The sequence below is a fragment of the Larkinella sp. genome (assembly GCF_965227735.1).
Taxonomy (GTDB): Bacteria; Bacteroidota; Bacteroidia; order Cytophagales; family Spirosomataceae; genus Larkinella.
Map to the genome: position 1 here is coordinate 7,189,902 of NZ_OZ245776.1, position 57,671 is coordinate 7,247,572.

At 51.3% G+C, this 57,671-nt stretch carries 54 protein-coding genes and 1 other RNA gene (2 of these 55 cut by a window edge); 32 read left to right on the top strand and 23 right to left on the bottom strand.

Annotation, left to right across the window (positions count from 1 at the left end; all coding sequences use genetic code 11):
- Window positions 1–239 carry the beginning of a GLPGLI family protein gene (locus ACO064_RS28390; RefSeq protein WP_421830566.1) on the bottom strand. The gene continues 607 nt to the left of window position 1, outside the view, so 239 of the gene's 846 nt are visible here — the first part of the coding sequence; the start codon lies at window positions 237–239; its stop codon lies off the left edge, out of view.
- A 135-nt stretch (window positions 240–374) separates the two neighbouring features.
- Between ACO064_RS28390 and ACO064_RS28395 the strand changes: the two genes are divergently transcribed.
- Together ACO064_RS28395 and ACO064_RS28400 are read left to right on the top strand one after the other, a co-directional pair.
- Entirely contained in the window at window positions 375–1,859 is a 1,485-nt protein-coding gene (locus tag ACO064_RS28395) for a sensor histidine kinase (RefSeq protein ID WP_421830567.1), read from the top strand.
- A 119-nt stretch (window positions 1,860–1,978) separates the two neighbouring features.
- Window positions 1,979–2,656, top strand: coding sequence for a response regulator transcription factor (locus tag ACO064_RS28400; RefSeq protein ID WP_421831075.1), 678 nt, complete (start codon window positions 1,979–1,981; stop codon window positions 2,654–2,656).
- Window positions 2,657–2,695: 39 nt separating this feature from the next.
- Here the strand turns inward: ACO064_RS28400 and ACO064_RS28405 are convergent, their stop codons facing one another.
- The 4 genes from ACO064_RS28405 to ACO064_RS28420 form a co-directional block, all read right to left on the bottom strand.
- Window positions 2,696–3,031, bottom strand: a complete 336-nt coding sequence (locus ACO064_RS28405; RefSeq protein ID WP_421830568.1) for a DUF5615 family PIN-like protein — start codon at window positions 3,029–3,031, stop codon at window positions 2,696–2,698.
- The gene (locus ACO064_RS28410) at window positions 3,031–3,258 is read right to left on the bottom strand and encodes a DUF433 domain-containing protein (protein WP_421830569.1); all 228 of its coding nucleotides are present in this window, start codon (window positions 3,256–3,258) and stop codon (window positions 3,031–3,033) included. The genes ACO064_RS28405 and ACO064_RS28410 overlap by 1 nt, the downstream gene beginning before the upstream one ends.
- A 64-nt stretch (window positions 3,259–3,322) precedes the next feature.
- Entirely contained in the window at window positions 3,323–4,099 is a 777-nt protein-coding gene (locus ACO064_RS28415) for a hypothetical protein (RefSeq protein WP_421830570.1), read from the bottom strand.
- Between the two features lie 92 nt (window positions 4,100–4,191).
- A complete protein-coding gene (locus ACO064_RS28420; RefSeq protein WP_421830571.1) occupies window positions 4,192–5,874 on the bottom strand; it encodes an ELWxxDGT repeat protein in 1,683 nt (560 codons plus the stop codon).
- Window positions 5,875–6,057: 183 nt separating this feature from the next.
- Here ACO064_RS28420 and ACO064_RS28425 point away from each other — a divergent pair, with 183 nt between their 5' ends.
- Window positions 6,058–6,876, top strand: coding sequence for a helical backbone metal receptor (locus tag ACO064_RS28425; protein ID WP_421830572.1), 819 nt, complete (start codon window positions 6,058–6,060; stop codon window positions 6,874–6,876).
- Here ACO064_RS28425 and ACO064_RS28430 read toward each other — a convergent pair.
- Window positions 6,868–8,136, bottom strand: a complete 1,269-nt coding sequence (locus ACO064_RS28430) for a hypothetical protein (RefSeq protein ID WP_421830573.1) — start codon at window positions 8,134–8,136, stop codon at window positions 6,868–6,870. The genes ACO064_RS28425 and ACO064_RS28430 overlap by 9 nt on opposite strands.
- A 121-nt stretch (window positions 8,137–8,257) precedes the next feature.
- Between ACO064_RS28430 and ACO064_RS28435 the strand changes: the two genes are divergently transcribed.
- The 3 genes from ACO064_RS28435 to ACO064_RS28445 all read left to right on the top strand — a co-directional run bounded on the left by ACO064_RS28435 (window position 8,258) and on the right by ACO064_RS28445 (window position 10,715).
- A complete protein-coding gene (locus tag ACO064_RS28435) occupies window positions 8,258–8,773 on the top strand; it encodes a DUF2911 domain-containing protein (protein ID WP_421830574.1) in 516 nt (171 codons plus the stop codon).
- Between the two features lie 186 nt (window positions 8,774–8,959).
- Window positions 8,960–9,637, top strand: a complete 678-nt coding sequence (locus tag ACO064_RS28440) for a hypothetical protein (protein WP_421830575.1) — start codon at window positions 8,960–8,962, stop codon at window positions 9,635–9,637.
- A 40-nt stretch (window positions 9,638–9,677) separates the two neighbouring features.
- The gene (locus ACO064_RS28445; RefSeq protein WP_421830576.1) at window positions 9,678–10,715 is read left to right on the top strand and encodes an AraC family transcriptional regulator; all 1,038 of its coding nucleotides are present in this window, start codon (window positions 9,678–9,680) and stop codon (window positions 10,713–10,715) included.
- On the opposite strand, the gene ACO064_RS28450 is transcribed toward ACO064_RS28445, so the two are convergent.
- The 8 genes from ACO064_RS28450 to ACO064_RS28485 form a co-directional block, all read right to left on the bottom strand.
- On the bottom strand, window positions 10,651–11,070 hold the full coding sequence (locus ACO064_RS28450; RefSeq protein ID WP_421830577.1) for a DUF4260 domain-containing protein: 420 nt from the start codon (window positions 11,068–11,070) through the stop codon (window positions 10,651–10,653). The two genes, ACO064_RS28445 and ACO064_RS28450, sit on opposite strands and share 65 nt — an antisense overlap.
- 116 nt (window positions 11,071–11,186) lie before the next feature.
- Complete coding sequence (locus tag ACO064_RS28455) at window positions 11,187–11,645, bottom strand: DUF1569 domain-containing protein (RefSeq protein ID WP_421830578.1); 459 nt, start codon at window positions 11,643–11,645, stop codon at window positions 11,187–11,189.
- A 57-nt stretch (window positions 11,646–11,702) separates the two neighbouring features.
- Window positions 11,703–12,059, bottom strand: coding sequence for a DUF4180 domain-containing protein (locus tag ACO064_RS28460; protein WP_421830579.1), 357 nt, complete (start codon window positions 12,057–12,059; stop codon window positions 11,703–11,705).
- Window positions 12,060–12,077: 18 nt separating this feature from the next.
- Window positions 12,078–12,248 carry a hypothetical protein gene (locus ACO064_RS28465; RefSeq protein WP_421830580.1) on the bottom strand — a complete coding sequence of 57 codons (171 nt, stop codon included), beginning with the start codon at window positions 12,246–12,248 and terminating at the stop codon, window positions 12,078–12,080.
- A 514-nt stretch (window positions 12,249–12,762) separates the two neighbouring features.
- Window positions 12,763–14,301: an FMN-binding glutamate synthase family protein gene (locus ACO064_RS28470; protein ID WP_421830581.1), complete on the bottom strand. Its 1,539-nt coding sequence runs from the start codon at window positions 14,299–14,301 to the stop codon at window positions 12,763–12,765.
- A gap of 97 nt (window positions 14,302–14,398) precedes the next feature.
- On the bottom strand, window positions 14,399–15,637 hold the full coding sequence (locus ACO064_RS28475; protein ID WP_421830582.1) for a 3-phosphoshikimate 1-carboxyvinyltransferase: 1,239 nt from the start codon (window positions 15,635–15,637) through the stop codon (window positions 14,399–14,401).
- Between the two features lie 195 nt (window positions 15,638–15,832).
- A complete protein-coding gene (locus ACO064_RS28480) occupies window positions 15,833–16,426 on the bottom strand; it encodes a hypothetical protein (RefSeq protein ID WP_421830583.1) in 594 nt (197 codons plus the stop codon).
- A 130-nt stretch (window positions 16,427–16,556) separates the two neighbouring features.
- Complete coding sequence (locus ACO064_RS28485) at window positions 16,557–18,176, bottom strand: DUF4139 domain-containing protein (protein ID WP_421830584.1); 1,620 nt, start codon at window positions 18,174–18,176, stop codon at window positions 16,557–16,559.
- 175 nt (window positions 18,177–18,351) lie between these two features.
- Here ACO064_RS28485 and ACO064_RS28490 point away from each other — a divergent pair, with 175 nt between their 5' ends.
- The 9 genes from ACO064_RS28490 (at window position 18,352) to ACO064_RS28530 (ending at window position 27,091) form a co-directional block, all read left to right on the top strand.
- Window positions 18,352–19,428: an Ldh family oxidoreductase gene (locus tag ACO064_RS28490; RefSeq protein ID WP_421830585.1), complete on the top strand. Its 1,077-nt coding sequence runs from the start codon at window positions 18,352–18,354 to the stop codon at window positions 19,426–19,428.
- A gap of 29 nt (window positions 19,429–19,457) precedes the next feature.
- Window positions 19,458–20,807, top strand: coding sequence for a hypothetical protein (locus tag ACO064_RS28495; RefSeq protein WP_421830586.1), 1,350 nt, complete (start codon window positions 19,458–19,460; stop codon window positions 20,805–20,807).
- A 64-nt stretch (window positions 20,808–20,871) separates the two neighbouring features.
- Window positions 20,872–21,048, top strand: coding sequence for an EamA family transporter (locus ACO064_RS28500; protein WP_421831076.1), 177 nt, complete (start codon window positions 20,872–20,874; stop codon window positions 21,046–21,048).
- 160 nt (window positions 21,049–21,208) lie between these two features.
- Entirely contained in the window at window positions 21,209–22,246 is a 1,038-nt protein-coding gene (mltG, locus tag ACO064_RS28505; protein ID WP_421830587.1) for an endolytic transglycosylase MltG, read from the top strand.
- An 86-nt stretch (window positions 22,247–22,332) separates the two neighbouring features.
- Window positions 22,333–22,752 carry an acyl-CoA thioesterase gene (locus ACO064_RS28510; protein WP_421830588.1) on the top strand — a complete coding sequence of 140 codons (420 nt, stop codon included), beginning with the start codon at window positions 22,333–22,335 and terminating at the stop codon, window positions 22,750–22,752.
- A gap of 26 nt (window positions 22,753–22,778) precedes the next feature.
- Window positions 22,779–23,732 carry a YihY/virulence factor BrkB family protein gene (locus ACO064_RS28515; protein ID WP_421830589.1) on the top strand — a complete coding sequence of 318 codons (954 nt, stop codon included), beginning with the start codon at window positions 22,779–22,781 and terminating at the stop codon, window positions 23,730–23,732.
- A gap of 259 nt (window positions 23,733–23,991) precedes the next feature.
- On the top strand, window positions 23,992–25,047 hold the full coding sequence (locus ACO064_RS28520; RefSeq protein ID WP_421830590.1) for a glycosyltransferase family 2 protein: 1,056 nt from the start codon (window positions 23,992–23,994) through the stop codon (window positions 25,045–25,047).
- A gap of 160 nt (window positions 25,048–25,207) precedes the next feature.
- Window positions 25,208–25,828 carry an L-threonylcarbamoyladenylate synthase gene (locus ACO064_RS28525; protein WP_421830591.1) on the top strand — a complete coding sequence of 207 codons (621 nt, stop codon included), beginning with the start codon at window positions 25,208–25,210 and terminating at the stop codon, window positions 25,826–25,828.
- A gap of 432 nt (window positions 25,829–26,260) precedes the next feature.
- Window positions 26,261–27,091 (top strand): hypothetical protein, encoded by an 831-nt coding sequence (locus tag ACO064_RS28530; RefSeq protein ID WP_421831077.1) that lies wholly within the window; start codon window positions 26,261–26,263, stop codon window positions 27,089–27,091.
- A gap of 382 nt (window positions 27,092–27,473) precedes the next feature.
- On the opposite strand, the gene ACO064_RS28535 is transcribed toward ACO064_RS28530, so the two are convergent.
- Window positions 27,474–28,349, bottom strand: a complete 876-nt coding sequence (locus tag ACO064_RS28535; protein WP_421830592.1) for a lysophospholipid acyltransferase family protein — start codon at window positions 28,347–28,349, stop codon at window positions 27,474–27,476.
- A 61-nt stretch (window positions 28,350–28,410) separates the two neighbouring features.
- Here ACO064_RS28535 and ACO064_RS28540 point away from each other — a divergent pair, with 61 nt between their 5' ends.
- The 3 genes from ACO064_RS28540 to ACO064_RS28550 all read left to right on the top strand — a co-directional run bounded on the left by ACO064_RS28540 (window position 28,411) and on the right by ACO064_RS28550 (window position 33,013).
- Window positions 28,411–29,118, top strand: a complete 708-nt coding sequence (locus tag ACO064_RS28540; RefSeq protein WP_421830593.1) for a WbqC family protein — start codon at window positions 28,411–28,413, stop codon at window positions 29,116–29,118.
- Between the two features lie 65 nt (window positions 29,119–29,183).
- The gene (locus ACO064_RS28545; RefSeq protein ID WP_421830594.1) at window positions 29,184–31,712 is read left to right on the top strand and encodes an ATP-dependent Clp protease ATP-binding subunit; all 2,529 of its coding nucleotides are present in this window, start codon (window positions 29,184–29,186) and stop codon (window positions 31,710–31,712) included.
- 152 nt (window positions 31,713–31,864) lie between these two features.
- Complete coding sequence (locus ACO064_RS28550) at window positions 31,865–33,013, top strand: hypothetical protein (RefSeq protein WP_421830595.1); 1,149 nt, start codon at window positions 31,865–31,867, stop codon at window positions 33,011–33,013.
- 11 nt (window positions 33,014–33,024) lie between these two features.
- Here the strand turns inward: ACO064_RS28550 and ACO064_RS28555 are convergent, their stop codons facing one another.
- Entirely contained in the window at window positions 33,025–33,237 is a 213-nt protein-coding gene (locus ACO064_RS28555) for a hypothetical protein (RefSeq protein ID WP_421830596.1), read from the bottom strand.
- Between the two features lie 287 nt (window positions 33,238–33,524).
- Window positions 33,525–34,298: a phosphatidylinositol-specific phospholipase C/glycerophosphodiester phosphodiesterase family protein gene (locus tag ACO064_RS28560; protein ID WP_421830597.1), complete on the bottom strand. Its 774-nt coding sequence runs from the start codon at window positions 34,296–34,298 to the stop codon at window positions 33,525–33,527.
- 198 nt (window positions 34,299–34,496) lie between these two features.
- Here ACO064_RS28560 and fabG point away from each other — a divergent pair, with 198 nt between their 5' ends.
- From fabG to trmD, 10 genes are all read left to right on the top strand, one after another.
- Complete coding sequence (fabG, locus tag ACO064_RS28565) at window positions 34,497–35,243, top strand: 3-oxoacyl-[acyl-carrier-protein] reductase (protein ID WP_421830598.1); 747 nt, start codon at window positions 34,497–34,499, stop codon at window positions 35,241–35,243.
- Window positions 35,244–35,336: 93 nt separating this feature from the next.
- Window positions 35,337–37,421, top strand: coding sequence for a VWA domain-containing protein (locus ACO064_RS28570; RefSeq protein ID WP_421830599.1), 2,085 nt, complete (start codon window positions 35,337–35,339; stop codon window positions 37,419–37,421).
- 55 nt (window positions 37,422–37,476) lie between these two features.
- Window positions 37,477–38,367, top strand: a complete 891-nt coding sequence (locus tag ACO064_RS28575; RefSeq protein ID WP_421830600.1) for a DUF2279 domain-containing protein — start codon at window positions 37,477–37,479, stop codon at window positions 38,365–38,367.
- 138 nt (window positions 38,368–38,505) lie between these two features.
- Entirely contained in the window at window positions 38,506–39,519 is a 1,014-nt protein-coding gene (locus ACO064_RS28580) for a Smr/MutS family protein (RefSeq protein ID WP_421830601.1), read from the top strand.
- A gap of 16 nt (window positions 39,520–39,535) precedes the next feature.
- Window positions 39,536–40,936 carry a DUF4403 family protein gene (locus tag ACO064_RS28585; RefSeq protein ID WP_421830602.1) on the top strand — a complete coding sequence of 467 codons (1,401 nt, stop codon included), beginning with the start codon at window positions 39,536–39,538 and terminating at the stop codon, window positions 40,934–40,936.
- A gap of 125 nt (window positions 40,937–41,061) precedes the next feature.
- An RNA gene (gene rnpB, locus ACO064_RS28590) (RNase P RNA component class A) lies at window positions 41,062–41,516 on the top strand.
- A gap of 108 nt (window positions 41,517–41,624) precedes the next feature.
- Window positions 41,625–43,172 carry an OmpA family protein gene (locus ACO064_RS28595; RefSeq protein ID WP_421830603.1) on the top strand — a complete coding sequence of 516 codons (1,548 nt, stop codon included), beginning with the start codon at window positions 41,625–41,627 and terminating at the stop codon, window positions 43,170–43,172.
- Window positions 43,173–43,443: 271 nt separating this feature from the next.
- Entirely contained in the window at window positions 43,444–44,190 is a 747-nt protein-coding gene (locus tag ACO064_RS28600) for a 30S ribosomal protein S16 (RefSeq protein ID WP_421830604.1), read from the top strand.
- Window positions 44,191–44,312: 122 nt separating this feature from the next.
- Entirely contained in the window at window positions 44,313–44,903 is a 591-nt protein-coding gene (gene rimM / locus ACO064_RS28605; protein WP_421830605.1) for a ribosome maturation factor RimM, read from the top strand.
- A complete protein-coding gene (gene trmD, locus ACO064_RS28610; RefSeq protein WP_421830606.1) occupies window positions 44,893–45,567 on the top strand; it encodes a tRNA (guanosine(37)-N1)-methyltransferase TrmD in 675 nt (224 codons plus the stop codon). Before rimM ends, trmD begins: the two co-directional genes overlap by 11 nt.
- Window positions 45,568–45,588: 21 nt before the next feature.
- Here the strand turns inward: trmD and ACO064_RS28615 are convergent, their stop codons facing one another.
- From ACO064_RS28615 to ACO064_RS28625, 3 genes are all read right to left on the bottom strand, one after another.
- Window positions 45,589–47,781, bottom strand: coding sequence for a transglycosylase domain-containing protein (locus tag ACO064_RS28615; protein ID WP_421830607.1), 2,193 nt, complete (start codon window positions 47,779–47,781; stop codon window positions 45,589–45,591).
- A gap of 65 nt (window positions 47,782–47,846) precedes the next feature.
- Entirely contained in the window at window positions 47,847–48,296 is a 450-nt protein-coding gene (locus ACO064_RS28620) for a GNAT family N-acetyltransferase (protein ID WP_421830608.1), read from the bottom strand.
- Between the two features lie 134 nt (window positions 48,297–48,430).
- The gene (locus ACO064_RS28625; RefSeq protein WP_421830609.1) at window positions 48,431–49,471 is read right to left on the bottom strand and encodes an RluA family pseudouridine synthase; all 1,041 of its coding nucleotides are present in this window, start codon (window positions 49,469–49,471) and stop codon (window positions 48,431–48,433) included.
- 140 nt (window positions 49,472–49,611) lie between these two features.
- Between ACO064_RS28625 and ACO064_RS28630 the strand changes: the two genes are divergently transcribed.
- The 3 genes from ACO064_RS28630 (at window position 49,612) to ACO064_RS28640 (ending at window position 52,049) form a co-directional block, all read left to right on the top strand.
- Window positions 49,612–50,061: a hypothetical protein gene (locus ACO064_RS28630; RefSeq protein WP_421830610.1), complete on the top strand. Its 450-nt coding sequence runs from the start codon at window positions 49,612–49,614 to the stop codon at window positions 50,059–50,061.
- Between the two features lie 6 nt (window positions 50,062–50,067).
- The gene (locus tag ACO064_RS28635; RefSeq protein ID WP_421830611.1) at window positions 50,068–50,949 is read left to right on the top strand and encodes a 1-aminocyclopropane-1-carboxylate deaminase/D-cysteine desulfhydrase; all 882 of its coding nucleotides are present in this window, start codon (window positions 50,068–50,070) and stop codon (window positions 50,947–50,949) included.
- Window positions 50,950–51,056: 107 nt separating this feature from the next.
- Window positions 51,057–52,049, top strand: coding sequence for an aldo/keto reductase (locus tag ACO064_RS28640; protein WP_421830612.1), 993 nt, complete (start codon window positions 51,057–51,059; stop codon window positions 52,047–52,049).
- A 30-nt stretch (window positions 52,050–52,079) separates the two neighbouring features.
- On the opposite strand, the gene ACO064_RS28645 is transcribed toward ACO064_RS28640, so the two are convergent.
- The 3 genes from ACO064_RS28645 to ACO064_RS28655 form a co-directional block, all read right to left on the bottom strand.
- Entirely contained in the window at window positions 52,080–52,631 is a 552-nt protein-coding gene (locus tag ACO064_RS28645) for a cupin domain-containing protein (RefSeq protein WP_421830613.1), read from the bottom strand.
- Between the two features lie 234 nt (window positions 52,632–52,865).
- Entirely contained in the window at window positions 52,866–55,904 is a 3,039-nt protein-coding gene (locus ACO064_RS28650) for a PAS domain-containing protein (RefSeq protein WP_421830614.1), read from the bottom strand.
- Between the two features lie 69 nt (window positions 55,905–55,973).
- On the bottom strand, window positions 55,974–57,560 hold the full coding sequence (locus tag ACO064_RS28655; protein ID WP_421830615.1) for a serine hydrolase domain-containing protein: 1,587 nt from the start codon (window positions 57,558–57,560) through the stop codon (window positions 55,974–55,976).
- Between the two features lie 99 nt (window positions 57,561–57,659).
- Here ACO064_RS28655 and ACO064_RS28660 point away from each other — a divergent pair, with 99 nt between their 5' ends.
- A protein-coding gene (locus ACO064_RS28660) for a B12-binding domain-containing radical SAM protein (RefSeq protein WP_421830616.1) crosses the window boundary here: on the top strand, window positions 57,660–57,671 show its 5' end (the start). 2,187 nt of this gene lie beyond the right edge of the window; the window shows 12 of its 2,199 coding nt (coding positions 1–12); its start codon is at window positions 57,660–57,662; its stop codon lies beyond the right edge, outside the window.

Here is a 57,671-nt window from a genome sequence, read left to right on the forward strand (position 1 = left end):
CCGTGGGTTCCTGAGAAAATAAAATGCTGGACAAAAGACCGTGTTTCGGGCATACCTGCAGGGGCATCGGCACCATCCGGCCGAACTTCCTGGCCGTTGATTACCATTCGCATTTGGGAAAAGTCGATTTTTTGCATGACCTCGTACGAAATTTTACCGGAGGTCGGTTGGGCGTTGGCCAGTTGGGTCGCCAAATGAAGCCCAATGAGGGCAGCGGCTACGGTTCTGTACAGTTTCATGAAAACGGAGGAGTGAAATGATGACTGGAAAATGATGGGACAAAGATGGGGCGATTGGATGTAAAGCACTGTTATTTAGTGTTAAGTAGTGTTAACGCCGTTGGAAAGCCGACGGAAAAGCGGGTATTTTTGTACATGATGAAACAGCGCATCCGGTCGATCTTTGTTCTGATGACGGTTTGTATCCTGGGCGTGATGGCTTTTCAGGCCTATTGGCTGTATACGAGCTACCAACTCCACGAGCAGCAGTTTCGGCGGACGGTGCGGGGCGCATTCATTTCGGCGGTTGAAAAACAGCAGTTTAACGACGCCCGTCAACTGGTTCGGGGCGAAATCCGTTCCGACGAACCACGTCGGCGGTTTCATTTTCGCCCGATGGAATCGGAAGATGGTCTCCCGGAAAGTCGCATCGTGTTTGACCGGCGCAGAGACAGTGCTTTTGTAACCGTCACCGATTCGCAGCCGATAAGCGTCAAAGTGATGAATTACCGGATTAAACGACCGTCACGATCGTCGAAAGACCGTGTTTTTATTGACACAATGGCCCGGAAAATCACCAAGATGCTGATTTTAAACTGGGAGGGCAATCATCAATTCAACTTTGCAACATTCGATTCAACCTATCAGGCCGAGTTGCGCCTGCGCGATGTTGAGGCTGATTACCAACTAGACACCATTCAGTTAAAACCGGATTTGTTCCGTCAGGAGATGGACAACCCGATGCGCACCGGTTCGCCCATTAAAACTCCGCCGATGCCCATCAATCCCGTTAAAAACCAGTTTCTGCAGGCGTCGTTTGACAGCCCAACGGGCTACATTCTGCGGAAGATGGACTGGCTGCTGGCGGGTTCGGCCTTGTTGATGGCGCTGACCACCTGGTGTTTTCTGTACATGCTATCGACCATTCTGAAACAGAAAAAGCTGTCGGAAATCAAGAACGATTTCATCAACAACATGACGCACGAGCTGAAAACGCCGATTGCGACGGTTTCGGCGGCTGTGGAAGCCCTGCAGCATTTCGGGGCGCTGAATGATTCACAGAAAACCCACACGTATTTGAACATTTCAAAAAATGAGTTGCAACGGCTGTCCGATCTGGTCGAGAAGGTATTGAACATGGCGGTCGATGAAAAAAAGGAACTGGAACTGAACCGCGAATGGCTTAAACCTTCCGAACTGATTCAGGAGGTGGTGGGAAATCACCAGTTGAAAGCCTCGGCGGGCGCACCGGTCAAACTCGTAGCCATTGAGGTGGAATCCGTTCCGGAAAATGCGCGGGTTCAGGCCGACCGGCTGCACCTAAGTAATGCCATTAACAACCTGATTGACAACGCGATCAAGTATTCGCAGGAGTCGGTTCAAATCCTGATCAACAGCCGGGCTGATGAGTCGGGCTGGCGGCTGACGGTGGAGGACAACGGCAATGGGATTCCGAAGGTGTATCACGAGGTGATTTTCGACCGGTTTTTCCGGGTTCCGACCGGGAATCTTCATCCGGTCAAAGGCTTCGGCCTGGGGCTGTCGTACGTCCGGCAGGTGGTTGAGAAGCACGGTGGTCGCATCGAAGTTTCCAGCGAACCGGGGCGGGGGAGTGTGTTTGTAATCTGGATACCTAATTAAAGGAGTTATTACACAGAGTTGATCGGAGGGAATCAGAGGGCATCAGAGATAAAGTTTAAAAAAACGCCCCTGATATCCTCTGATTCCCTCCGATCAACTCTGTGTAACAACCAAAAATGATGGGAACTGTATTATTGATTGAAGATGAACTTTCGCTGGGCCTCATTGTCCGGGACAGCCTGGAGGTTCGCGGGTTTGCGGTTTTGTATGCCGCTGACGGTGAGGAGGGTTATGCGTTGTTTGTCGCCCATGCTCCCGACGTGGTGGTGGCGGATGTGATGATGCCCAAACTCGACGGTTTTTCACTGGCTGCGCGCATTCGGCAAACCGACCCGTATGTCCCAATCATTTTCCTGACGGCCCGTTCCCAAACCGCCGATGTGGTGCGCGGTTTTGAGCTGGGCGGCAATGATTACCTCAAAAAACCGTTCAGCATCGACGAATTGATTGTCCGCATTCAGGCCCTGCTGAACCGGAACCAGACCGTTCGCCCGACCACGCCGGATCGCTTGCCGATTGGCCATTACCATTTTGATTATCCCAAACAGAAACTGGCGTTCAACGGAAAAGAGACGCCGATGTCCCACCGCGAAGCCGAGCTGTTAAAGCGGCTGTACGAACAGCGGAATCAGGTGCTGGAACGCTCCGTCGTGTTGCTGGATTTGTGGGGTGACGACAGCTTTTTCAATGGCCGGAGTCTGGATGTGTTCATTACGCGGCTTCGGCGGTATTTGAAAGATGACCCGCAGGTGCAGATTGTGAATGTTAGAGGAGTGGGGTATAAGTTGATTGTGTGAAGTATCAAAGTGTTGAAAATGAGAGTATTGTGAAGTGCCTCAGAATAATTCCAAGAGTCCAGTTTCTGTCGAATCAGACAGGATTTTTAAGTCATCATAATGGCTTATCAACACATTGGCTATATCCTGTGTAGACTGATTTCCAATTCGAATTAGTACGACTTTAGGTGGGAAACCATATAGATTTGCTAAATGGTAATAGTCATCGTCATTTGTAATAATAATTCGATTGCCAGCTTTTGCCCATTGCCAAATAGCAATATCTTCAGCCGGAATGGGTAAGCCGGTACGGGTTACGTGTATACAATCGGCGTAATGTTCCGTCAGTTTTTTAACTAACCGATACGATAAATTAGCATCCAGAAGGAGTTTCATCAAGCAGCCAGTAAGCGGGTGCGTCGTTCGCTATCTGCAGCGAACGCCAGAGCTGCCCGGATTTGGTCAGAGGTCAGTTCGGGGAAGTCTTCCAAAATTTCTTCATTGTTCATTCCTGAAGCCAGCCAACCAAGAATATCCTGAACCGCAATGCGTGTCCCCGCAATACAGGGTTTCCCGAATCGGATATTCGGATTGATCTGAATGTATTTCTGATAGGATTCCATAAATCAGTCACGTTTTGCTAAGATAACCAGATAATGCACTGATTGGCAAATAGGTTCGGAGCAATCACTCCATCGTAGACGGCAATTGCTCCGGTTTGTCGCCGTTTTCGCTCAGCCAGTGACTCACATCCGCCTGTGGATTTTCGCGGAGGTGACGGGCCAGGCGGTGGGCGGTTTCGAACGAAAACTGCGGCACCAGATCGACAATCGGGTACTGATACACCAGGCCCGGTTTGTTGGACTTCACCTTTTTGACTTTCAGCAGAAACGGCAAATACTGTACGCTGCCGAACAGTTTTTTGTATTCATCGAACTTGTTGCGCAGGTTCGGAATCGTCGTCAGAATGGCGCGGGTGCTGAACTGCCAGTAGCCCAGCAGCGGAATGTCGCGGATGACAAACCGCAACGTCAAAACCGGTAACCACTTGATCAGCTTCGCTTTGCCGGGGTGCAGGTTTTTCTGCAAAAAAGCGACAGTTTCGTCCCGAATTTGTGGGCGTTTTTCGACGGTCGTAACGGCGTATTTTTTCAGTTCGTCGTTCCAGATGTGGAAGGTGTGATTGTCGCCATAACCAAAGAGCTTGCCGTCGGCGGTGCGGATTTCGAGTCGCTCATTGCAGACAATTTCTTCCTGATCGGAATAAAACAGGATGGGCAATTCGGTGATGGTTTCGCCATAAACTTTGTGGACGGCTTCGGCATGATCCCCGCGGATGCGAAAACTGTCGATGCTGCTGGGCACCACCTGACCCGACCGTTCCACTTTCTCCCCCACGGCGATCCGCCCTAATTCCGTCAGCGCCGAGGACGGCGACGGGGTATTGTCCGATTGAATACGCATGTTGTTGTTTACGTTCGATTCGCTGGACAAATATAGGCATTCGGCAAGATCTATCAGCATGTTTAAGTGGGTCGGTGGGACTGAGATAACCGTCAATCCGACTTCAAAACCTTAACCGTCTGCTCCTGATCCCCCGCCCTGACGCGCAGCAACAACATCGCCGTTGGCTGGCGGCTCACATCGAACGTCTGACGCTCGACGGCGCGGGGCTGGGCGATCTGCCGGTTTTCGATCAGTTCACCTTTCACAGTCATCAATTGAAGCTGGAGCGGCTCACGGTCGGACCCGCGAATATCGACCGTCAGTGAGTTTTGCACCGGATTGGGTAGGAGGGTCAGCTGGAGCGCGGTCGGAGCGACTTCCTCCGACGAAGCCGCTACCCGGCCTGCCGGACAAATGTAACATTGGGCGTATTTGTACAATTCCATACCGGACGTTCCGTCGGTGGCCCAGAACAGAACCGTCGTGCTGCTCAACGCCATAAAACCGGTGGAAGCCGAATTGCCGGTCGGGTGGATGTCGTCGAGCATCGCAGTGCCAGCGACAGTCCCCGTTGATTTCCACGGCTCCAGGTAGTGAAAAAACAGTCTGTTGTTAACCGAACTCATGCCGGAAAATGTGGTCGAGCCAGCGCCCAATACGAGGTCGACTACCTGAACGGTTCCGGCTGGTGTTCCGTCTGATTTCCAAAGTTCGGTGCCTTTGATTCCGTCGTTGGCCGTGAAATACAGGGTGTTGTTGACACGTGTCAGATAGGAAGGAAACGACGCGCCCCCGGCGTTGATGTTTTTGACCAAAACCGTACCGCCCGCAGTGCCGTCCGATTTCCAGAGTTCGGTGTCACCACTGACCGTCGCCCGGAAAAAAAGCGTGGCATTCACTACTTCCAAATCCTGCGGCTGACCACTGCTGCTACCGGCTGCCAGATTTTTGACCATTACCGTACCGCCCTGCGTACCGTCCGATTTCCAAAGCTCCGTCCCGTTCGTGCCATCGTTGGCGGTCATGTAGAGCAGCCCGCTCATCACCACGATTTCAAACAGATTACTCGAACCGGCGGGATGAATATTTTTGACCAAAACCGTACCGGCGTCCGTTCCGTCTGATTTCCAGAGTTCTTCGCCATTTACGCCGTCATCGGCCACAAAATAGGCCGTACTTCCCAGAACCGCCATTTTACGCATGTAATTCGGAACCGAATTGCCGCTTGGATTGATGTCTTTTACCAGCACCGTACCGCCTGCGCTGCCGTCCGACTTCCAGAGTTCTTCGCCGGTTGTTGCGCCGGTGGCCACGAAGAAAAGCGTTCCGTTCACATTCGTAAGGCCGCGCGGATTGGCGTCTCCACCCGGAAGAATGTCCTTGACCATAACCGTTCCGGCCGCCGTCCCGTCCGATTTATACAACTCCCGGCCCGAACTGCCGGTGGCGACAAAATAGAGCGTACCGTTGACTTCCGTGAGCCAGTCCGGGTTGGACGAACCGTTAGGGTTGATGTTTTTTAGTAAAACCGTGCTGGCTTCGGTGCCGGTTGTTTTCCAGAGTTCAGTTCCATTGGCGGCTGTGTTGGCTGCAAAATAAACCGTACCATTTATTTCGACGGCGGTGGTTCCATCACCAGATACGTACGAATTGGCGGAACCGGGATTAATGTCTTTTACCCGGGTTACGTAGTACGACGCAGGCAAGGCCGTTAACTGGGCGATGGTTGGCAATCCACATCCGCCCAAGCACCCGGCCAGTACCCATTTGAAGAGATTGTAGTGTGGTTTCATGCTGATTATCTTTACGCGTTGATACGATAAACGTAATGATTATCAGCGGGTTTAAAAAGACATATTGAGTTTGTGGCAATTCGGGTGAAGGCAAAAAGGTAACCAGATGTTTCCCGCAGAAATTATCTCATAAACCCATTTCACCGTACCTTTGCCTCTTCATTCTTGCTGAAAAAAAATAGAATGCCACCCCAACGCATCATTTCCGTCGTTCCTTCCCAAACCGAACTGCTCTATGATCTGGGGCTTGATCAGGAAATTGTGGGGATTACCAAATTCTGCATTCATCCGGCGGAAAAGGTGAAAGATACGTTCAAGGTTGGTGGCACAAAAACACTGCATCTTGACCAAATTCACGATCTGAAACCGGACTATATTCTGGCCAATAAAGAAGAAAATACCCGCGAACAAATCGAAGAATTGCAACGTCATTATCCCGTTCATGTCACGGACGTCAATACCGTCACGGACGCGCTGGCGATGATCCGGGAGGTTAGTGAGCTCGTCGGAAAAGGCTGGAAAGGGGAGGAATTGTCGAGGAAAATAGAGCAATCGCTAAATATTTGCCCCCAACCGTGCGACGGTCCGACCCCTGAAGGGGGCTATTATACGTCGTCCAAAGCCCCCTTCAGGGGTCGGACCGTCGCACGGTTGGGGGCAAACGTCGCTTATTTCATCTGGCGAAAACCGTACATGGTCGCGGCCAACCAGACCTTCATCCATTCAATGCTGGAACTGGCCGGTTTTCAGAATGCGTTTGAGGGGATAACGCGTTATCCCGAAGTGACCGAAGCCGATCTGAAAACCGCCCAACCCGATTTGATTTTTCTATCGTCGGAACCGTATCCATTTTCGGAAAAACACAGGACAGAATTGCAGGAAATTTGCCCTGATGCGCGGGTATTGCTGGTCGATGGGGAGGTATTTAGCTGGTACGGAAGCCGGTTATTGAAATCGGCTGATTACATTCAACAACTACGGCAGAGTCTCGGTTTACTGTAAAACCGCATTGACGTGAGCGTCGTAAAACCGGGCCGATTTCACCGCGCCGGTGCCCTGAAAATAATAGCGTAATCCGACAATCTTGCCAGCATCTTCCTGAAACCGTCCTTCGTAAGCGAGTTTTTCGTTCACAAAAACCTTCGCCAGTTTGTCCTTTACCTCGCAGCGGACGGTTACCCAATCGGAAAAGTTGACGCCAAAAGCAGACAGATCGGTGGTTTTTCCCGAAATGTGTGTCCCGTTAAACGACAGATTCAATTCACCAACACAGCCTTTTCGGGACAATTGTAGAAAGTGCATACCTTTGGAACACAGCAACATAATGCCCACATGCTGGCAAACGGCATCGAAGCGATTGAACGTACTTTTTACTTTCGTTTCAAATCCGAACGTATTGCCGGACAACTCACCCAGCGGCTGCACATAATGCAGGCTGGTGTTCGGAACGCTTTTCTGAAAAATGATTCCCTGTTCGGTTAGATCGGTTTCGGTCAGCTCAATGGCACCATTCCGCCGAATTTGTTTGTCCGGGAAATAAACCGGAATCGAATCGCGGTTGATGGTGCCGAGCCAGCCATCGGTTTTGATGTACAAATCGTGTTCTTTCACGATAGAGTCGTTCAACACGAGCTTGGCGCGGAAATAACCGGGGTAAAAATAGGTGCTGGCGTACTGATGTCCGTCTTTATCGACCCGAAAACGCAGTTTCGGATTCCAGCTTTGCTGGATAAAAACACTGTCGGCGTTGGAGTCCGTGGCATCGTATTGGAACAAAACCGTGTTGGGCAGTCCTTTGGCAACCGGGCGACTGCTGAAGGTCACTTCGCCGACTTGTAGCGGTTTTGCCCGCTTCTGAAACGCCCAGATGCCAGCCAACCCCAGCACTACAAACAGGCCGACGACCCACGGCCAGCGGATCGCGGGAGGGCGCGAAACCGAAATCGGAGCGTTTTGAACTGGAAGGGTCGGAACGGTTTCTTCGGTGACCAGAACCGGCTGCTTCCGGAATTCCCGCCAGTTGTCGTAGCCCACAAACTGCGCCAGCGTATTAAGCGTCGTGGCCGTGGGCGCACTGTCGTAGCGAACTTTGCCCCAGATGCGTTTCAGGGTGCTGACGCTGAGGGTTACGTTGGTTTCGGTGAAAATGCGTTCGCTCAGGGCTTCAAAATCCTGGTTTTGCCACTGGCTGCTGTCGCCCCAACGCACTTTCTCTTCGATCAGCAGGCGGCACTGCTGTAAATTATCTTCTTCGGTAGTCATTGGCAATCAGCGTGAATCAACTTGAACAGGCTTGAACAAGGGTCGGGCTACCAACTTTCGGAAGATTTTTTCCACCTTTGTCCGGTTCATTATTCCAACAACCAAAGTTACATAAACCAACATGAAAAAATTGCTCGTTTTCACAACATTGCTGTTGCTCGCCCAAACGACTTTTGCCCAGGACGACAAGTCGAAACGCCCCAGCCCGCCCGCACAGGCCCAGCAAACGGTGGGTGGCAAAACCATCACCATCGACTACAGCCAGCCATCGGTCAAAGGCCGGAGCGTTTGGGACCCGGCGGGCAAAGTGGCCCCAATCGGAAAAGTCTGGCGGACGGGCGCGAACGAAACCACCACGATCGAGTTTTCGGAGGATGTCAAGCTGGAAGGAAAGCCGGTTGCCAAAGGGAAGTATGCACTTTTTACGATTCCCGGTGAAAAAGACTGGACGGTCATCATCAACAAGGGCATCAAATGGGGGGCCTTCACCTACAAGGAAGAGGAGGATGTCGTGCGCGTGACGGTTCCGGCGAAAAAGGCCAAAAGCTTTCAGGAAAAATTTATGATCGACATCTCCAAGAAAGGGGATGTATCGATGGTGTGGGCCGACACCAAGGTTGATTTCAACGTGAAATAGTCCTGCCGACCGAACCGGTAAACAACAAGCATAAGGTGTTGATTGACCGTTTCCTTTTCTTCCCCAATTTGTAATTGACGCTTGTGAGGAGTGGTTATTCAGCCGCGGGTAACACCGTGGTTAGGATAACCATTGCCTGAAATTTTCACTGTACGCGGTTTCAATCCGGTACTAAACAGCAAAACAATGAATCGACAACATCTTGTAAATCAATTCGCCTGGATCACGTTTGGCCTGCTGATCAGCACCCTCACGTATGGCCAGAATACCGTGGATCTGGTCGGGCTGGCGCAGCAAAACAGTTACACCCTTGAAAACCGCTCGTTGACGGTTCTGGCGGACGGGACGAAACCCGGCGTGCGGCTGGAAGAGAAGCAAAATTCAAAGGAAGGGGTTGCGTGGCTGCCCGCCCTTTCGTTCAGAGAAGGAACGATTGAGCTGGACATTCGCGGCAAAGATGTGCTCCAGCGCAGTTTTGTCGGAATCGCGTTTCACGGTTCCGGCGAGCGGAATTACGATGCAATTTATTTTCGACCATTCAATTTTCGGGCCGCTGACCCGGTTCGTCACAGCCACGCCGTTCAGTATATCGCCCTTCCGACCTATGACTGGCCGGTTTTGCGTAAAGACTTTCCGGATCAATATGAACAACCCATCGAACCAGCGCCCGATCCGAACGCCTGGTTTCATGCCCGGATTGTGGTGGACAAGGAAACCGTCAGCGTTTTTGTCAACGGGAATGCCCAACCCAGCCTGGCCGTCAAGAAGTTGAATGACCGCCGGGATGGCAAAATCGGGTTGTGGGTAGGAGCCGGTTCGGGCGGTGATTTTGCGAATTTGAAAATTACGCCCCAGACTCCCTAAAGGGGTGAAGAATTTAGTCAGTCGTTGTATCTTCGTAGACATGACCACTGACGATACCCTTTCTTCCGGTTCTTTCAATCTCATTCTGTATGCCGCCCGGCAGCGGGGCGCTGATTCGTCGGCCCTATGTCAGGCCGTTGGTGTTGATCCGGCGGTGTTGCAAAACCCCGACGGGCGGGTGCCGATTCGGGCTGTGCAGGCACTCTGGCAGGAAGCCGTTCGGGCGACCGGCGAACCGGATTTGCCGCTGCAGTTGGGCGAGTTGATTAACCCGCTGTCGATGGGTGTGCTGTCATACGTCATGATGCACTGCCCGACTTTGGGCAAGGCCATCGAGAAACTGTGTCATTATCAGGATATTGCGTGTGCGGGTGTGCTCACTACCGGGCGGCTGGTCGGCGACCGGTTTCACCTCACGCTGACGTTGACGAGTGAAGCCATTCAATTTCCTGACTACACCTTTGGCTCTGAGCTTTCGGTTTACCAGTCGGCTTTTCGGGCCATGACGGGGCAGAGGGTGGTGGCCGACGAAATCCGGTTTGCCTTCCCGGAACCCCCAAACCGGCAGGACTACGAACGGGTTTTTGCGCCGGTAAAAGTCAAATTTGATGCCACCGAAACCGTTCTGGTGCTGGATGCCGCCTGGCTGGAAACCCCGATTTTAAACGCCAACCCCAGTCTTTTTGGGGTATTCGAGCAACATGCCGACGAATTGTTAGGAAAACTACGGACAAAACCTGATGTTTCTCCGGCGCTTTCGGTTCGGGTAAAACAGGAAATCTTCACCTTGTTGAAAGGTGAAGAACCTGCGTTGGCGGCTGTTGCCGATGGGCTGGCGATGGGCGTTCGAACCCTTCAGTTGCATTTGAAAGAAGAGGGCGTTACCTATCAGCAATTGCTGGATGAAGTGCGGCATGACCTGGCCGTTCGGCACCTTCGCGAACCCCATTTCAGCACCACCGACATTGCCTATCTTCTCGGTTTTTCGGAACCCAGCGTATTCTACCGTACCTTCAAGAAATGGACAGGCTCGACGCCCGGTGCGTTCCGGACTGCGGTGCTGCGTCCGACGGCTTAGCGGCAGCTTTGCCGATCAGCCCCAGGTGTGTGTGCTCGAAACTATCCGGATATTTCAGGCCGTAGCCCATCATCCGATCCATGGCCGAGTGGCCGAACAGCAAAACACCGGTTAACAGCAACGGCTGGCTGTTCAGTAGTAAACCCAATAGGCCAATGGCGATGGCGAAGGCTTTGTGATGAACCAGGTTGTAGGCATATGCCCCGATTTTTGGGTTGATCAGATACCCCAGCATGCTCAGATCCGGCACCAGAATCAGGGCCGGAAACCACCACCAGGCAAACGGCAGTTGGTTGAACAGCACGATGGAGAGACTAAACTGAGCGAATTCTTCGAGTTTTAAAAGCGTTTTCATGGCGGTTTTTGCGTTTTTGTGTAGGACAAAGTTCCGCCAAAAAAGCCGGGCTAGGGGTGACCAAATGTGAAAACCGGAGTGACGAAAAGCGAATTTTTTATGGAAGTCAGCCGCCATCAGACCCCAAACTGGGAGAGGTGATGATCCAGGTGTTTATAAAACATATTGTTCCACTCATTGACGTTCAACCTGCCGAACGAATGGGAGGCTTTCTGGTCGAAATAGGTTTCCCCCAGTTGCTGGGTTTTCCGGATATACGTTTTCAAGCGATTCTTTTCCGTTTCAAAATCCCGTGCGTTCTTGATCAAAAAAGCCGGGCCGGTCGGCAGGTTGCGTTTGTAGGGGCTTGCCCCGACAATCCGCTTTTTAACAAACGCCCTGATGATCAACTGCATCAGAATGTTGTGCTTTTTGTGGATGTTTTCGTAGATTAATTCGTAGGTCACATTGCAATGGGCCAGCATTTGCGCCACATCCATCTTCCCCCAATGGGGATGGGTGTCGGGTGTCAGCCGGTCAATCCGTTGAATGATTTTTTCGGAAACTTCTTTGGTAAAAAGGTTGGGGAAATCCATGATCTTAAGGTTCAGGAAGCGTTTGCGGCCCCTTTCAACCGGGTCGCCGGGCCGAATTTACGACAATCGTTCAATGGCTTCGTTCAGGGTGTGAACAAAATTGATTTGTCGGCGCTGATTGCTCTCGTACATGAAGTCCTTGATACTCTTGCTGGTATAGGCTGAAAAGTCGCCGATGAACGCCAGCCGGACGCGGTAATTGGAAAATTTCTGGAGGATTTCACCGGCAAGGCCGGTTTTTAAATCGAAGAAATCCGGCGTAATCGTCTTCTCGTGCAGAATCATGCGATCGAAGTCCTGGTAATACAGGTCGACGACCAGTTGAAGACCATCCTCCGGATTCGTAATCAGCAATTTGTCAGACAATACTTCGGCCAACCGAATACCGTTGACCTCGTGTGTTACAACTTTCATACTTATTTGGTTTACGAACTATTCTTCTGCAATTCCTTTCGATTTTGACCTGTTTCCGTAAACCACACCCCAGGACGTTTGGTGCAGTTGTAAAGTCAGGCTGTCGCCCACGGTTTCTTTTCGACTGGTGTAAAAATCGTAATCACCTTCGTTGGTGTGAAAAGTCATAATATACGAATCTGCACTCATCTTCTCAGACCGTTTTGCTTTGATTACCAATCCTGTTAACGACTTTTTTTGTTGTGGCAATCAAATTATAGAATCTTATGATGCTAGATTGAAGAAGTATGCTGAGTGTGTAGCATACAAACAAAGAAATCAAGTTTTCACCAATTCAAACGGCCCAAAGGTCTACACCAAAAAAACGCCGTTTAATCTGAAAACCGGTAAATGTGATCCAGAAAATGAAGGTTGTGACTGCACGGACTTTGGGCTCAACGTCTCCCAATTGGCAATAATCCCCCGGACAAGGCTTCAGAAATGCAATGAAGATGATAGAAAAAAGTAGGACCGATGCTAGTTTTTTAGTGGTCAATCGTTTAAGATTAAATATCATCAAATATCCATTTTTTTGCTCTTAGTTTTGCCAGTTAAATCTTTAACAGTAGCCGCTGACAGGGTCTTCGACCGCTGTCAGGGCTATCGTCACCCTGACAGCGGTCGAAGACCCTGTCAGCGGTGGTAAGATGAATGGAACTGAACGCTAGGTTCGAATCTTCAGTAAATCCGCAATAGAAGTAAACGGAACCACATCCTTCGTATAGCCATAAGCATCGCACAGCGGCTGAATGCGGTTGTTGTCGCCCATCGCCAGATCGACGTCTTCCATCGTAAACTGGCAGGGGTGTTCGTAGCCTGCAGCGTGCGAAATCTCCAGGATTTCTTTGGTCAGCGTCTTGATGTAATTGTAAAACCGCTCGCTTTTGAGCGCCGGGTCGATCCCGGACTGGAGCCATTTGCTCTGCGTGGCGACCCCCGACGGACAGCGGTTTGTGTGGCAAATCTGGGCCTGAATGCAGCCAATGGACAGCATCGCTTCCCGGCCCACATTCACGAGGTCGGCTCCCATCGCAAACGCCATGATGGCCGATTCGGGCAGCCCCAGTTTGCCGGAAGCGATGAAGGTGATGCGACTGGTTAGACCGCGTTTCTGAAAAATCTGGTAAATTTTTGAAAAACCGTAGACGAAAGGCAGCGAAACGTGGTCAGCAAAGGAGGGAGGAGCCGCGCCGGTGCCGCCTTCACCACCGTCGATGGTGATAAAATCCGGGCCTTTGCCGGTTTCCAGCATGTAGTCGGCCAACTCATGCCACAACTCAAGTTTGCCCACCGCCGACTTGATACCCACCGGTAAACCGGTTTCGGCCGCCATCGACTCGATGAAAGCCACCATCGTCGGAATGTCGGAAAACGCACTGTGTGAGGCAGGTGAAATGACGTCCTTGCCCATTTCGACGTGACGGATTTCGGCAATTTCGGCGCTGATTTTGGCGGCTGGCAACACGCCCCCTTTGCCCGGTTTTGCGCCCTGCGACAGCTTCAGTTCCAACATCCGGACAAACGGGTTTTCTTCGACCAGCTTCACCAGTTTTTCCATGACAAAATTGCCATTGGTGTCCCGGATGCCGAAATAAGACGTGCCGATGTTCACCACGACATCCGCGCCAAATTTGTGGTAGGGCGACAAGCCGCCTTCACCGGTATTGTGGTAACAGCCGAATTTTTTGGCGCCTTTATTCAGCGATTCGATGGCGGTTGCTGACAACGACCCGAAGCTCATGCCGCTGATGTTGACGATGGAAGGCGGGTGATACGGTTTCCTACGTTTGTGAAAAAGCCCGATCACTTTGGCCCCCGGAGCCGTGTAGGGGTTGCTGTAATTGGGGTTGTCGGGTGCCAGTTTGAGGGGAAGCAGTGCCGGGTTGATGAAAATATACCCGGCACTGGTGATGTCCTGATCGGTGCCAAATCCCTGAAAATTGTTCTCCTGTTTTGCCGAAGAATAGATCCAGGCCCGCTGCTGCCGGTTGAAGGGCAACTCTTCGCGGTTGTTGGCGACAATGTATTGCCGCAGTTCCGGGCCGAAACTTTCCAGAAAATACCGGATGTTGCCAACCACCGGAAAGTTATGCCGAATCGTGTGTTTTTTCTGAGTAACGTCGTAGATAGCGAGCAGAAGCAGGCCGATCAGCAGCCATCCCCACCAGGGGACGCTGCCCAAAAACGCGAGAATCGATTCCAAAAGTGCAAGAGTTCAGTGAGTGCGGTAAAAGTACGCAAAACCGTCAAGGTCTCGCACGCCATTCCCATTTTTCAGCTTACTCCTCCAGCCCGATGGGTTATTTCTCGAACTTGACACCGGCCACCCGCGCCATATCTTCCCAGAACGAGGGGTACGATTTGGCTACCACACCCGGTTCATCGATCACCACTTCCTGACGCATGGCCACCGGCGCAAAGGCCATCGCCATGCGGTGATCGTCGTAGGTGTCGAAGGTCGGAACGGCATCGATCGCTGCGGTTTTCCGGACTTCATACCGGGTGTTTTTTTCTACTTCCACCAGTTCGGCACCGATTTTCCGGAGTTCGGTCTGGAGGGCAAAAATGCGGTCGGTTTCTTTGATTTTCAGGCTTTCTACCCCGGTCAGCGTGAGCGGAATGCCTTTGACGGCGCAGCAAACCGCCACGGTCTGAGCCAGATCGGGGCAGTCCGTAAAGTCCCACGCCAGCGAGGACTGCGCCGGGATTTTGGTCAAAACAACACCCGATGCGGTGAACGTACTGTCGACGCCGAGGGGGCGCATGATGTCGACAATGGCACTATCGCCCTGCAATGACGCTTCTTTGAGTCCCAGCAATTCGATTTCTGATGACTCGTCTTCGGCCAGTGCCAGCATACTGAACCAGTAGCTCGCGCCCGACCAGTCGGATTCAATCGTGTAATCAGCGGGTGTATAGGGCGTTGGCGGTACGGTGATGGTTTTATTGGTCCAGTCGGCAACCGTCTGAACACCAAAGTGTTCCATTTGCCGCAGGGTCATTTCAATGTAGGGGCGTGAACCGATGTCACCGGTCATTTCGAGCGTCAGACCATCGGGCAGGGTGGGAGCCACCATCAGCAGGGCTGAAATATACTGGCTGCTCACATCGCCCCGGATCGCCAGGCGGTTATTGCCGTTGCCCGAAAACCCTTTCGTCGCGATGGGCGGAAATCCTTCGTTTTTCAGGTAGTCGATGTCGGCACCGAGCGCGCGGAGGGCATCGACCAGAATACCGATGGGCCGTTCGCACATGCGGGGCGTTCCGGTCAGCGTTTTGTGTTGACCCGTGACCGCAAAATAGGCCGTCAAAAACCGCATGGTCGTTCCGGCATCCAGCACGTCGGCCACCGGATCGTCTGATTGCAACAGCCGGATCATCGTCTGCGAGTCACGGGCCGCCGAAACGTTGTGTAAAGTGCCCCGGAAGTTTGCGAGGGCGTTGATAATCAGGGCGCGGTTGCTTTCGCTTTTGGAAGAAGCCAGCGGAATCGTGGCCCGGACGGACCCGGCAGGAGGTGTCAGACGTACAGCGTTCAAATCAGAAGTCGATTGGTTAATTTTCCGCAAAACTAGTGCAGAGAATGGATAATGAACAAAGAATACTGAACAATGAAGAATGAATATCGAATATTGAATATTGAATAACGAATAACGAAGTTGGGCACAGGAGCACTTTCGTTATTCGTTATTCAATATTCAATATTCGATATTTAATTAATATTCAACTGATTATCAATACGTTTCCAGTACTTTCAGCCGGTGGTTTTTATTGATTCGGTAGCGGGGGTAGCTCATTTTGTAGCAAATGGCACCCAGCGCAATCATGACGGCGGGGGCTTTCAGGGCGCGGGAATCGGCCGCCAGTTTTTTTTCGCTTCGGGAAAGGTTGACGACGTCGGCAATGAAAAAAAGCGTGCCGGCGATCGGGAAAAGATAGGTGCCTTGCGTAATGAACGGAATCTGGCGGTTTACGTACACTTTTTCAATCTGATCGATCCGGAAATGAACGGTTTCGGGCAAGAACGTATTCGGATCTTCCAGAATCAGCATCAGGGTCGAGTCCGTAACCCCATAGACCGGTTCGCGGTATTTTTTGCCCTTGTACCGGAATTTGATTTCTTCATTCGGAAAATACCGGTAGCGATGAAAACCGCCCAGCCGCCCCATCACGTCCAGCGCCAGGTATTTCTGCCCCGGCCGGATCATCGCCACATACGGCGATTTCTGTTTGATCATCAGCGAGTCAACAGAAAGCGTATCGCTCTGTGCCTGAACAGTATAAGCAAAAAGCAGAAAAGAGATCGTGAGGAGCAAACGATGGATCATATTCTCTAAACGTTGAATTCGAGAAAAAATACCCATAGTCGTGCCAAATTTGAGTTTTTCCCTGTAAAACCTGTTAGGTCTTGGAGACCTAACAGGTTTTCTGGTGGTTTCATGGTGATTTCGCGGTTAGTTACTGCGCATTGACGAGCTGTTTCCCTTTCGGATATTTGATCGTGTATTTAAACAGCAAATCCCGGCTTTCGTTTGGTTTAAGCGTCAGATTCCAGGTCAGCCGCCCGGTTTCTGCATTTCGTTCTGCCCCGGCACTGTCGTCCAGTTCAACTTCAATCCGGTTGTCGGTCGAAACCGGAATCTGGTCGTACAGCGTCAGATTGACCGGTTCGGATTTGGTGTTGCGCACCGTAATTTTGTAGCTGTATGAATCGCGAACGGACGAACTCAGGCCCTTGCGGCTGCTGAAATCCTGCGTTTTTTCCCGCTTCACGATGATTTTCTTATCCCGACCCAGTCCCAGCGTCAGCGTGTCACCGGCCTGCTGCAAATTTACCTGTGATTCGCCGACGTAGGTTCCTTCGAAATACGTCCGGGCGGTTCCGTTTAGCAGATTCAGTTTCTCCCAGCCCGACAGCGTGGCAATCAAAAAAGCATCCGAATCGACTTTAGGTGTGGCTGTGTAGCGGTACGTTGCCGGAAGCTCGCCGGTCTGGATGGCAACTACCTGCGGGCGGTTATTGGACAAAACGGTATAGGGCGTGGAGATGTCAAAACTGACACTCGTCGGCTGCTCGCTGACCTGCGTAAAATCGGCGGTTGTGGCCAGGTCGGCGACTGGGGCAGATTCTTCCCGGGCCGCGCCAGCCGCGCTCGCATCGGCTTTTCGCATCTGCATTTTGACCTGAGCGGGTGCCATCGCCGGGATGGGCCGGGGTTCGTAAAAGCTGACAAACTGCGTTTCCAACTGCGGCTGTGTGCCAGGCAAGGCAGGGTTGGAGGTCGACAGCGTCAGCCGGACGTTCTGCCAGTCAAAACCGGTATTTTGGTATACATTGGCTTTGTATGCCAGCGTCGCCGGGCTTTTCGTGTCGCGAACCCGGATGTCGTAAAACGGTACCCAACCGGCATTGTCCACCACATAACTCACGTCCAGATCAACGGCGGTTCGGGCTTTGGCCGACAGTGTCACCTCGATTTCTCCAACGGGCCGCTCGCGTTTTGCATTCTGCTCTTTGACCTGCCCTTCAAGCCGGTCGACCTTTTCTTTCTGGGTTTTCACCAGTTTTTCCAGGGCCAGTAATTTTTTGCCGATGTCGGTCAGCCGCGTGCGGAAAAAGTCGGCCATGTCTTCAACATCATCGACTACGGTTCCTTTTTCGGCCCCCACTTTCTGATTGGCCAGCACCATTTTCTTTTCGTTTTCGAGCACTTCCTTTTGCAGATTTAAACCGTCGAACGTGTCGCGGGCGATGCGAAGGGAGTCTTCCAGGCGTTGTAACGATGCCGGTTTGGTTACTTTGGTCAGGAAGTTGGTTCGGAACTGTACGCCCTGGATGGTGGCGTCACCTTTGCCACTCACCTGAATACTTTGCGGATCGGTTTGGGCCGAGGCATTCTCGATGATCAGCCGGGTGGTTCCCGGAACAATTGTTGCGCGGGCCTGGGCGTTGATCTGGGCGCGGTTCAAAAAAACCGTCACGTGCTGAATGGTCGAGCTAACCCGCTGTTCGTCGTCCTGGGCTTTAGCCGCCGAAACCCACAGGCTGATTGGTATGGCAAAGAGGAGTATTTTCATGGAACAAGGATGGGAAAATGATGAATTGAGAATATAGATACCGTTCGGAGCGGTTTCGTTTAGTCTGTCGGCTATTTTTGCAAAAAAAAGTCGGGCCGATGCGGTTTCGATTTAGCGAATAGTTCGTAAAAACCGCCACGCCGGACGCAAATTTCCGGTTGTTACCGCTAATCAAATGATTCCAGTTCACCAACTTAAGGCATTTACCAAACAGGTTTTTCTGAAAATAGGCTTTTCCGACGCCGACGCCGATCTGGCGACCACGGTTTTGGTCCAGGCCGATCTCCGTGGGGTCGATTCGCACGGTGTAGCCCGGCTGGCGGGATATGTCCGTCTGTATGACCACGGGCGGCTGAATCCCATGCCCGCAATTAAAGTGGTTCACGAAACGCCGTCGACGGCCGTGGTGGATGGCGACCGGGGTGTTGGACTGGTCGTCGGGCCGAAAGCGATGCAGATTGCCATCGAAAAAGCGCGGGTGGCAGGCACCGGCTGGGTGGCTGTCCGGAATTCCAATCACTTCGGCATTGCCGGGTATCACGCCATGCTGGCCCTCGAACACGATATGATCGGGATGACCATGACCAATGCCGCTCCGCTCGTAGCGCCCACGTTTTCACTCGATAAATTACTGGGAACCAATCCGATTGCCGTGGCCGTGCCTGCTCTGACCCAACCGCCTTTCGTTGCTGACTTTGCCTCGACCGCCGTCGCTTACGGAAAGATGGAGATCCTTCAGCGGAAAGGCCAGGAAGCCCCGCTGGGTTGGGCACAGGATGCGCAGGGCCAGGCATCGACGGACTCGAATCCGATCAAAAACGGCGGGGCTTTGTTGCCGCTGGGTTCCGACCGCGAACACGGCAGTCACAAAGGCTACGGGTTGGGAGCCATTGTCGATATTTTTTCCGGCGTGTTGTCGGGCGCTAATTACGGTCCCTGGGTACCGCCGTTTGCCACTGCCGGTTTCATGGCCGCTCAGGAAGGCGTTGGGGCCGGAACCGGTCACTTTTTCGGTGCCATGCGCATCGACGCGTTCCGACCCGCCAATGAATTCAAGCAGCACATGGACAACTGGATTGGCGCGTTCCGCAACGCCCGCGCCGTGGAAGGCAAGCAGGTGCTGATTCCCGGCGACCCGGAGCGCGACTGGGAAGCCGAGCGCGGTGCCAACGGATTGCCGCTGATCGAACCGGTGATGCAGAGTTTGCGGGAATTGGCAGAGCGGTTTGGAATAGAAAGGCTGGATGGTTAGTTTTACATACAAACTACCCGCTCGCTTGCATGAAAACCTTATACCACCAACTGATTAATGAAGTAACATCATCGATTTTAGTGCTTGTGGTTTTGACTCTCGCCGGATGTGGCATCGAGGAGAAAGTGATACCCGCAATGGCTGAGGAGCTACGTTTAGGCCCCAAAATACTGAGTGCATCGATCCCCGGAATGCCAGATGAAAATATAGAAATCGACCATAAGAAAAACCAGATTACCGTTACTGTTCCAGCCGGTTTAATCAATCTGACTAAAAAGATTGAATTCACAATCCAGGATAAAGCGGAATGGGCAAGCAGTCAGCCCGATGTGATTAACTTTTGCTCAGGCACGCTTTCGCATAGCTGGGGAGGTGTATCCACTACCGATCTTAAATATGATAACCATACCGCCGTTATCAGAAAAGGAAATATTGAAAGGACTTATCGGGTCGTAATTAAGCAGAATGAGGATATGTATTTTGCTCCTAAGGATAAGATAATCGAGATTGAGGCAAATTTTGGTGGCAGTTTTTTGAGCAATATTCCCATTTATAATTTTTCAGATGGCGACAATAGAACAGCCGATATTGTTTTTACTAATACACAATCTGGTAATCAATTTGTCGAAAGTGGCCCTAGTTGCTGGTATAATTTTGCCACTGTTGATTTATGTAGAATCCCAGAAAATGCGCCACTTGGTGAATATAGTGTTCAGCTACAAAAGAAAAACGGCCGGAAAACAACCAATCAACTTCGTGTGTTGCTGAAAGCTGGGGCACCCTATGTCGCATATCTGAATGAAATCATCCTAACTCCCCGTCCGAAGGATATTAAATTAGTTGGGGCAAATTTATATCCACAGGCAAAAATAGAGGTAGAAATTTGGCATCATCGCACTAAAGAAAGCCATCGGATAAAGCCAGTCTTGAACGATCCGAGTGGGCGGGAAGGGTCATTGCCATTGCCAGTAAATCTTAAAGCTGGTCAATATTACTACAAGGTATATTCTGAAGGGAAACTTCAGGAGAAAGAAAAGAGACTGATTGTGCGGGAAACCGAAAAGCAACCAGTTATTTTTTGGTCAAGCTATGGAGTGCCAATAATTCTGAAGAGAAATATGCCGGTGAATTATATTACTTGCTACCCGGTTTTGCCAAATAGCTCACCCAGTTTAAAATTAACCTCAATAACCGACGGTACGAAAACATATCTGCTCAATATTCTCACAAGAGACTCCATTTATGAGTTAGGGCCTAATTACTTTAACATGCCAAGTGATATTCCATCCGGTCGTTATTTAATCACCATGCAATACAAAGATGCAGATGGAGTGTCACAGGAAAGCGAACCGCTGGAAACGGATGTTATTGTTGAATAAAATAGCTTTGGTGATTAACCATACCAAAAAATATAATTGACTTATAAAAGTCAGACTACCGGATATTGTCAGCACGTACGCGTACGTAAATCCTGTGATTGCGGTTTTGCTGGGTTGGCTGTTTGCCAACGAGTCGATTTCGGTGCGCCAGGTTCTGGCATTGGCGGTTATTCTGGTGGTGGGGGTTGGTCAATATACCCAATACCGGAACGTTCAGAAACCGGCAACGGCAAAAAAATGATTTGTTATCAGGAAATCGCCTTCCTTGCTACCTTTGCACTAAAATCAGTTTAGGGTTTATAGTTCATAGTTTAAGGTTTTTGGTATAGACTTTTGACTACCAATGGCTTACGGTCTTTGGCGGACTATGAACCAGAAGCTAAAAACGCATTCACTTTTGTATGTCCCGCACAGTTGTAACGGCAATTCTGATTATTGCATCGGTTTTACTGGCCACGTTTTCGTTTTATGGCTGGCAAATTTTTAAAACGCCTAACCTACAGGTGGGTGAAAACGACAAGGATTTTGAGTTGTTCATCCCGCGTGGGGCGACGTTTAAAACCGTCATGGATTCGCTGGACGCCCATGATGTGGTACACGATAAAATGTCATTCCGGTTCCTGGCCCGCTTCATGAAATACACTGACAACGTGAAAAATGGCCGCTATGTGATCAAAAAGGAGATGAGCAACCAGGACGCGATTCGGAAATTGCGGTCGGGTGCTCAGGACCCGATGAAGCTGACATTCAACAACATCCGGCTGAAAGACGAACTGATTGCCAAACTGGGCAGCAAATTCGAATTCGGCCCGCAACCCCTGGATTCGCTGCTGAAAGACCCGGTGGTGTGTGAACGATACGGTTTCGATACGACAACCATCATGTGCATGTTCCTGCCGAATACCTACGAATTTTTCTGGACCACCAGCGCCACGAATTTTCTGGATCGTATGGGGAAAGAATATAAGAAGTTCTGGACGCCGGAGCGCCAGCAAAAGGCGAAGAACATGGGGCTGACCCAAACGCAGGTGCAGACGCTGGCATCCATCGTGGAATCGGAAAGCAAAAAGACCGACGAAAAACCGCGCGTAGCTGGCGTATACTGGAATCGTCTGCAAAAAGGGATGCTGCTGGAAGCCGACCCGACGCTGGTTTTTGCCCACCGTGACTTTTCCATCCGCCGGGTGCTGAACGTTCACAAACTCATTGATTCACCGTACAACACGTACCGGTTTAAAGGGCTGCCGCCGGGGCCAATCAACCTGCCGACGCTCAGTTCGATCGATGCGGTTTTGAATCATGAAAACCACGATTACCTGTATTTCGTCGCAAAAAGTGATTTTTCCGGGTATCACACCTTCGCAAAAACGTACGAGGAGCACCTCAACAACGCCCGGATTTACCACGCGGAGCTGAACAAACGGGGGATAATGAAGTGAAAGAGAAGATAGAGGTGAGACAAGAAAATAAAGAGAAACGCCCTCAGTCTTTATTCTCTTGTCTCACCTCTCACATCTAAGAAAAAATGTTCACCTACGATGTCCCACCCATTCGAGTACGGTATGCCGACACCGACCAGATGGGGTATGTATATTACGGTAATTACGCCCGATACTACGAAATCGGTCGGGTCGAAGCGTTGCGGAGTCTGGGGTTTCATTACAAGGAAATGGAAGCGTCGGGCGTGATGATGCCCGTGTATGAAAACCGCTCGCGGTATTTACGACCGGCGCGGTACGACGATTTGCTGACAATTCGCGTCTTGATTCGGGAGATGCCCGGCGTGCGGATTGTTTTTCACTACGACATTTACAACCAGAACGGCGAGCACCTGAACACGGGCGAAACCACGCTGGTTTTTATGATGACGGTCACGGGCCGACTGACCAAATCGCCGGCTGAACTCAACGAAAAACTCAAACCTTTTTTTGAAACGACGGTTTAATTTTCGTCCAGTAACGAATCTTCATCATGTTGGAAAAATTGATGCGGTATAACTCGGTTCAACGGGTTATCATCTACCTGCAAAAACACCAGGCCTTTGATTCGCGGCAGAATTGGTTCGATTTTCTCAAGTGTTTTATCCCGAAAGTGACCGACAACGACACCAGTGAGCGGGCTGCGTCGGTAGCTTTTAGCCTGATTCTGGCGGTTTTTCCGGCCATCATCTTTCTGTTTACCCTGATTCCGATGATACCGATCCCGAATCTGGAAGGGCAGGTGATGGATTTTTTCTCGCAGGTACTGCCGGCTTCGACCTATGAAACCGTTAAAACGACGATTTACGACATCATCAGCCGACCGCGGAGCAATGTGCTGTCGTTTGGTTTTCTGCTCGCCCTCTATGCGGCCACCAACGGGATTCTGTCGCTGATGATGGCCTTTAACTCGTCGCATAAAACCGGCGAACGGCGCGGTTTTTTCAAGACCCGGCTGATTGCCCTGGGGTTGACGATCATGCTGGCTCTGGCCCTGTTTCTGGCCATTGCCGGGCTGGTAGTCGGTGGGGTCCTAACGGATTATTTAATGCACATCAGAATTCTGGATAATGTGGTGGTGACCACGCTTCTAAACATCGCCCGTTATCTGGTGGTATTTGCGGTTTTTGTTGCTGCCATATCGATGATCTACAAGTTTGCGCCCGACATTGACATGAAGTGGAAGTTCGTCAATCCCGGCTGTCTCATTGCCTCCGTGCTGGTGGTACTGACTACCTATGGCTTTTCGTTTTACGTCTCCAATTTCGGTTCCTATAACAAACTATACGGTTCTATCGGGACCCTCATCGTACTGATGATCTGGATCAATCTGGTTTGTCTGCTGCTTATCATCGGCTTTGATCTGAATGTGGCTCTGTATCAACTGGAGGGCGACAAAAACCCGCAGGTAGGAGAGAAAACAATAAATGCTCCCCAAACCGCTTAGAGAGCATTTACAATAACCCTAACCCAAAATAATCAGAAGCCAAGCTCTCGGCAATAACTCTGACTGTTTCTTGCTGAAAGTCAGTATAAAAACCGTGCCAGTCCCGCCGAATATTTAGTATGCGGTTTCCCGGACTTGCCTTCTTCCCGCTCGCCGTTTGCTAAAAAATGTTGCATTTATGGTTTGAATAATCCATACTATTGTCGTAGAAAGAGTTACGGTCTCTTTGTCCGGTAATTACCTATCCTTCATCATCATTATGGCTGAAACTCTAGTCGTGGAATCCCAGGGCCTGCTGGCGGATTACCTGTCGTCGCTCAGGCCGCTGGTAACGGTAATCTGTACCAGTTACAACCACGAACGGTTTATCACCGAGTCACTTCAATCCGTTCTTGACCAGACCTACCCGATGATTGAACTGATTGTTGTCGACAACCACAGCAGCGATCGGTCGGTCGATCGGGTTGAAGAACTCCGGCAAAAATATCCCCAAATTCAGTTGATTCGCAATACCGAGAATCTGGGCATTTGTCGGGCGTTCAACCAGGGACTGAAACTGGCCAATGGAAAATATGTCATTGACCTGTCGGCCGATGATGTAATGCACCGCGAACGCATTGCCCGGCAGGTGGCCGGTTTCGAGCGGCTGGCGGGGGATTACGCAGTGATCTTCAGCAATGCCGCTTACATTGATGAAGATGGTCAATTGACGGGCTACCACTATCCCATTGATGCCAGCGGCCTGTCTACCATCACCGTGCCATCGGGTTGGGTTTTCAAAGAAATACTGGCGTCCTATTTCGTCTCGACGCCCACCATGATGATGCGGAAGGATGTGCTGGAAAGCCTGGGTGGTTACGACGAATCGCTGAGTTATGAGGACTTCGATTTCTGGGTGCGCACCGCCCGGAATTATCGCTATCACTACCAGGACGAGGTGTTGACGAGCAAACGAATGGTTCGTAATTCCCTGTCGACTTTGTTTACCGACCGGCAGAATTCCCTCCTGAGTTCTACGCTGAAAGTGTGTTACAAGGCCTTCGATCAATGCCAGACCACGGAAGAATACCAGGCGTTGGCCGGGCGGATTCGCTGGTTTATCCGGCAGTGCTTTTACGCCGAGCAGTTTGAATTGGCATTCCGGTTTAAAGAACTGCTGGAATTTATTGAAAAACCCGACTTCCAGACGGCTTTAATCTTGCGCCTTTGTAAGTGGCGCATTCCGGTCAATGCACTTTACCGGCGGTATGCTGAATGGCAGCAAAAACGGCAAATTGCTAAAGGTGATGCTCGTTTATTGGTTAGACAAGCATGAAATAACGGGTGGTTGAGAGTGGACAAGAGACGAGAGAATAAAGAGGAGAGAAGGGCACGGCTTCGATCTTTATTCTCTCGTCTCTTCTCTTTTGTCTCCTGTACTCGTTATTTGCAACCAAAATGCGTCAGGTTAGTTAAGCAAATAAGCCATTGAACCTATGTCAGCCGAGTTTTTACGGATTCATCCCGATACCCCTGAAGAGCGAAAGATTCGCCATGTCGTTGATATCCTGCGCAATGGGGGCGTTATCATCTACCCAACCGACACGATTTATGGGCTGGGCTGTGACATTCACAATACCCGCGCCATCGAGCGCATTGCTCGGATGAAAGGCATCAAACCGCAGAAAAACGACTTTTCGTTTATCTGTCATGATTTGAGCCACATTGCGGATTATGCCAAAGTTAGCAACCTGGCCTTCAAAATGATGAAACGGTTACTACCGGGCCCCTACACCTTTATTCTGGATGTGAGCCACCGCGTGCCGAAAATCCTCCATACCAACAAGCGTACCGTTGGCATCCGGATTCCGGATCACAGTATTCCGCGGGCCATTGTGAAGGAACTGGGCAATCCCATCATTACGACGACCATCAAAGACGACGACGATATTGTCCCGTATATCACCGATCCGGAAATCATCTTCGAACGGTTTCAACACCTGGTCGACCTGGTGATCGACGGGGGTATGGGCGGCAACATGCCTTCGACCATTATCGACGCTACAACCGATGACTTTGAAATTGTCCGCCGGGGACTGGGTGAAATAGAAGAGTAACTATTTTTTTAGATCAAAGCGAAAAAAGCACCTGTTACTCATTATTTTCAGATTTACCCTTCCGATTTACGGCAGAGTTTCTATTTTTGGAGCAACTACGGATTTTAATCTGTATTTAATTTAAAAGGGTATGCGGACTGACGTTCGCAGGTACGTAATCGTTCACATTTTTTTCATCAAAGCACAGTGGTAAACGGAGGGTGTAAATCGTGCCGAACGGCATGGAAACTGGTTGCAATTACTTCAATTTTTATTCAATTCAACGCATTAACAGGTTGCTCGGGCAGCAACGGAAGCGGAGACGAAACGACAAAGTCCGACAGCACGGCGGTCCGAACGCCGGCCCCGGTGACGGACTCGGTTCCGGCTGCAACCCCAACATCGGCTGTAGCCGTAGATTCGACAGAAAAAGACCCTCTAAAAGCCGATACCCTGCAATTTGCCGGCACCTTACCCGACACGCTGTTGCCGAAACACCGGATTCTGGCTTACTACGGAAATCCGCACTCCAAAAAAATGGGTATTTTGGGTGAGTTCCCCCGGAAGGAAATGCTGCAGAAACTGGATCGCGAAGCGGAACGCTGGCAAAAAGCCGATCCATCGAAACCCATCCAGAAGGCACTTCACCTGGTGGCTATTTCGGCTCAGGGAACCCCCCAGAAAGACGGAAAATACCGTCTGCGGATGAGCGACAAAACGATTCGTAAGGTCATTAGCTGGGGTGCCCAACACGGTGCTATTGTGTTTCTGGACATTCAGGTCGGTCTGGCGGATTTGAAAGGTGAAATGGCTTTTCTTGAAAAATACCTGAAACTGCCGTATGTTCACCTCGGCATCGATCCTGAGTTTTCGATGAAAACGGGCGCGCGTCCGGGAACCCGGATTGGAACCTACGATGCGGCTGACATCAATGATGCGGTGCAATTTTTGAGCCGCGTGGTGAAAGAAAACAACATTCCGCCGAAGGTACTGGTGGTTCACCGGTTCACGCAGCGGATGGTCACCAACTACAAGAATATCAAGCTTGATCCGCGGGTTGCCATCGTGATCGATATGGATGGCTGGGGGCCGCCTTCCCTGAAAATCGATTCGTACCGCGATTATATTGTCAAAGAACCCGTGCAGTACACCGGTTTCAAATTGTTTTATTACAACGATTTGAAGAAGGTCGATCACCGGTCGAACCACAAGGCCCCGCACGTGATGGAACCGGCAGAAGTGCTGGCACTCGATCCTAAACCGCTCTATATTCAATACCAGTAGCGTCTGTTCCCTGAGTCTGAAAGGCTCCTATCCATTAGCCCCGGGCAACGCCCGGGGCATTCCATGACCTCCGTGATGATCGTTGGGATGGGGATGCCCCGGGCGATGCCCGGGGTTAATGATGCCAGCCTTTCAGGCTTTTTTGGTGTTTGGGAGACGATCATTCTGGCCTCCCCCGGGGCGATGCCCGGGGTTAATGATGCCAGCCTTTCAGGCTTTTTTGGTGTTTGGGGGTCTATCATTCTGGCCTCCCCGGGCGATGCCCGGGGTTGATGATGACAGCCTTTCAGGCTTTTTTGGTATTTGGGAGACGATCATTCTGGCCTCCCCGGACATCGTCCGGGGCTAATGATGAAAGCCTTTCAGGCTAATTGGGTCTCGTTCACCATTTCACCTGCGTCTTTACGTACTTGTCGCGTTGGTGCTTCCAGCGTTTGTGCGACCAGAGCCAGTCGGAGGGGGCTGTACGAAGGGTTTTTTCCAGGAGGTCGCGGTAGCGGTGCAGAATTTCTCCTTCCGGTAAGGCCAGGTACGGCGGTTCGGCAATGGGATAGAACGTCATGGCGTAGTAACCCCGCCGGACGCGTTGCATTTCAATGTAGAAAACCGGCAATCCAAAACTTCGGGCCAGTCGTTCCGTGCCGGGATAAAACGGCGTTTCCTGGTTCATGAAAGATGTCCAGTAACCATACTCGGGCTGGTCGGGAATCTGATCGGCGACGAGGGCAATCAGTCGCGGTTCGTTCCGCCGGGTCACCATTTCACGGAGCAGGGATTTCATGGGAACCGGTTTGGCCCCGAAGCTCGAACGAATGAAATGAACCAACCGCTCCGAAACCGGACTGGCCAGTTTTTTGTAAACCGCATCGGCTGGCATGCCGTTCACGACGGACGCAGAGGGCGCCCATTCCCAGTTGCACTGGTGCGATGCCATAATCAGAACTGCCTGCCCCTGTGCCAGTTTGTTCTGTACCAGCTCCTGGTTGGTGAAAAGAACCCGTTTTTGTAGCTCACTGGGTGACATTCCCGGTAACTTGAACGTTTCTACCAACACGTCCGCGAAGTTTCGGTAAAAATTTTTAGCGATCTGCCGACGTTCCGTATCCGATTTTTCAGGAAATGAGCGTTTTAAGTTGGTGTCGATCACTGTCATGCGATAACGGATAACGTAGGCCAGCAAAACGTATAAAACGTCGGAAACCACATACAGGGCGGTAAGCGGGACTCGGGAAAGGAAACGAAAAAAAGAGAGTGACATTCGAAAATGGATAATCCGATTCGCAAAATCATACCTCCAAATTAAAATTTTGCGAAACCGTTTGCTTGTTCAATACGAAATTCATTTATTTGGTGCTATCAACGCGTCGAGTATATTGGAAAAGTACCACGTTGGTCAACTAAGTCAGGGAATACGGATTGAATTGCACTATCTGCCCAGCCTGACCTATTTTACCGCTCTCTTACCCTTCGATACCGTTTGGCTGGAAGCAGCCGAGCATTATGGAAAGCAAAGTTACAGAAATCGGTGTTATGTCCTGACAGCAAATGGCATCGACCGACTGACGGTTCCGGTACGCAATGGTACGCATAAGCAATCGATTCGTGACGTGCAGATCGATGACCGTCAGGCCTGGACCGATCGTCACTGGCGATGTTTGGTAACGGCTTACAGCAAAGCTCCTTTTTTTGAGTACTATGCTGATGAACTCGAAGCGGTATTTCGCAGGAAATGGGTCTTTCTATTTGACCTGAACCTCGAGCTGCTGACATTATGTCTGAAATGGCTGCGCTGGCAAAAGACGCTGTTGATGACAAAATCCTTTGAAAAACAGGTAGGTAGCGAAGTTCTGGATGCTCATGGCCAAATTGCCGACCGGGACCCTACACAAAATGGCAGGTTTTACCGCCCGGTTTCGTACCAGCAGAACTTTGGCAATGTATTTGTACCTGACCTAAGCATTCTGGACTTGATTTTCTGCCAGGGAACAGCCGCCACCGACGTCTTGAAGCAGTCTCTCAACTCGTGAACAATACCGAAAAAATTTTCGTTACTACGAAAAGACGCAACTAAGTACGATACAACCCTAAGCGAATGGAAGCTAAATTTTCGAACCGAGTTAAAGAAGTTATCTCGCTCAGCAGAGAGGAAGCCCTGCGTCTGGGTCACGACTACATTGGTACAGAGCATCTGCTGCTGGGTATGATTCGGGAAGGCGAAGGGGTAGCCGTTGGGTTATTGAAAAAATTGGGCATTTCTCTGGACGAACTGCGCGTGACGATCGAGCAGGCAACCAAAGGAACCGCAACCAACAATGTCAAAAATCTGGCCAATATACCACTCACCCGTCAATCTGAAAAAGTACTCAAAATCACGTACCTGGAAGCAAAAATCTTCAAGAGTCCGTTGATTGGCACCGAGCACCTGCTCTTGTCGATTCTTCGGGATGAGGACAATGTGGCCACCCAGATTTTGAATAAATTTAATGTCAACTACGAGGTAATAAAGGAAATGCTGGAATATCAATCCTCCGGTACACGTCCGCACATGGGCCCCGAAACGGACGACGACGACAACGACCGCGGCATGTTCGGTAGCAGCAGCTCCGGGTCGGGAAAAGATCCGAAAGGGTCTGAAAAGTCGAGAACGCCGGTTTTGGACAACTTCGGACGTGACCTAACCAAACTCGCCGAATTGGGCAAACTTGACCCGATTGTTGGCCGTGAGAAAGAAATTGAACGCGTCGCCCAGATCCTGAGCCGCCGGAAAAAGAACAACCCAATCTTGATTGGTGAGCCCGGCGTTGGTAAAACCGCCATCGCAGAAGGCCTGGCGTTGCGGATCGTTCAGAAAAAAGTATCGCGGGTGCTGTTTGGCAAACGCGTGGTAACCCTGGATCTGGCGTCGTTAGTTGCCGGTACCAAATACCGCGGTCAGTTTGAAGAACGCATGAAAGCGGTGATGAACGAACTGGAAAAATCGCCGGAGGTGATTCTCTTCATTGATGAGCTTCACACCATTGTCGGTGCCGGTGGTGCTTCGGGCTCGCTCGATGCCTCCAACATGTTCAAACCGGCTCTGGCGCGGGGCGACATTCAATGTATTGGTGCCACGACGCTGGATGAATACCGCCAGTACATTGAGAAAGACGGCGCTTTGGCCCGTCGGTTCCAGGTCGTAATGGTCGACGCGACTTCGGTTGAAGAAACCATCGAGATCCTGAACAACATCAAGGATAAGTACGAAGACCACCACCACGTCAATTACACCCCGGAAGCGGTGGAAGCGGCTGTAAAACTGTCGGAGCGGTACATCTCTGACCGGTTTTTGCCCGACAAAGCCATCGACGTTCTGGATGAGGTGGGAGCCCGCGTACACATCTCCAACATCTCGGTTCCCGAAGATATTCTGCGGCTGGAAGACAGCATCGAGAACATCAAGAAGGAGAAGAACCAGGTGGTGAAAAGCCAGAAATATGAAGAGGCTGCCCAGCTTCGCGATAAGGAAAAACGCCTGATCGATCAACTGGACCGCGCCAAACTGGCCTGGGAAGAAGAAACCAAGAAGAAACGGTATACGGTTTCGGAAGAAAACGTGGCCGAGGTCGTCGCCATGATGACCGGTATTCCAACCAGCCGCGTAGCCACCAACGAAGGCGCCAAGTTGCTGAACATGGCCGAGCAATTGACCGGTCGCGTGATTGGTCAGGATAAGGCGGTTCAGAAATTGGTGAAAGCCATTCAGCGGACGCGCGTCGGCTTGAAAGATCCGAAAAAACCCATTGGTTCGTTCATCTTCCTCGGCCCAACCGGGGTTGGTAAAACGGAACTGGCGAAAGTGCTGGCTTCCTACCTCTTCGACAAAGACGATGCCCTGGTGCGCATCGACATGTCGGAGTACATGGAGAAATTCAGCGTAAGCCGGCTGGTCGGCGCTCCTCCGGGTTATGTGGGTTACGAAGAAGGCGGTCAGTTAACGGAAAAAATCCGTCGGAAACCGTACTCCGTGGTTCTGCTGGATGAAATCGAAAAAGCGCACCCGGATGTGTTCAACATTCTGTTGCAAGTGCTCGACGACGGTATTTTGACGGATGGATTGGGTCGCCGGGTGGATTTCCGGAACACCATCATCATTATGACATCGAACATCGGGGTTCGTGATTTGAAAGATTTCGGTTCCGGAATCGGTTTTGCCACCCGTGGCAAGTCCGAAAACCAGGACGAGATCATGAAGAGCACGATTCAAAATGCCCTGCGGAAAGCGTTTTCGCCGGAATTCCTGAACCGTCTGGATGATGTGATCGTGTTCAACTCGCTGCAACGCGAAGATATTCACAAGATCATCGACCTGATGCTGGGCAAACTGCTCGGTCGTGTTACAAGCCTGGGCTACAAAGTTGAGCTGACAGAAAAAGCGAAAGACTTCCTGTCGGATAAAGGCTACGATCCCCAGTATGGTGCGCGTCCGTTAAGCCGGGCGATCCAGAAGTTCCTGGAAGATCCCGTCGCGGAAGAAATTCTGAAAGGCGACCTGAAGGAAGGTGATGTGATCATGGCCGACTACGAAGAGAACGGCGAAAACCTGACCATCACCGTGAAGAAGCACGAGCAGGTAACCGAATAAGATGAATTGAATCCATTTAAGATACGATTTCAAATAGGCTGGACGCAAGTTCAGCCTATTTTTTTGGAAGTTGGTGCGAATTGCAGCGGATCGGTTTAGGAATGTTGAACCGGTATTATTATTGCTCTATTTTTTCCGTAACTCAACTTCTTATGAAATTCACGGCTACGCTGTCTTCCTGCCTTCTTTTCGTGCAACTCTCATTGGCCCAAACGGAACCGGGCCGGGCTCTCTGGAGCGGTAATCTGCAAATCAATACCACCCAACTGGCAGGAGAATATCCCAACGGTTATACCCGGCGGAGTCCTCAACTCAACTTTTCCATTAACCACGGCGTTTTTCTGCAAAATAACTGGATGCTGGGGCTGGCTGTCAGCGGTTCCCATTACAAACAGGTGAATGCCAACACCATTCCGCTTAACCAGCAGTATACGAGGGGCGGTTTGTCGGCTTTTGTTCGAAAATACTGGGGTACCAACAACTGGCGAATTTATGCCGGGGGCGGCATCGGCGGCAGTCTTGATCAGTACCGTCAGGAAGTGTATGATGCTGCAACCAGTATCCGGAGCGAAAATCGCACGAATACCTACCAGGTTTCACCATTTACCCAGATCGGGGGCGTCTATTTTCTGGATGGACGCTGGGGGATGGAGGTTTCGACCAACAGCACCATTTTTCCTTTTACGTTTAGCGGTTTAACGGCAGGATTGATCTACATGACCGGCCGGACGCGGTCGGAGCGGGACATTCAGGCGGCAACACCTCCGACGGTTGGCTCCCAGGCCCGCGCCGGGCGGTTTACGGTTGGGGCGAGTGTGGTGTTTTCGGGATCGAAAGAAGACGTTAACCTTCGGACTTATGAATCCCAAAGCCTGATTGCCGCTCCGGCGTTCGGTTTTTTTGTCGCCAATAATTTTTTAGTAGGTCTTTCGGTTCCCATCACCTGGAGCAAGAATCAGGGAGCCAACTCCACCAGCGAAACCAGTCTGGGTTTTGCACCCTACGTTCGGGCCTACCTGTCCAACACCCGGCTTCGTCCGTATGTCGGAGCGACGTTCACGTATTCCGCTTATTCTTTTAAGCAGGACCCTTTTCCGAAAGAACAAATTAACCACACCGCCGGGGGTACCCTCAATGCCGGGCTCGCCTACCTGATCGGGCAGAATTTTATTGCTGAAGCCAACCTGCTGAATCTCAACGTCAGCAAGCAGACGCAAAACAACGAGTTGAAAAACGGGCTGTGGCTTCAGGGGTTGCAGGTGACCACCTCACCGGCTTTTACGGTACAATATGTTTTTTAGAAATCGGCGGTTTAAAACGGGCTGCATACGGTTTTACTCACCAGTTGATACAATAGCTCAATCGCTTCTTTGGACGTTTCGATACCGTGGCCGGTTTGGCGTAAAATCTGGCTGCACTGTAGCGTCAGAATGTGCTCTTCGGCCAGCCGAATGGTTGTGTCGGGCGGGAAGAGCGGGTCGTTTTCGCCCAGAATCAGGTAAATGTCCGTGGTGATCCGATGCAACTCTTCTTTTCTGAGTGGAGCCGGATAAACCCATTCAGGGCTTCCACCTGCTGGTTCCAGTCTTCCAGAAAAAGAGTAGCTTCGGCGGGGTTTTTAAACGTTGATCGTCGGGGTGGTTGCATTATACCTAATTCGGGATGGAGTGTGTCTCAATGGACCAAAAATAGTTCTCCAGGGCCGTAGGATATAAAACCAATGAATAACGGGTGGCTATGGGTTGACAACTGGCAAATTCGGGAGAATACCGGGTAGAAAATATTTTTTTGCAACTACTCTCGGGTGATCATTTACTTCAACGCCCTGGCGCACTCCTCCACTTTATCGGTATTGATGTAATCGACCCCGATCTTGGCCAGTTGTTTCCAGGTATTGGCATTGTCGGGAGCGGCCCAGAACCGGATGGGTTTGTCCTGAGCATGCGCCCGTTTGATAAACCGTTTCAGTGTTTCCCGGTCTTTGTCGGGCATTTCGCCCTCGCCGTTCCAGCGGGAATAGGTTTGAAAAGTGTCGCTGAAAAGGGCAACGTGTTTGATGGTTTCATCGTCGTATAATTCACTGGGCCGTCCGTCGAACAGGATGTAGGCGGGGTAGTCGATCCAGTTGGCAATGGGCGGGCGGCTGCCGCTGACCACCAGTTGAATGGCCATCGGATTCATCGCCCGGTCGAAGCAGGTGCGGTAAGGTGCCACGGCTTTCTGCAACTCCTCAATGGCTTCCACGCCATTGTCCTTCAAATCGACCAGCAATTGAAACGTATACTTCCGGTCTTTGCTCACCGTGCCATTGGCCGACTGGCGGCTTTTATTTTGCCCGAACAGGGTGGCAATGGGCTTTAAATAGAGCGAATCCAGCGTTCGACCGGGCTGAATTTGGGATTTATCATGGGCAACCATTAACTTACCGTCAACCAGAAAAACGTCGGCTTCAATGGAACCGGCCTGACTGCGGATTGCGGCCGTTAGCGGCTCCGGTTTTTCGTAATCGTTGTGAGCGTGAACTTTCTGAGCAACACTCCATTGACTCCAACAAACGATCAAACAGATACATATAAACCTTGCCATAATGATGAGAGAATGTTCGGTGAAGGGACAGGAATCCGTTTCGCAACAGAAATTGGGTTTTCTTTCCGGTTTGCAGTGGAAAATAAATCGCTGGTGCGACTCTTTGCAACGTTTCGGGCAAAAGTAGTCGGATGATCGAATATATACTACTATTTTTGCGGCCAATCTTACAAAGCCTCGTTACTTACATTTTACTCCATGAGTTTACTTCAAGGAAAAGTTGCATTGATAACCGGAGCCTCCCGGGGCATCGGTCGGGCCATTGCCATTCGGTTTGCCCAGGAGGGTGCCGATATTGCGTTTACGTACCTCTCCAGCGTTGAAAAAGGGCAGGCGCTGGAAGCCGAACTGGCGGCTTTTGGGGTTAAGGTAAAGGGCTACCGTTCCGATGCGTCGGATTACAAAGCCGCCGAAGAACTGGCAAACCAGATCATTGCCGATTTTGGCACCATTGATGCCGTGGTCAACAATGCCGGTATCACCCGCGATGGCCTGCTGATGCGGATGAGCGAAGAACAATGGGATGTCGTTATCAACGTTAATCTTAAGTCGGTCTTTAACCTGACCAAAGCTGTGATCAAACCGATGATGAAAGCCAAGAAAGGCTCCATCATCAACCTGACCTCCGTGGTCGGGATTCGGGGTAATGCCGGTCAGGCCAATTATGCCGCTTCCAAAGCCGGTATCATCGGGTTTACCAAATCGGTTGCGCTGGAACTGGGTTCCCGCAACATTCGTTCGAATGCCATTGCACCCGGTTTTATCGAAACCGAAATGACCGGCGAAATCAACGAGAAAGCCGTAGAAGAATGGAAGCAGTCGATTCCGCTCCGGCGTGGTGGACAACCGGAAGAAGTCGCTGACTGCGCCGTTTTCCTGGCTTCCGACCTGTCCCGCTACATCACCGGCCAGGTGCTGCAGGTGGACGGGGGAATGCTAACCTAAAATTAGTTAAGAGTGATGAGTGAAGAGTTATGAGTTGGCTGACGCACTCTTTTTAGCTCTTCACTCTTAACTCTTAACTCTTAACTGAATAAAATGCGCTCCGAACTTTATTTTCAATCGTCTCCCTGGTGGTTGCTGCTGTGTCTGGCGGTGGGGGCGGCCTATGCGTTTGCGTTGTACCAGCGGAATTCCGGCTGGAGCCAGCGGATGAATCTCTCCCTGGCCGCGTTTCGGTTTCTGGTGGTCAGCACGGTGTGTTTTCTGCTGCTCAATCCGCTGATTCGCAGTACGCAAACCATCACCGAAAAACCGAAAGTGGTTCTGGCGATTGATAATTCGGAGTCGATGATGGTGGGCGGCAGGCCCCAACTCGACCGCGCCCTTGAAGCAGCCAACCAACTGCGCGAGCGGCTAATGAGCGACGATATCGACGTGTCGGTGCAAACACTGGGCGACAGCCTGGTGGCCGGTGACCTGAAAACGATTCCGTTCAACCAGCGGACCACCGACTTGTCGAACCTGCTGGGCGGAATCCGGAATGCCTACGAAGGCCGGAACCTGACCGATGTGGTGCTGATTTCGGACGGTATTGCCAATCAGGGGCTTTCGCCAACGTTCGGGCGGTATAACTTTGCTCTGCACACCGTGGGCGTCGGCGACACGATTCCGAAGCGCGATGTGCAACTGAAAGACGCCGTTGCCAATAAAATTGCCTACCTCGGCAACCAGTTTCCGATTCAGGCCGATGTGGTCAGCTACGGTTTTCAGGGCCGTAGCGGAACCGTGGTGTTGCGGCAGAATGGCAAGGAACTGAGCCGGCAAACCGTCAATTTCAGCCAGGCCGAAACCTTTCAGCAACTGACTTTTCAGGCGTTTTCGAACCAGAAGGGTATGCAGCACTACGTCGTCGAAGTGTTGCCCCAGGACAGTGAATTTACCCCCCGCAACAACCGCCGGGATGTATATATCGACATCATCGATGGCAAGGAGAAAATTCTGTTGCTGGCCCTGAGTCCACACCCGGATGTGAAAGCCCTGCGCAGCATTATCGAGAAAAACCAGAATTATGAGCTTGACATCCGCATTCTGAACGGTGGAACCGCCGAAATTCCGGACAAAGTCTACGATCTGGTGATTCTCCATCAACTGCCGGATAACCAGAACGCCGGTGCCGCCGTGGTGCAGCGCGTCATGCAGAAAAATACGCCCCTGTTGTTCATTCTGGGGACACAGTCGGGCCTGCAATCGTTCAACGGGATGAATCCGGTGGTTCAGGTGGTGGCGGGTGGCGGACAAACCGATAAAGTAACCGGGCGGTTTAATCCTGATTTTCGGCAACTAAACCTGGATGCGCAGAAACTGACCCTGCTGGATCGACTGCCGCCGATGCTGGTTCCGTTCGGCGACTACAAACTGTCGCCGGGGAGTGAGGTGGTGCTGTGGCAGCAGGTTGGAAGCGTTCGGACGAGCAAACCGTTGCTGGCCATCAACATCACGACGCCACGCAAAGCCGCCGTTCTGGCGGGGGAAGGATTTTGGGAATGGCGTCTCGAAGAATTTGCCCTGACCGATAACCAGGCTGTGGTGGACGAGCTGATCCAGAAAGTGATACAACTGGTTTCGATCAAGGAAGATCGCCGGAAACTGCGGGTGTATCCGATTCGGAACGAGTTTCTGGCGGGCGAGAAAGTGACGTTCGAGACCGAGATGTACAACGACATTTACGAAAAGCTGTTCGACCGGCCGGTTCGGCTGGAAATCACCAACGAGCGGGCGGTTCCGCGCAGTTTTAATTATACGCCAACGGCCAGCAATTCCCGATTTGAGGTGAGCAGTTTGCCGGAGGGCGTTTATCGCTTCCGGGCCACTGCCTCACTGAACGGCCGGACCGAAACCGCCAGTGGCGAATTCATTGTGCGGGAGCAGCAGTTTGAAGCCATCAACACTACCGCCGACCACATGATGCTCCGGCAGTTGGCGCAGCAAACCGGCGGCCGTTTCTACAATGCGTCGACGCTGGCATCGCTGGCCGACGATCTGGTGAAAAACAAACCGCCCGGACGACTGAGCAGCAATGAAGAACTGAACGAACTCATCAATTTACGCTGGTTGTTTTTCCTGATTGTCATTCTGATCAGTGCCGAGTGGGGATTGCGAAAATATCATGGAGCGTATTAGAAAGCGTAAAACTGGAGGGCGTGAGGGTATGAGAAAAAGAAGGCGATGCTTCTGGATGTGTATTGTACTCTTTTCACTCCTTCATTTTTCGATTACCCCGTCTTTTGCGCAGGACACGACCAGCCGGACCACCGAACCCTGTTACCGTTGTCGGCTCCGGAATTTGCTCATTGCCGAAACCGTCGTCTACGGAACGACCATTTACGGCCTGAGTCGGGCGTGGTATGACAACCCGCTGACGAATTTCCATTTTTTTAACGACAACCGGGAGTGGCTGCAAATCGATAAGGTGGGCCACATGGTGACGGCCTACCAGATTGCCCGCGTTTCGGCACAGGCGTATCGCTGGGCGGGTTTGTCGGACCGGAAAGCCGCCATTTATGCCGGGCTTACCGGTCTGATTTTTCAAACGCCCATCGAAATTTTGGACGGTTTTTCGCCTGAATACGGTTTTTCGGTGGGGGACATGATTGCGAACATGGCAGGCCCTGCTCTGTATACGGGACAATACCTGGCGTGGGGGGAGCTGCGGATTCAGCCGAAATTTTCGTTTCACAACACCGCACTGGCAAAAGTACGGCCAAACTTGCTGGGCAGTAGCTGGAATGAACGGTGGCTGAAAGATTATAACGGGCAAACGTATTGGTTATCGATTAATCCGTCGACCTTTGCCCGGCGGGATTCTAAATTGCCCAAATGGCTGAATATTGCGGTTGGATACGGGATTCAGGATATGGTTGCGGCCGAAACGTCGAAAAGCATCGAGCTTGGCTACCGGCCCTACCGGCAGTATTACCTGTCGCTGGACATTGATTTCACCCGGATACCGACCCGAAAAAAAGGCCTGAAAACGTTGTTCTTTTTGTTGAATACGCTGAAAATGCCCGCACCGACGCTGGAATACAACGGTCGGAACGGTTTTCAGTTTCATGCGTTATACTTTTAGTAGATAAAAATTACGTCTGATAATTTATTACACTTTCGCTTTTTGCCCCTAAATCCCCTAAAGGGGACTTGGATGCAGCTTAATCCAGATGCTAAAAGTCCCCTTTGGGGGATTTAGGGGCAAAAAAGTACATTAACTATGAATATTGGTGACAAAGTGCGCATGTTGCGGGCGAAGGAACAGGGCGTCGTTACGCGCTTCCTGCCCGGCAATCAGGTAGAAATTGAAATTGAAGACGGTTTCCGGATTCCGGTTTTACGGTCGGAGATCGTGGTGGTGTCGGCGCTGGAATCAACGCGGTTTCAAGCCGCTCCCGGTATCGAAGCCCAGAAATCGGCGAAACCAGAAATTATCAGTAGTGCAGGCATTTACCTGGCTTTTGTTCCGCAAAACGGCCCCGGTAACCTGAAAATAGTCGTTGCCTATCTGGTGAACAATACCGACTGGGATCTGCCTTTTTCCATCGGTGAAGAACGCGAAAACCGCTATTCGGGTCTCTATGCGGAAGTACTGAAAGCGCGCTCTTTTTTTAAACTGGGCCAGCCGTATGCGCTGGCCACCTTCGAAAACTGGCCGACTTTTTTAGTTCAGGCCCTGTGGCACCGTCGCGGTGCCGCTTCTTTGCGTGAACCGTTGATCCGGCGGCTCAAGTGCCGAACGCAGACCTTTCAGGCCAGCAGCGGCCCGATTCCGGTGTTGAACCAGACCGGTCATGTTTTTCAACTTGATGTGGAAGAGGTGGAGGAGGAAAAACCGGTAGCGAAGGAAGCCACCAAACCACTGGATGCCACAGCCCTGCGCGAAAGTTTGATGGGCAATACCGGAAAAAAGGAACTGTCGGCCAAGGAACCGGCTAAGTTGGTACGACCGTCGTCGATCATCGACCTGCATATTGACAAGCTCCTGCCCAACGGATTCGGGAGCCGAACCAATGCCGAGTTGCTGGAAGTTCAGCTTCAGGAGTTCGAGAAAAACCTGGAAAAAGCGATTGCCAGCGGCATGGACGACATTACGTTTATACACGGGGTTGGCAACGGGGTTTTGCGAAACGAACTCCACCGGCGGCTGGGCAAATACCCCGGTGTTGCTTATTTTGAAGATGCTCAGAAGGAAAAATTTGGCTACGGTGCGACCAAGGTTAAGATTAAATAAAATTATTTTTACTACATTGACCCGATTCCTGAGTTTACTACTGGTTTTTCTGGCAGTACAGGCTTGCAAACACACCGCTACGACAAATCCGAAGGCGCCGAAAGCCGCCTATACGGTAACCAAAATGGAGGTACAGAACGACAAGTTTTTATCGACTGTAAATATTCCTGTATCCATTGCGCTGACCGACGTCGAGCGGCAGATCAACAGTCAGGTAAACGGCCTGGTGTATGAAGACAACAGCCTGACCGATAACGACGACGATCAGTTTATGACCAAAGTCTGGAAACGGGCTCCCATCCAGGTGACGGCGCAGGACAGCCTCTTTTTCTTTCAGGTTCCGCTGAAAATCTGGGCCAAAGCCGGCATGTCCGTACTGGGCTTTACAAAATACCAGGAGACGGAATTTGAACTGACCCTCAAATTTGCCACCCGGTTTTCCATCGATAAAGACTGGACCGCCAGCACCCAGACCACCGCGCAGGGCTACGATTGGGTGAAAAAACCGGCCTTAAAAATTGCCGGTTTCGACGTTCCGGTAACCAACATCGTGGGACGGCTCATCGACAAAAATCTGGGCAAGATCACCAAAGCCCTCGATGAGCAGATTCATAAGCAAATCGATCTGCGAACACCGGTGCTAACGGCCTGGAACACCATCCGCCAGCCCTACCTGGTTTCCGAAAAATACCGCACCTGGTTACTGGTCGTTCCCAAACGCATCCTGATCACGCCCTTTCGGTTTGAAAAAGGAGCCATTCGGTCAACGATTGGTATTGAAGGGTATACCTTGACCCAGACCGGAACCAAACCCGACGTCCGCCCGGCAGTTACTATTCCGGAATTAATCGTCTCAAAAGAAATCCCCGATCAATTTCGCATCGGTTTGCTCAGTGAAGCGACCTACGCCGAAGCCGCGAAGGTGGTTTCGGACGAATTTGTGGGGCAGTCCTACGAATTTCGCGATGGCCGTTACAAGATTACGATCCGGGGTATCGAATTGTACGGACAAAACAACAATTTAATCATCAAGGCCACGCTGGAAGGCAGCATCAACGGTGCTATTTACCTGCGGGGACAGCCTTTTTATGATCAGCAAACCCGGACGATCTCGTTGCGGGACCTGCATTATGACCTTGATACAAAAAATATCCTGTATAAAACGGCGAGTTGGTTATTACAGGGTAGCTTTGCACGCACGTTGGAAAAACAACTGACGATTCCGGTCGGTAGCCAGATTGATGAAGCCAGAAAGTCGCTTCAGGCCCGATTAACGAACAATCAAATCACAAAGGGAGTTATTATCAACGGGAAGCTCGAACAAGTATCGCCGGATCAGGTTTACTTGACACAGGAGTCGATGCTGGCAGTCGTATATGCGTCCGGTCGAATCAATTTGAAGGTCGAAGGATTATAGTTAAACCCGGATTGATGCATCTTTTTTGGCAATAGGCTCGAAAAATTTGCAGTTTTTCGATACCAGGTTTTTAAAGAACCTAAGTATTTATAGATTTGCGGTAATCACGGAATGGCAACCAACGCGAGGTAAATTGTCTTATCGCTCCGGAACGGTTTACCGAACCGGGGAGGAAAGTCCGGACAGCACAGAGTACCATACTTCCTAACGGGAAGGCAGGTGGCGGAAGGCGCTCGCGCTGACGGCCATTTGACAGAAAGTGCCACAGAAAACGAACCGCCGGCGCTGCGTTTAGTTTCTAAACGAATCGACGGTAAGGGTGAAAAGGTGGGGTAAGAGCCCACCGCCCGGCTGGTGACAGCCGGGGCAGGGTAAACCTTATGGGCTGAAAGATCAAATAGGCATCAGAATGGGGGCGACTCGTTCCCGTAGTTTTGACCCCGGTCGAAATGATGCTGATGCGGGTAGATCGATAGAGTTCCGGAGTGATCCGGAATCGAGATAAATGATAAGAACCCGAAGAGGGTTGTTTCGGCAATCTGATCGGAGACAGAATCCGGCTTATAGATTTACTTCGCGGAAAGTTGCCGATGAATGAAAAAGAGTAGTTTTTAAACGGTCCGCCGTAGCGCCGGCTTGCCGAGCGATTGTTCTACGTTAAAGGCTTATGAATTAAACCTGAGTTCTCATGAAGAAAATTTCCATTTTCGCTTCTCTGACGCTTCTGTTACTGACGCAGGCTGTCGGGTATGCCCAAACTGACACCACCACCCGTTCCTCGGCCGGAACATCGAACCGTAATCGCTCCTACGAAGGCGACTACAAAATGAATACCTGGTCAGTGACCGTCACACCTGCGCTCACCCGTTTCTTTGGCGACCTGGACAATTACGGTTTTTACAAAGGATTCCCGCAAAAAGGGCCCAACACCAAAACCACCGGTGCGCTGGGCGTGTCGATTAACAAACAGCTTAGCCATCTTTTCGGAGCCTCTGCCGATTTCCACATCGGTTCGCTGCGGGGGTCGAAACAGTCACTTTACAATGCCTCGTTCCGTTCGAATTTCCTGCAGGGAACACTGAACGCCAACGTCAACATGAAATCACTCCTGTTTGGAACCCGCAAGCTGAAACGCTGGAAGTGGGATCTGCACGCCGGGGCCGGTTTGATGTGGTTCGACACCCGGGTGTATGACCTGACCACGGGCCAGATGATCCGGTATAGCAACGACCGGCGCGATTACAGTTCGGTGACCCAGGGAAAATGGGAGAGTGACGGTTCCGTTTATACCCGTGAGTTCGTTTTCCCGCTGGGGTCGGCTCTGCATTATGAATTGACGTCGCGGCTCGACATCGGCCTGGATGCCACATTGTATATGGTCAATACCGAGAAACTGGATATGACCGTCGGCGGAGTTGATAACTCGAAAGCGGGTAACGTGTACGGCTGGAGACGGGGTGATTCCGGTCTGGACAAATGGGCTGGTCTGGGTCTGTCACTGACCTACAAGATTGGAAAAGATGCGGTTCGGGTTGGCAAAGATGGTGTTTATGACCCCGCCAAAGGCCGTTACCACCTGCGTTGGGCCGATCCGAAAGATCTGCTGAAAGAGCCTTACAACCCAACGATGAACGACGCGGATTCGATTGCCAAGGCCAACATGCCAAAACCAGTCGATCCCCGTCTGTATACGGATACGGATAACGACGGTGTTGCCGACCTGTTTGACAAAGAACCGGCGACACCAGCAGGCAGTGTAGTTTCCGGTGCCGGGGTTGCCATGAACCTGGACAGCATCATCAGCTCGATTCTGCGTGGCAAATTCGCCCCGGAATGCGAGGCACTGTTTAGCAACATCGAATTCGATACCGACAAAGCCACGATCCGGCCGGCATCGCAGGACATTATGAAGAAGGTGGTTGAATTGCTGAACGTGAAAACCAACTGCGGAATCATCCTCGTTGGACACGCCGATTACCGGGCATCTTATGGCTACAACATTCAACTCTCGAAACGTCGGGTGGATGCTGCCAAACGCTATCTGACCCGCGCCGGTTTAACGGACCCGAGCCGGGTGACGGTCGAATACTACGGTGAATACCGACCGATTGCACCAAACACTTCCGGGGATAACCTTCAGCGAAACCGCCGGGTCGAAATCAAAATTGTTCCGATGAACATGCTCCGGTCTCCGTACCAGTCCGGTCAACGGTTTGATTCGAGAGAACCGAGATAATATTTGATAACCCTGTATGCAAAACCCCGGCGTTTGTCGGGGTTTTGTTGTTTACAGGAAATGATAAATGTAAAATGAGTAATGCTAAATGCAAAAGTGTTTTGAACGCGCCAGCCCACTTTTACATTTAGCATTACTCATTTTACATTTATCATTTCCTGATTTTGCTCCTCTATTTCAAGAAAAATCAGTACCTTTGCACCCTAATTCTACTGAAGGACGGCCTCACTTTTGTGAGCCAACCGGAACCCTCAGAAAACAAACCAATAAAATGGCAGTTAAAATCCGTTTATCGCGTCGGGGACGCAAAAAACTGGCTATCTACGACATCGTTATAGCCGATGCCAGAGCACCACGTGATGGTAGCTTTATTGAAAAAATCGGTTCGTACAACCCGAACACCGATCCTGCAACCGTGGTTCTGAAAAACGACCGGGCTGTAGATTGGCTGATGAAAGGGGCACAACCGACCGACACGGCCCGTTCAATTTTGTCACACGAAGGCGTGATGTTGAAAAAACACCTGCAAGTAGGTGTGATCAAAGGCGCTATCTCGCAAGAACAGGCCGATGCCAAGTTCGAAGACTGGAAAGAAGGCAAAGAAGGCCGGAAGCAGGGCAGTGCCGACACCAAATCCCAACTGAAAGCCGATGCCAAAAAAGCGCGTCTGGATGCTGAGAAGAAAGTGAATGAAGCGCGTGCGCTGGCTATTGCCAAGAAAAACGTGGTTGAAGAACCCGTTGTTGAGGCACCGGAATTGGTTGAAGAAGCCGAAGTGGAAGCACCCGTTGCCGAAGCCGCCGTGGAAGAACCTGCCGCTGAGCCCGTTGCCGAAGCCGCACCGGTTGAAGCCCCTGCCGCTGAGGCTCCCGCCGAAGCTCCGGTTGCTGAAGCCCCTGCCGCTGAAGCCGCTCCGGTTGTTGAAGCTCCTGCTGCTGAGGCTCCCGCCGAAGCTCCGGTTGCTGAAGCACCAGCCGCCGACGAAAAACCCGCTGATGAGGGCGAAGCGAAGGCTTAGTATTTCGTAAGAAATTGAGTTAACAACTGATGGAAGTCTGTTTCTTGAAATGGAATTCTGTCAGTTGTTGTTTTATATAGACCTATCCCGAATCATCGGCGGGATGCAAAATGTTGTAAGTTGTGACCAAAGAAGATTGTTTTCAATTAGGAAAAATAACGAAAACGCACGGCGTGCGGGGCGAACTGGTGTTCTTCCTTGATGTCGATATGCCGGAACTCTATGCCGAAATGGATTCGGTTCTGATCGAAGTAAAAGGCGATCTGGTTCCGTATTTCATCGAGTCGATTTCGGTGAACCGCAACCGGGGCATCGTGGCATTGGAAGGCGTGGAAACGATTGAGGAAGCGCAGAAGCTGGTGAACTGTGACTTGTTTTTACCCCTCGACAATCTGGACGAACTGGATGAAGGACAATTTTATTTCCACGAAATTGTCGGTTTTCTGGTTCGGGACGAAAAACTGGGTGATCTCGGCACAGTTCGTACCGTCTACAATGTAGCGCCCCAGAATTTAATTTCGATGGATTACCAGGGCAAGGAAGTCCTGATTCCGGTGAATGACGAACTGACCCCATCGGCGGATAAGGTAAACAAAATCCTGCACGTTCGACTGCCGGATGGCCTGGTCGATATTTACCTGGAAGAACCTTCCGCCAAAATCGGGAAGAAAACTGACGCCGACGACGAAGAGGAATTACTTGATGAGGATTGATATTTTAACCTGCCTGCCCCGGTTGCTGGACAGTTTCTTTGCCCATTCCATTTTGCAACGCGCCCAGCAGGGCGGTTTTGTGGAAGTGGTTGTTCATGACCTGCGCGATTATACGCTCGACAAACACCGGCGGGTGGATGACTATGCGTTTGGGGGCGGGGCCGGGATGGTGATGTCCATCGAACCCATTGCCCGCTGCATCCGTGCCCTGCAAACCGAACGTTCCTACGACGAAGTGATTTATGTGACGCCTGATGGTGAGCGTTTTGAACAAAAAACGGCTAACCGGCTTTCGCTAGCTCAAAATCTGATCATTCTGTGTGGTCATTACAAAGGCGTCGATGAGCGGGTTCGGGAGCTGTTCATTACCAAAGAAATCAGCGTGGGGGATTATGTGCTGTCGGGGGGCGAACTCCCCGCTGCGGTTATTTCCGACGCCATCATCCGCTTGTTGCCCGGGGTTCTGAACGACGAAACCTCGGCGTTGACGGATTCTTTTCAGGATGATTTGCTGGCTCCGCCGGTCTATACTCGCCCGGCCGAATTTGAAGGGCATTCCGTGCCGGATGTGCTGCTCTCAGGCCACGAAGCGAAGATCAATGAGTGGCGGTTTGAAAAAGCCCTGGAGCGAACCAAACAGCGTCGCCCGGATTTGCTTTCCTGAAACCGGGCGACACCCGTCGGCTCACTGCGACGGCGGATTGTTTTCCTGTTCTTCCTTTTCTTTCCGTCGTTGTTCCCGCCTTTCCTTGCGCAATTGCCGACGCGATTTCGGAATCGAATCGGTTTGAATGGCGGCTCCCCTGGCGGGTTCCTGCTCGGGCGTGACCACTTCAGGCTCGGCCCGGTCGCGTCCTAAAACCCGGCGGAAGAAATCGTTGATGCCATTGGTAGCTTCATCCGTTTCTTCTTCCGGCATCATCAGCGAGTCAATCTCGATGGAGTCAACCGGTGCAACTTCCTGTCGTAATCCTTCCCGCAGCCGCACGCCGTAGAATCCATACGCCGTGGTGTCATAGGGCGTCAAACCCCGCGAAGCCATGATCCGCCCAATCAGCCTGAAATAACCCCGCAAATACGTTCTGACGGACCCATCCGGATAAAACCGGCTGAGGGTGGCTTTAGGCGACGGAACGACGTACGACAAAAGAATGCTTTCACCAATGTCGAGATTAGAAGGGCTTTTGGCAAAATAATACCGGGAAGCTTCCCCGATTCCATAGATGTTTCGACCCCATTCGATGAAGTTGAGGTAAATTTCATACATCCGTTCTTTACTGATAATGCGCTGGTTTTCAATGAGCCACACAATCAGAATTTCTTCGGCTTTCCGCGAAAGCGTTTTGTTCCGATTCAAAAACGCATTCTTTACAAACTGCATCGAAATGGTACTGGCCCCGCGTTTGAACTTTTTGGTTTTAAAATTGGTCGCCAGCGACACCCGAAACGCTTTCTCGTTGAAACCGTTGTGGGTAAAAAAGTTGTAATCCTCCGCCGTCAGAATGGCGTTGCGCAGGTTGGGCGAAATGGAATTGAGTGGCGTAAAATCCGGGTTGGCGGGGCCAACGATGAACTTGCGCACCAGCTTGTCTTTTTCGTAGACCTCGTGCTCAAACGGTTTGTTGACCCTGCTGAAATCTTCCTTCCCAAATTGCAGAATCTTGAATTGATCCGGGGTCAGGCTGGAGTTGAACTGCACCGAATCGGGGAGGGAACTGTCTAGGTGAAGCACCGCATCATATTTCAGTTTACCGGCAACCTTCATGCCTTCCAGCGATTCAAACAGGCCCTGCGGAAAGGAATCGAACAAATCCTGCGCGTCGAGCGGGTCGGTGTGGATCTGAACGTCGTAGATTTTTACCGGTGAAACCGTGTATTTGATGAATGGCCGGGCTTTGGCTTTTCCGAGGTAAATGGTGGAGGAACTGTCGATTCCGATGTAATTCTCCCCGAAAAACAGATTGGCATCCATGGCGGCCCGTTCAACCACCACGTCGCCCAGTGCCACCGCCGGGTGATTGATGCGCAGATTCCGGACCGCTCCGGCACCTTCAATCTTGAACTCACCGCCAGAACTGGCCACATCGCGGAGTTCGGCCCGCAGCGTATCGGCCTGGAGTTTCAGTTTGAAGCGTTGTTCCAGATACGGCAATTCGAGCGGTTTTCCGTCGGCATAGAGGGCTACGTTGGCTTCCTGGTCCGAGGCCGCTACTGTGCCCATCAGGTGCCAGACCGACTCGTTGCCGTTGATCCGAATGGTCGATGTCAATTCTTCGTCGTCAATGGTGGCCGTTTCCGTCAGAAAGCTAAGTTGCCGGTCGTCGTCGGTCAGCCGGAGTTCCAGATTCTGAATATCCATGTTGTCCGGAATCTTGGCCAGCAGGTTATCGACCAGATTTTCGGCTACATCCGCCAGATCGACCCGGCGCGTGCTGGTTTCGGTATCACTGGCCGACGCGGTCGAATCCTTTTTCTGTGATTTTAGGAGAAAGTCGATGTTGGAGGTGCTGTCCCGCCGGACGATGTGGGCGAGGCCATTTTGCAGGGTGAGGGATGAAACCGCTACCCGGCCGAACAACAGGGGCCAGATGCTGACCCCGACTTCGGTTTTGCCGACCCGCAACAAACTATCGCGCGATTCCGGAACGACGGTGACATTGGAAAAAGCCACGGTTGACAGGCCCGTAAATTGGGCTTTGCCAATGGTAACGTTCAGGTTATAATCCCGCTTCGCTTTCCGGATGCCTCTGGCCAGCCCTTCTTTCAGCAGCGCTTCCCGTTTGGTGTAGATAATGCCGGCTCCAATGCCCCCCAGAACCACAAGTCCCAGCAGCACCCAGCCTGAAATAATCAGTATACGTTTTTTATTGACTTGCATTGTAAGCGAGTAAAGTGGTCCGAAAAGGCGTTCCGGCACTTTCATGGTGTGGTGCGAAGTTACGGCTATTTATCAAAATCCAGGTGGCAATTCCACCAACCGGTATCGAAGCGGGTGTTAAATTGCTTGTAAAACTGGATGGCGGGCTCATTCCAGTCGAGCACCTGCCACATCATGCCCGTGCAATCTGTTTGGCGGCCTTCTGCAATGGTGGCATCGAACAAAGCCTTACCCAATCCCCGGCCCCGAAAGCTTTCGTTGACAATGATATCTTCCAGATACAACCGCTTGCCTTTCCAGGTCGAATACCGGTAATAATACAACGACATGGCCACGATCTTGTTTTCGATTTCGGCCACCAGCACCCCAAAAAGCGGGTTGTCTCCAAAACCGTCTTTCAACATCTGTTCGGGCGTATTGGTCACTTCATGCGGTGCTTTTTCATACAGGGCCAGTTCCTGAACCAGTTCAAACAACTGCGGAACATCGGCGGGGGTACCTTTGCGGATGGTCATTCGGGGAGAAGAAATTATGTTTTAAGTGAGTTATTTCTAGCTTTCAATATTCGTTATTCATGATTCGATATTTCACCGGCATTTGAATATCGAATCATGAATAACGAATATCGAATAACGAAGTAAAAAACCGTTCACCGGTTTTCGAGGTATTTTTCCCATTTCTCCAGCACCGACCGAAAATCCTCCGGTAGCTCAGACTCGAACTGGAGCCATTCGCGTGTTCGGGGATGCTCGAAACCGAGCGATTTGGCGTGGAGGGCCTGCCGGGGCATCAGGGCGAAACAGTTCTGAACAAACGATTTGTAGGAACCATTGGCATTTCCGCGCAGAATGCGGTCACCGCCATAGGTGGCGTCGCTGAAAAGCGGATGCCCCAGATACTGCATGTGCGCCCTGATCTGGTGGGTTCGCCCGGTTTCGAGCTTGCATTCCACCAGTGAAACGTAATGCAGCGATTTTAAAACTTTATAATGGGTAACGGCGCGCTTGCCCTGACTGCCGTCGGGAAAAACCGCCTGTACTTTCCGGTCGCGGAGACTCCGGCCAATGTTCCCATTGATGGTGCCTTCGTTTTCTTTCAGTTCGCCCCAGGCCAGGGCATTGTAGGTTCGCTCGATGGTGTGTTCAAAAAACTGGCGGCCGAGGTGAGTCATGGCGTATTCGGTTTTGGCAATCACCATCAAACCGGAGGTGTCCTTGTCGATCCGGTGCACCAGGCCGGGGCGGATGCTGCCGTTGCGCGAGGTGGGCAAGTTCTGGAAGTGATACACGAGGGCGTTTACCAGTGTACCGGTCCAGTTGCTATACGCCGGATGCACCACCATGCCGGCCGGTTTGTTCAGCACCAGCACTTCATCGTCTTCGTAAACAATGTTCAGCGGAATGTCTTCCGGCAGAATGTCCGTGTCGCGGGGCGGATGCGGCAACGAAACCGTAATCACATCCTGTGGTTTGATTTTATAACTCGCCTTGATGGCATTGCCGTTGACCTTCACCGCTTCCGTGTCAATGCCGTTCTGAATTTTGGTTCGGGTGGCGTTCGGCAATCGTTCGGTCAAAAACCGGTCAATCCGTACCAGATTCTGGCCGGGATCGACCACCAGGCGGAAATGTTCGTAAAGCTCGTCTTCATCCGGGTCAGCAAGCACCGGTTCTTCATCCTGCTGGGCCATGGTCTCAGGTTGTAACATCTTACAAAAGTACCAAGAATCAGACGTTTTAGCGAACGGTCACTGGTTTTTGTTAAAATATCGCGTGACCTTGTTACTTTTGTGTCGTCGTAAAGAAAACGACGTGTTGCAACCTGATACAAATGAAAACGTATATCCCACCCCGCATGTGGCCTTTACGGGCTACCTGTCTGAAAATTGCCTTCATTCTGCCCTTCGCACTGACGACCCTTTCCAGTTGCGAACCCGATGCAGTCGTCGTTCCGGAAATCGAGTATGGCGGTATTTTTACCGTGCAGGAAGCCGATCCGAAAGAAAGTTATTTGCTGACGCTGCGTAAAAATCCGGAAAAAGCGAAAACATTTACCATCGAAAATCTGGCCAATCTGGTCAAAGAACCGCTCCAGGCGACGGTAACAAACAACAAACTGGTGATTTTAGACCAGGCTTTTACCAACTATTTAGGCGACAAGTATACCATTTCCGGCGAGGGGGAACTTATCGACGAAACTCTGGTTCTTCGCTATGCCATCAATGGACATAACGGGTATGCCGGATCAGTTTTCGCGAAAAAACAGGGCGACGGGAAATAAACGGACGTGAACGACTTGCTGGCGGTTTCTGATTTTTCCCGACTGCAATTTCTGCCGAACCCTTTTCCGGAAGCAGTGTCTATCCAGCTTTATCTGAAGCGGGATGATGAGTTACATCCGGCGGTGTCGGGGAACAAATGGCGCAAGCTCATCTATAACCTCGTTGAAGCGCGTCGGTTGGGTCACCAAACGTTATTAACCTACGGCGGGGCCTATTCTAACCACATTTATGCCGTTGCGGCTGCCGGTCGCGAATACGGTTTTTCGACCGTTGGCGTCATTCGGGGGGAAGACCACCGGGAGCGCGACACGCCAACGCTGGCCTTCGCCCGTTCGCAGGGAATGCAGCTTCATTTCGTTACCCGGCAGCAATTCCGAAACCTGGCAGATGCGGTTTTTCAACAGGGGCTTCGGCAACGCTTCGGCACCTATTACGACCTGCCGGAAGGTGGCACCAATGCGTTGGCCGTGCGCGGAACGGCGGAAATTATCCCGGAAATTTTGCAGCAAATTGATTTTTTACCAAACTACATCTGTTGTCCGGTTGGCACGGGCGGAACGTTGGCGGGTTTGGAACAGTCGGCCCCGCATGGCTTGAAGGTGTTGGGCTTCTCGGCTCTGAAAGGCTTTACTCCAGACCTGAACCGGCCCGAAAACGTGCAAACTGACTACCACTTTGGCGGATATGCCAAAACCACCTCCGAATTGCTGACCTTCATTCGCGGTTTTGAACAGAAAACCGGCGTGCGAATCGAGCAGGTGTATACCGGAAAAATGCTGTACGGCATTTACGATCTGGCCCGAAAAAACTACTTTTTACCAGACAGTAAAGTTATCGCGATTCACACCGGCGGTTTGCAGGGGAGAAGTAACAAGCTGGATGAATAAAACTGACTTTCCAGCGTAGTCGTGCGAGTTTCGGGACGAAAACGAAGACCAGTAAAATCACCACCCAGCCCTCTTTTAAAGAAAATCAATCAACTCAGCATAGACAGATGGAATATCGGAAATTGGGCGAGTCGGACGTAACGGTTTCGGCCATCGCCTTTGGCGCCTGGGCGGTTGGCGGCTGGATGTGGGGAGGAACGGAGCGAAAAGAAGCCGTCGAAGCCATTCAGGCAGCGTATGATCTGGGCGTTACGTCCATCGACACAGCCCCGGTTTATGGCCAGGGTACCAGCGAAGAAATTGTTGGAGAAGCCATCAAAGACATTCCCCGCGATCGGGTGCAGATTCTGACCAAGTACGGGATGCGATGGGATCTGGCGAAAGGAACATTGGCTTTTCATACGAAAAACAACGATGGGACGCCGATCGATGTGTACAAATACGCGGCCAAGGAAAGCATCATCAAAGAATGTGAAGACAGCCTGAAACGACTCGGAACGGATTACATTGACCTGTACCAGATTCACTGGCCGGATGTTACCACCCCGATTTCCGAAACAATGGAAGCCGTGAGTCGGCTGATCGAGCAGGGGAAAATCCGGCAGGCCGGTGTTTCCAACTACAGCGTCGAGCAGATGAAGGAGGCCGAACAAACGTTGAAACTGGCTTCTAATCAGGTTTCGTACAGCATGGTCAAGCGTGAGATTGAAGCCGAACTGGTGCCGTATTGCCTCGAAAACCGGAAGTCGATTCTGGCCTACAGCCCGCTGGAACGCGGTTTGCTGGCGGGCAAAATCAAACCGGGACACCAGTTTGCCGAAGGAGATCACCGGGTTAATTACAAAGCTTACAAAGATGGAAACATCGACCGGGTATGGCCCTTCCTGGATAAAATCATTCCCCTGGCCGAACAGAAGCAGGTAAGCCTGAGTCAGTTGGTGATTCGCTGGACGATCGACCGCCCCGGCATTACCGTCGCCCTCGTGGGTGCGCGGAATGCCGAACAGGCGGTTCAAAACGCCAAAGCCATCGACGTCCGGCTGACGGCGGAAGAGACGGCTTTTATCAACGAGCAACTGGAAGCGGTCGTGTTGGTTTAACCCTGTCAGGGTCTTCGACCGCTGACAGGGTTAAACCAAATATTTCCGGTAAAACGGCCTGTAGCCGAGCAGTAGCGCAAACGGCGTCAAGAGTCCAAACACGATTTTCTGAACGGCGAAGGGCGGTTTGGCCAGGCGGAATACCTGGTCAAAATGATTCATCATGAGGGCTGCCTGCAAAAGGCCCGGCACCCCGTCGGCATTGGTTTTGCCGTCAGTCGCCAGACCGGTGTTTAGCTCCAGCAAATATTCTGTATCCATCGCCGGAATCGTTTTCCAGGCGACGACGGTTTTGTCGTCGGTGGCATTCCACATGGAATGAACGGTGTTTTTTCTGATGTGAATTTTGTCGCCGGGCTGGAGGATCTGAAGGGTACCACCCAAACGAATGGTTAATGCGCCCTGCAACACTTCAAAATATTCATCCTGATGGGGATGGTAATGGGCCATAGGCTCTTTGGATTGAGCCTCATAAGTAGTGATCAGTTCCAGAAGCTGGCCGTTGGTATCGGCCTGAGTCTGCACAAACTGAATGATCTGCCCGGTTTTCGGGTTCCGAATTTCTTTTCCTCGATGTGCCATGGTGTGTATTTGTTGTCAGGCGAAGATAGCAGGGCCTGTTTGCAGATACCAAGACATTGTTAGGAAGCGGTTGAAACAACAACCCAAAGACCTTGTTTCAACTTCGTTATTCAACTTCAATATTCGTTATTCAACATTCATTATTCAATATTAATTTATTTATGAAGTTAAAATAGCGAATAACTAATAGCGAATAATGAATATTGAATAACGAATAATGAAGTTTGATTGAAATCAAACCGGTAAATAAATTGTGAAAGAGGCTCCCTGGTTTAATTCACTTTCGGCGTTGATTACTCCGTGGTGATTTTCAACAATTTTTTTGCACAATGCCAGGCCAATTCCCGTTCCACTGTACGACTTTCGCCCGTTTAACCGGTGGAAAATGGTAAAAATCTGTTCGGCGTATTGCTGTTCAAAACCGATACCGTTGTCTTTAAAATTCAGTTTTACATAAGCCCGACCGGGTTGCAGATTCGGAATCGTTCGGGCTACTTCCGGCAAAAGAAGGGTCGATGAAATACGGATTTCGGGATTCTTTTCCGAAAACTTGAGTGAATTGCCAATCAGATTGGAAAAAAGCTGATTTAATTGCTGTGGAATTGCGTTTAAGATTGGTAATTCATCCTGAATAATAACCGCCTTTTTTTGCTCAATTAATAACTCGAAATCCGTTTTGACGTTCGCTAAAATCAAATTGAGATCGGTTTTTATAAAGAGTTCATCCGTTCTGGAAAGGCGTGAATACTCCAGCACATCTTTGATTAAAGCCGACATGCGCTGCGCCGAAGAACTAATTTTAGACAACAGGTTTTTCGACGATTCTTCATTGTGAGCGGTGTCGGTTAACAGTTCCGTAAACGTTTGAATCTTCCGCAGCGGTTCCTGCAAATCATGGCTGGCGATGTAGGCAAATTGCTCCAGTTCGTGGTTGGTGCGCACCAGTTCGGCATTCGTGTTCTGGAGTTCGAGCGTCCGTTCCATCACCCGTTTTTCCAGTTCTTCGGCTGTTTCTTCCAGATTTTTCCGGGCTTCGACCTGCTGTGTAATGTCGATGGCCGATCCCAGCAACCGGACGGGTTTTTGTTGCGCATCAAAAATCACTTTTCCAATTGCCCGCACCCAGTGAACAGCGTGGTCGGGCCTGGCCAGCCGGGCCTCATAATACAGACGCCCCGTTTTGAAAGCCTCTTCGTGCGCTTTAGCCCGAATCGGCAGGTCATCCGGATGGATGGATCCACTAAAATCGGTATGCTGATGGGGCTGATTCGGGGCCAGTCCGAAAATTTCTACGAGCCGTTCCGAATACTTGAAAATGCCATGCTCAATGTCCCAGTCATACGTTCCCATTTCGGCGGCTTCGACCGCCAGCCGGGATCGTTGTTCGGCCTCGTAAATCGAAATCCGGGATTCTACTTTTTCGGTTACGTCATTAACGGTCACCATAATGCCGGAAACCGCCTGGTCGGTTCCGAACAGGGGAGCATACTCGAAATCAAGGTAGTATTTGCCCATGCCCTCCGGGGTGTTCACATAGGCGAGCGCTTCCTTTTCCGTATAGGATTGACCCGTTTCGAGAACGCGGGCCAGCAAAGCGGGAAATGGCTGATCGTTCAATTCCGGGAATACATCCAGCAACTTTTTGCCCTGAACCTCCGAAAACGGCCGTTTCCACAGCGTTTTCAGCATAGTTTCGTTAGCAATTTCGATGATCAGATCGGTTCCTCTGAAAATCGCCATGGCAATCGGCGACTGAATGACCAGATTCCGGAATTGCCGTTCACTTTCCTGGGTGGCGTGTTTGGATTTGACCAATTCGGTTACTTCATTGGCTACCACAATGATACCACTCACCGACTGATCGGCTTCGCGCAAAGGCTGGTAAACAAAGTTAACATAAACCGTATCCGTTTTTCCAAACCGGTTGAGGGCTACGGCAAATTCGTTGCCGAAAAAGGGTTCGCCCGTTTCGACAACCCGATCGAGCAACTCCAGGATGCCCTGATTGCGAATTTCCGGCAAGGCATCCAGTATTTCTTTGCCGACCGTCTGCTCCGCCGACTTTCCAATCAGATTGAGATAGGCAGCGTTGGCGGCTTCAAACACAAAGCGATTTCCCTGCAAAACCGCAATGCCCACCGGGGCCTGATTGATCACATTGCGAATGTGTTCTTCCGCTTTCAGGCGGTTTTGTGCAATCGCCAGTTGCGCCTGACGGTCGATGTCAGCTAGCTGTTTTGCCTGTTTAAATTCGTTTTCGTGGCGCTCGATGGTATCAATGGCCGTAGCAATCTGTGAGCCGATCTGCTCCACAAAGTGCTGGTAATCTGTGTCGAAACTGCGATGCGGATTGAGCCCCGCCACCAGAATACCCATTTTGTTTTCCGAACCAGCTTTTTGAACCGGTAAAATGAAGGCATTGTCGGGCAGCCGGTCGGTCAGGGATTGGACCAGCGTTGTGATTTTTTTCGATACACCCTGAATCCGGACCGGCTGCCCAGTTTCAACGATGGAGTTGAGTTGCCAGAAGTCACCGGTGGCGTTATCGGCGAGCAAAACGGTTTTTTCGAACGGATTTTGTTCCGGCAGAATCCCCGAGCAATGAACCAATTGGGCTTCCTGTCCGGTCGGATCGATCAAATAAAAGGCGGCAAACGGAATGTCTTTGTAATTTTGGCCCAGAATGTCAATGGCAATCCGGCCTGCATCGGCTTTTGTTTTTGCGGATAAAACCTGGCTGGTTAGCGCATTCAGCGTCTGCAACCGGCGTTGTTGCAACACCTTGTTCGTTTCTTCGTGACAGGCGCAGAACAAACCGCCTACTTCCCCGTTCTCGTCGATAATCGGGCTATACGAAAAATTGAAATAGCCTTCTTCGGGAAATTCCTTTCGTTCCAGCAACAGCATCAAGTCCTGGCCGTAGATTGATTCCTGCTGTTCAAAAACCAGGTTTTTCATTGGAAGCAGGCTTTCTTCCCAGATTTCGGACCAGAGTTCGTTGGCGGGTTTGCCCAGAAAAGCCGGGTGCTTATGACCCATCAGCGGCACATAGGCATCGTTGTGAAGGTTGATCAATTCCGGCCCCCACCAGATAAACATGGGATAGCTGGACCGAAGCACGATGCTGATGGCGGTTTTTAAACTTTGCGGCCACTGATCGGGTTCGCCCAGAGGGGATTGGGACCAGTCGAAAGCCCGCAGGAGTTGGCCCGCTTCGCCACCGCCCGCCAAAAAAGGGAACAGGTTAGGGTTCGGTGTCTGTTTACTTACCAAGTTGATGTTAGAAAATGGCTGTTTAATGATAAAGATACGAAATAAAAAAAAGACACCCGATACCTCTGCTTACTTCTTCACTTCCCTGAAATCCAGTTGCTGAATCAGGGCCGGGTTTTCGGGCGTAAGCGTAAAAAAGACGTCGATATTTGCTTTTTCGCCTTCGATCAGGAACCGCCCCCGCAGTTGATTTTCGGCAACCAACTCTCCGACACGAACAACGGGTCCCACTTTGGCATACAAATCCTGTACCGTTTTTCGGCGGATTTCCAGCGACAGATCGGGGAAGAAATTTTCCGCAAAGAGGTTGCTTTCAGCCGCATTCTTCCAATCGGGGAGAAGTTGAAGCAACTCGGCTTTGCGTTGCGCCAGGATTTTGGAAACCGGAATCATGCGGGGTTTCAAACCCGCCGTCGTAATCAGCGTATCCAGTGCCGCCCAGTTTACCGAACCCATGCTGGCGTAGGTGAGGTTCCCGAAGGCCACCACGCCAATCCCGTATTCCGGCATGATCCACCACTGGCTGCCGAAACCGGGGAGTCCGCCCGTATGCCCCACATAAACCCGCCCGTCGCAATCGCGGCTCCAGCGCAGGCCGTAAGCGTAACTGCTCACCATCGGGCAGGCCCGGCCACTGGGGTACTTGAAATTGGCACTGAGGCTGTTAAACGTCCAGGGTTGTTGCATTTCACGCACCGAACTGCGTTTGATGGGCGGTCCGTCGCCACGGGCGGTTTCGGCAGCACTGCGGGCAGGCCAGGCCGACTCATGGAAAGCCATATATTTGCTGAAATCTTCCACTGATGTGATTAACCCGCCCATCGCGCCGTATGATCCGTCGTGCAGCAGCGGTTCTTCGAGCCAGGTGTTATCCTGCCAGCGGTAGCCGTGCGCCAGCAGGGTCGGCGGTATTTTGGTGTATTCCCAAACGGTTTGCGTCATGCCCAGCGGTTTGAAAATCGCTTCGTCGATGTACTGCTGGTACGGTTTTCCGGAAACTTTGGTGATGATGGCACCCAGCATCGCAAACCCCAGGTTGCTGTATTCATAGGTAACTCCCGGAACATTCGAAAGCGACAGCCCCCCCGCAATCAGTTTGAGCAGATCGGCCGGGCTGTCGTCCAGTTGCCGGTCACCCCAGGGATTGTCTTCGGGAAAACCCGCCGAATGCGTCATCAGATTCCGAACCGTTATCAGAGGTGAATCCGAAGTCAGATACGGCAGTTTTTTCAACTCGGGAATGTAGAGGTAAGCCGGATCATCGAGCCGCAATTTGCCTTCGTCCCGCAGTTTCAGAATCGCCATCGTGGTCACACTCTTGCTCATCGACGCGATGCGAAACAGCGACTTCGGCGTTGCCGCGGTTTTCTTCGCCACATCCGTATGGCCAAAACCGCCCGCGTGAACCAGCTTGCCATCGACCACAATGCCAAACGCCAGACCCGGAAAGTGGTTCTTTTCGGCATGTTGGCGATATAAACTGTCGATGATCGGAAAAACCGCTGCGATCTTTTCATTTCGCTGGGGATCGGCAAAAACCGGCGTCTGGTAAGTGGTTGAATAGGAGGCTGGAAGTCGATCCCCCGAAGCGGGTTTGGGCTGGCCGCTGGCGAGCGACGTATAGAGTAGGGCAAGGGAGAGGAGGTGTTTTTTCATGGCTGTATTCGGTTGCGCTAAAATAGGACGCATTTGTGAAAAGAGCTATTTCTGACCAACAAGAACTACCTTTGTCTGAAACGAAGCCTTGGCAGCATTTTGGAACAAACG

What these genes read in the sequence shown, in the direction of transcription:
- ACO064_RS28395 (WP_421830567.1), top strand. Translation starts at nt 375, where the DNA reads ATGATGAAACAGCGCATCCGGTCGATCTTTGTTCTGATGACGGTTTGT.
- ACO064_RS28400 (WP_421831075.1), top strand. Translation starts at nt 1,979, where the DNA reads ATGGGAACTGTATTATTGATTGAAGATGAACTTTCGCTGGGCCTCATT.
- ACO064_RS28405 (WP_421830568.1), bottom strand. Translation starts at nt 3,031, where the DNA reads ATGAAACTCCTTCTGGATGCTAATTTATCGTATCGGTTAGTTAAAAAA.
- ACO064_RS28410 (WP_421830569.1), bottom strand. Translation starts at nt 3,258, where the DNA reads ATGGAATCCTATCAGAAATACATTCAGATCAATCCGAATATCCGATTC.
- ACO064_RS28415 (WP_421830570.1), bottom strand. Translation starts at nt 4,099, where the DNA reads ATGCGTATTCAATCGGACAATACCCCGTCGCCGTCCTCGGCGCTGACG.
- ACO064_RS28420 (WP_421830571.1), bottom strand. Translation starts at nt 5,874, where the DNA reads ATGAAACCACACTACAATCTCTTCAAATGGGTACTGGCCGGGTGCTTG.
- ACO064_RS28425 (WP_421830572.1), top strand. Translation starts at nt 6,058, where the DNA reads ATGCCACCCCAACGCATCATTTCCGTCGTTCCTTCCCAAACCGAACTG.
- ACO064_RS28430 (WP_421830573.1), bottom strand. Translation starts at nt 8,136, where the DNA reads ATGACTACCGAAGAAGATAATTTACAGCAGTGCCGCCTGCTGATCGAA.
- ACO064_RS28435 (WP_421830574.1), top strand. Translation starts at nt 8,258, where the DNA reads ATGAAAAAATTGCTCGTTTTCACAACATTGCTGTTGCTCGCCCAAACG.
- ACO064_RS28440 (WP_421830575.1), top strand. Translation starts at nt 8,960, where the DNA reads ATGAATCGACAACATCTTGTAAATCAATTCGCCTGGATCACGTTTGGC.
- ACO064_RS28445 (WP_421830576.1), top strand. Translation starts at nt 9,678, where the DNA reads ATGACCACTGACGATACCCTTTCTTCCGGTTCTTTCAATCTCATTCTG.
- ACO064_RS28450 (WP_421830577.1), bottom strand. Translation starts at nt 11,070, where the DNA reads ATGAAAACGCTTTTAAAACTCGAAGAATTCGCTCAGTTTAGTCTCTCC.
- ACO064_RS28455 (WP_421830578.1), bottom strand. Translation starts at nt 11,645, where the DNA reads ATGGATTTCCCCAACCTTTTTACCAAAGAAGTTTCCGAAAAAATCATT.
- ACO064_RS28460 (WP_421830579.1), bottom strand. Translation starts at nt 12,059, where the DNA reads ATGAAAGTTGTAACACACGAGGTCAACGGTATTCGGTTGGCCGAAGTA.
- ACO064_RS28465 (WP_421830580.1), bottom strand. Translation starts at nt 12,248, where the DNA reads ATGAGTGCAGATTCGTATATTATGACTTTTCACACCAACGAAGGTGAT.
- ACO064_RS28480 (WP_421830583.1), bottom strand. Translation starts at nt 16,426, where the DNA reads ATGATCCATCGTTTGCTCCTCACGATCTCTTTTCTGCTTTTTGCTTAT.
- ACO064_RS28485 (WP_421830584.1), bottom strand. Translation starts at nt 18,176, where the DNA reads ATGAAAATACTCCTCTTTGCCATACCAATCAGCCTGTGGGTTTCGGCG.
- ACO064_RS28490 (WP_421830585.1), top strand. Translation starts at nt 18,352, where the DNA reads ATGATTCCAGTTCACCAACTTAAGGCATTTACCAAACAGGTTTTTCTG.
- ACO064_RS28495 (WP_421830586.1), top strand. Translation starts at nt 19,458, where the DNA reads ATGAAAACCTTATACCACCAACTGATTAATGAAGTAACATCATCGATT.
- mltG (WP_421830587.1), top strand. Translation starts at nt 21,209, where the DNA reads ATGTCCCGCACAGTTGTAACGGCAATTCTGATTATTGCATCGGTTTTA.
- ACO064_RS28510 (WP_421830588.1), top strand. Translation starts at nt 22,333, where the DNA reads ATGTTCACCTACGATGTCCCACCCATTCGAGTACGGTATGCCGACACC.
- ACO064_RS28515 (WP_421830589.1), top strand. Translation starts at nt 22,779, where the DNA reads ATGTTGGAAAAATTGATGCGGTATAACTCGGTTCAACGGGTTATCATC.
- ACO064_RS28520 (WP_421830590.1), top strand. Translation starts at nt 23,992, where the DNA reads ATGGCTGAAACTCTAGTCGTGGAATCCCAGGGCCTGCTGGCGGATTAC.
- ACO064_RS28525 (WP_421830591.1), top strand. Translation starts at nt 25,208, where the DNA reads ATGTCAGCCGAGTTTTTACGGATTCATCCCGATACCCCTGAAGAGCGA.
- ACO064_RS28535 (WP_421830592.1), bottom strand. Translation starts at nt 28,349, where the DNA reads ATGTCACTCTCTTTTTTTCGTTTCCTTTCCCGAGTCCCGCTTACCGCC.
- ACO064_RS28545 (WP_421830594.1), top strand. Translation starts at nt 29,184, where the DNA reads ATGGAAGCTAAATTTTCGAACCGAGTTAAAGAAGTTATCTCGCTCAGC.
- ACO064_RS28550 (WP_421830595.1), top strand. Translation starts at nt 31,865, where the DNA reads ATGAAATTCACGGCTACGCTGTCTTCCTGCCTTCTTTTCGTGCAACTC.
- ACO064_RS28560 (WP_421830597.1), bottom strand. Translation starts at nt 34,298, where the DNA reads ATGGCAAGGTTTATATGTATCTGTTTGATCGTTTGTTGGAGTCAATGG.
- fabG (WP_421830598.1), top strand. Translation starts at nt 34,497, where the DNA reads ATGAGTTTACTTCAAGGAAAAGTTGCATTGATAACCGGAGCCTCCCGG.
- ACO064_RS28570 (WP_421830599.1), top strand. Translation starts at nt 35,337, where the DNA reads ATGCGCTCCGAACTTTATTTTCAATCGTCTCCCTGGTGGTTGCTGCTG.
- ACO064_RS28575 (WP_421830600.1), top strand. Translation starts at nt 37,477, where the DNA reads ATGTGTATTGTACTCTTTTCACTCCTTCATTTTTCGATTACCCCGTCT.
- ACO064_RS28580 (WP_421830601.1), top strand. Translation starts at nt 38,506, where the DNA reads ATGAATATTGGTGACAAAGTGCGCATGTTGCGGGCGAAGGAACAGGGC.
- ACO064_RS28595 (WP_421830603.1), top strand. Translation starts at nt 41,625, where the DNA reads ATGAAGAAAATTTCCATTTTCGCTTCTCTGACGCTTCTGTTACTGACG.
- ACO064_RS28600 (WP_421830604.1), top strand. Translation starts at nt 43,444, where the DNA reads ATGGCAGTTAAAATCCGTTTATCGCGTCGGGGACGCAAAAAACTGGCT.
- trmD (WP_421830606.1), top strand. Translation starts at nt 44,893, where the DNA reads ATGAGGATTGATATTTTAACCTGCCTGCCCCGGTTGCTGGACAGTTTC.
- ACO064_RS28615 (WP_421830607.1), bottom strand. Translation starts at nt 47,781, where the DNA reads ATGCAAGTCAATAAAAAACGTATACTGATTATTTCAGGCTGGGTGCTG.
- ACO064_RS28620 (WP_421830608.1), bottom strand. Translation starts at nt 48,296, where the DNA reads ATGACCATCCGCAAAGGTACCCCCGCCGATGTTCCGCAGTTGTTTGAA.
- ACO064_RS28625 (WP_421830609.1), bottom strand. Translation starts at nt 49,471, where the DNA reads ATGGCCCAGCAGGATGAAGAACCGGTGCTTGCTGACCCGGATGAAGAC.
- ACO064_RS28630 (WP_421830610.1), top strand. Translation starts at nt 49,612, where the DNA reads ATGAAAACGTATATCCCACCCCGCATGTGGCCTTTACGGGCTACCTGT.
- ACO064_RS28640 (WP_421830612.1), top strand. Translation starts at nt 51,057, where the DNA reads ATGGAATATCGGAAATTGGGCGAGTCGGACGTAACGGTTTCGGCCATC.
- ACO064_RS28645 (WP_421830613.1), bottom strand. Translation starts at nt 52,631, where the DNA reads ATGGCACATCGAGGAAAAGAAATTCGGAACCCGAAAACCGGGCAGATC.
- ACO064_RS28655 (WP_421830615.1), bottom strand. Translation starts at nt 57,560, where the DNA reads ATGAAAAAACACCTCCTCTCCCTTGCCCTACTCTATACGTCGCTCGCC.